We start from the raw sequence: 57,671 nt of genomic DNA, 5'->3' as shown, positions 1-57,671 counted from the left end.
TTCGGCGAGCGTTGCGCCGTGCACTTCGGCGATGAGGACGCGAGCAATTCCGTCGTCCTCGATGAGGAAGGCATCGGGGGCGAGCTCCTCGCAGACCCCGTGCCCTGTGCACTTGACCTGATCAACAAATACGCGCATTGGCTGTCCTTAGTTCATGGTGAAGATTGATCGACTGGTTGGGCAAGCCGTGCTGGCGCGCCAACTCATACCCGGAACACTATGGCCCCCGTCACACCCGCGTACATGTCCATGGCGTATAAGTTTCCGTAAAAAGTTGTATGTCATGTACATCGCGGTGAGGTCGGCGTGCGTGGTGAAGTTGCGGGACGCAGAGTAGCCCTCTGCCTCGTTCGTTCCTCTTCGTGCAAGGAGAAATGTCAATGACGACAACAGAAGACCAGCAGGGCCGCAGTCTCCTGAATGAATCCAACGCACCTACGCGTTACGCTCAACGTTCCGTGGGGCCGTTCTCCCTGGCTGCCATCTGGTTTGCCATGGCGATCCAAGTGGCCATATTCATTGCCGCGGGGCAACTGACGGCCAGCTTTCAGGTATGGCAGGTCATCGTGGCCATTGCCGCGGGTTGTACCATCGCCGTCGTCGTGGTGTTTTTCACTCAGAGTGCGGCCATTCGCTGGGGTATCAACTTCACTGTGGCAGCGCGGATGCCGTTTGGTATCCGGGGATCGTTGATCCCCATCGTTGTGAAGGCACTGCTCTCATTGTTTTGGTTCGGCTTTCAGACGTGGCTCGGAGCGCTGGCACTTGATGAAATCACCCGGATCCTCACAGGGTTCTCAAACCTGACCTTGTGGGTGCTAATCTTCGGCGCTGTGCAGGTGGTGACCACCTTCTACGGCATCAGCTTCATCCGGTGGATGAACATCTTTGCCGCACCGGTGTTGCTGGCCATGGGTGTGTTCATGGTCTACCTGATGCTTGATGGCGCCGGAGTGACGCTCCGGGAGGTCATGAACATGGGTGGTGAGACTCCGGGGTTGCCGTTCTCCACGGCGGTCATGATCTTCGTCGGGGGGTGGATTGCCGTGGTGGTGAGCATCCACGACATTGTGAAGGAATGTAAGGTCGCCCCGACTCAGTCCGGGGAAGGCCGGGCCAAGTCCGATGCCAAGTATGCGGCGGCCCAATGGTGGGGAATGGTGCCGGCGTCAGTCATTTTCGGATTTATCGGAGCCGCGTCGATGGTGTTGGTGGGGGAGTGGAACCCGGTGTTCGCCATCACCAAGGTCGTAGGCGAAGTGTCCGTTCCCATGGCCATTCTTTTCCAGGTATTCGTTCTGCTGGCAACCTGGTCCACCAACCCCGCCGCCAATCTCCTGTCTCCTGCTTACACGCTGTGCAGCACCTTCCCCCGCGCTTTCAGCTTCAAGACAGGCGTCATCGTCTCAGGCGCCGTCGGCTTGCTGATGATGCCATGGCAGTTCGCCGACACGCTTAATAGCTTCCTGAACATCCTGGCCAGTGCGCTGGGTCCACTCGCAGGCATCATGATCACCGACTACTTCCTGGTTCGCCGGGGCAGGGTCAGCCTTCAGGACCTGTATCGGACCAAGGGCATCTATACCTATTGGCACGGGTTCAACTGGGTTGCGCTCGCGGTCTACGTGGTTGCCTTGGCCCTGGCCTTCCTGACACCTGACCTCATGTTCATCACTGGCCTTGCTGCCGCAGTGGCTTTGCACTATCCCGCCATGAGGTGGGTGGCGAAGAGGTTCCCGTTGTTCTCCGAGGCGGAAAGCGCGAATGAAGACTACCTGCTGGAACAGGAGGACGGGGAACTTACCACTCACCAATGAAGCCAACAGATAACCAGATAAGCAGTATCTCTTCCCAGAAGGAGTGGAGCGTGTTTGACGTTTCAAAAAACTACCGGGGCGTGGCCCCTGGGCATGTCCCGATCATTCACCTGCAGGAGGGAACACAGTGAGGATCCTCGTGATCAATCCCAACAGTTCCAGCGCCCTTACTGAATCGGTTGCGGACGCAGCGCAACAAGTCGTAGCGCCCGGCACCATAATTTCTGCCATCAACCCGTCCAGAGGACCCGCCGTCATTGAGGGTAGCTATGACGAAGCACTGGCCACCTTCCATCTCGTCGAAGAGGTCGAGCGCGCTGAGCGGGAAAACCCGCCTGACGCCTACGTCATCGCATGTTTCGGGGATCCGGGACTTGACGCGGTCAAGGAGCTGACTGACAGGCCAGTGGTAGGGGTTGCCGAAGCTGCAATCCACATGTCATCGTTCGTCGCGGCCACCTTCTCCATTGTCAGCATCCTTCCGCGGGTCAGGAAACATCTGCACGAACTGGTACGGCAAGCGGGGGCGACGAATCGCCTCGCCTCCATCAAGCTCCCAAACCTGGGGGTGATGGCTTTCCATGAGGACGAACACGCCGCACTGGAGACGCTCAAGCAAGCCGCCAAGGAGGCGGTCCAGGAGGACGGCGCCGAGTCGATAGTGCTCGGATGCGCCGGCATGGTGGGGTTCGCCCGTCAACTGAGCGTTGAGCTCGGCGTTCCTGTCATCGACCCCGTCGAGGCAGCTTGCCGCGTGGCCGAGAGTCTGGTCGCTCTGGGCTACCAGACCAGCAAAGCGAACTCGTATCAAAAACCGACAGAGAAGCAGTACCTCTAGCTAAAAGGAGTGGAATTAGTGTTTGACGTAATAGTTAAGAACTGCCGTCTGGTATCCAGCGACGGAATCACCGAGGCAGACATTCTGGTGAAAGACGGCAAAGTCGCCGCCATCAGCGCGGACACGAGTGATGTCGAGGCCAGCCGAACCATTGACGCGGGCGGCAAGTTCGTGATGCCGGGCGTGGTCGATGAACATGTGCATATCATCGACATGGATCTCAAGAACCGGTACGGCCGCTTCGAACTCGATTCCGAGTCTGCGGCCGTGGGAGGCATCACCACCATCATCGAGATGCCGATCACCTTCCCACCCACCACCACTTTGGACGCCTTCCTCGAAAAGAAGAAGCAGGCGGGGCAGCGGTTGAAAGTTGACTTCGCGCTCTATGGAGGCGGAGTACCGGGAAACCTGCCCGAGATACGCAAAATGCACGACGCCGGCGCTGTGGGCTTCAAGTCAATGATGGCAGCCTCAGTGCCGGGCATGTTCGACGCCGTCAGCGACGGCGAACTGTTCGAAATCTTCCAGGAGATCGCAGCCTGTGGTTCAGTCATCGTGGTCCACGCCGAAAATGAAACGATCATTCAAGCGCTCCAGAAGCAGATCAAAGCCGCTGGCGGCAAGGACATGGCCGCCTACGAGGCATCCCAACCAGTCTTCCAGGAGAACGAGGCCATTCAGCGTGCGTTGCTACTGCAGAAAGAAGCCGGCTGTCGACTCATCGTGCTTCACGTGAGCAACCCTGACGGCGTCGAGCTGATACATAGGGCGCAATCCGAGGGCCAGGACGTCCACTGCGAGTCGGGTCCGCAGTATCTGAATATCACCACGGACGACGCCGAACGAATCGGACCGTATATGAAGGTCGCCCCGCCCGTCCGCTCAGCCGAGATGAACGTCAGATTATGGGAACAACTCGAGAACGGGCTCATCGACACCCTTGGATCTGACCACGGCGGACATCCTGTCGAGGACAAAGAACCCGGCTGGAAGGACGTGTGGAAAGCCGGCAACGGTGCGCTGGGCCTTGAGACATCTCTCCCTATGATGCTGACCAATGGAGTGAACAAGGGCAGGCTATCGTTGGAACGCCTCGTCGAGGTGATGTGCGAGAAACCTGCGGAGCTCTTTGGCATCTATCCGCAGAAGGGCACGCTACAGGTTGGTTCCGACGCCGATCTGCTGATCCTCGATCTGGACATTGACACCAAAGTGGATGCGTCGCAGTTCCGATCCCTGCATAAGTACAGCCCGTTCGACGGGATGCCCGTCACGGGTGCGCCGGTTCTGACGATGGTGCGCGGAACGGTGGTGGCAGAGAAAGGAGAAGTTCTGGTCGAGCAGGGATTCGGCCAGTTCGTCACCCGTCGCGACTACGAGGCGTCGAAGTGACCCTGCAGGAAGCGCAAGCGGAGCGCATTGAGAAAGAGATCCGGGAGCTCTCCCGGTTCTCGGCGGAAGGCCCCGGTGTTACCCGGCTGACCTACACTCCAGAGCACGCCGCCGCTCGGGAAACGCTCATTGCGGCTATGAAAGCCGCCGCCTTGAGCGTTCGTGAAGACGCTCTCGGCAACATTATCGGCCGACGTGAAGGCACTGATCCCGAGCTACCTGCGATCGCGGTGGGTTCACACTTCGATTCTGTCCGAAACGGCGGGATGTTTGATGGCACTGCAGGCGTGGTGTGCGCTCTTGAGGCTGCCCGGGTGTTGCAAGAGAACGGATACGTGAACCGGCATCCTCTCGAATTCATTGCCATCGTTGAGGAGGAAGGGGCCCGCTTCAGCAGTGGCATGTTGGGCGGCCGCGCCATTGCAGGGTTGGTCGCCGACAGGGAACTGGACTCTTTGGTTGATGAGGATGGAGTGTCCGTTAGGCAGGCGGCTACTGCCTTCGGCTTGAAGCCGGGCGAACTGCAGGCTGCAGCCCGCTCCGCGGCGGACATGCGTGCCTTTATCGAACTACACATTGAGCAAGGACCGCTCCTTGAGCAGGAGCAAATAGAGATCGGCGTCGTAACCTCCATCGTTGGCGTTCGCGCATTGCGGGTTGCGGTCAAAGGCAGAAGCGACCACGCCGGCACAACCCCCATGCACCTGCGCCAGGATGCGCTGGTACCCGCCGCCCTTATGGTGCGGGAGGTCAACCGGTTCGTCAACGAGATCGCCGATGGCACAGTGGCTACCGTTGGCCACCTCACAGTGGCCCCCGGTGGAGGCAACCAGGTCCCGGGGGAGGTGGACTTCACACTGGACCTGCGTTCTCCCCATGAGGAGTCGCTCCGCGCGCTGATCGACCGTATCTCGGTCATGGTCGGCGAGGTCGCCTCCCAGTCCGGTGTGGCTGCCGATGTGGATGAATTTTTCAATCTCAGCCCGGTGCAGCTGGCTCCTACCCTGGTGGACGCCGTTCGCGAAGCGGCCTCGGCCCTGGAGTACACACACCGGGATATCAGCAGCGGGGCGGGGCACGACTCGATGTTCATCGCCCAGGTCACGGAGGTCGGAATGGTTTTCGTTCCAAGCCGTGCTGGCCGGAGCCATGTTCCCGAAGAATGGACCGATTTCGATGATCTTCGCAAAGGAACCGAGGTTGTCCTTCGGGTAATGAAGGCACTGGACCGGTAGGAGTGCGGTCACACACCGGCCGCTAGGAGTGAGGGGCTGCGCAAAGGATGTACTTACAGCCCTTCACTCCCACTGTGTCGAGTTATTCAGCGTTTGACGGGTACAGGGCGGTCGGATTTTGGTATTCCCTACCGGCCGCTGGGAAATCGGGCTTGGCGTCTCGCCCCTTTTCCCTTGTATGAATTGGTGGTGGGGAGGGGATTAGATGTGGGATTCGAACCGGATGCGTTCTTCATCGACGGTCACGCCCAAGCCAGGCGCATCCGGCACTGTGGCAATGGCATTGGTGATGGTGAGGCCTTCGACGTAGAGGTCATTGAGGAGTTCGGGGCCGTTGAGTTCTGCGGGGAGGGCCAGTTCCAGATTGCTGAAGAGATGAAGGGAAGCCGCGAACCCGATGCCGCAGTCGGTCAGTCCACTGGCCAGAATTTCCGTGCTGTTGGCGGTGGCGACGGCGGCCGTCTTCATGGCGTTACGGATTCCGCCGGACTTGCAGATCTTGATGACCACCATGTCGGCTGCACCGAGGGCAATAGTCCTGGCTAAGTCCTGCGAGGTAAAGCTGCCCTCGTCGATGGCCACGGGAATCCGGCTCGCGGCTTGGACTCGCTTCATGCCTGCCCAGTCGGTGCTGGGCACGGGCTGTTCCACGCAGAAGAGTCCCGGTACGTCGACAACTCTGTCCAGGAGCCGCATCATGGACGATGGGCTGTACGACTGGTTGGCATCAAGCCATAGTGGTTTGCCGCCGGCGACCTCAGACACAGCGTGAATCGCTTCGGTGTCTGCCCGGACGTCACCGGAAATCTTGACCTTGTAAGCGTGATACTCAGAAGATTCTTCGACTCGTGCAACCATGGCGGCGGGCGTGTCGACGCCGATGGCAGAACACAGTTCCAGCTCGCTGTTGACTTTGCCGCCAAGGAGCGCATGAACGGGGAGTCCCGCTATTTGTCCTGCGGCGTCGTGCATCGCTACATCCACTGCAGCGCGGGCAAAAGGGAATCCATTGGAGACCGAGGGGCTGAGAACCTTGTCGGCCCGGCGGTGGAAGAGTCCTACATCAAAGGGGGAGAGGTCCATGAGCAGAGGGCTGAGGTACTTTTCAATGACAAGTACGATGGTCTCCGGCGTCTCGTAGCTCCAGCTCGGCAGGGCTCTCTGTTCCCCCCAACCAACGTGTCCTGAGTCCGTTGTGAGCTTGACGAAGATGACATCGCCGCATTGGCCTGGGGCACCCACTGCACCGCTTCCGAGGACAAACGAATGTTTGAAGGGTACCTTGACCGCGAAGACCTCTAATGACGCGACGCGGGGCATCCGGTATTGGGTCCGCTCTTCCAGAGTGTCTGAGGGGTACAAGCTCATGCCGACCGGGAGAGCGCGTTGAGATCGACGCAGCTTTCGCCGCGTTGCCCGTATTCGAGCCAACTGACCACGTCCTGGATCACGAAGCCCACCAAGGCCTGGTGCCCCTCTACCGAGTCGCCGGCGATGTGAGGAGTCAGCAGCACGTTGGGTGAGGCTGTGTAGTTGGCTGACAATGCGGGAGGTGACTGCGGGTAGACGTCCAAGGCCGCAAAAACCCTGCCGTTGGAAAGCTCGGCCTCAAGTGCGTCGTAGTCCATCGTGGGACCGGTTGACGAATTGATCAGCAGTGCGCCGTCCGGCATGGACTTGATGTGCTCGCTGGTGATCATTCCTTCCGTGGCGGGAAGATTAGGAACGTGCAGGGAGACGATGGGCGCGCGGACAACTTCCTCGAGTTCGCCGCGGCGTACGCCCAGCTGGCGTGCCTTCGCGTCAGAAAGGTAGGGATCATAGACCACTACGTCACAATGAAAAGGCTTCAGAAGCAAGATGAAAGCCCGTGCCGTGGAGCTGGCGCCCACGATTCCTACGGTCTTGCCCGTCAGTTCCCGTCCGCGCACGTTCGCGGGTTTCCATTCGTCCGCCCGCATTGCCTGATCAAACGCCGGCAGCCTTCGGAGCATGGTCAAGGTTGCAGCGAGGCAGTACTCGCCAACCGATTCGGCGATTCGAACACCTGCGGAAAACACTGCGAGGTTCATGTCGAAAGTATCTGGATCAAGCACGTTCTTTACGGTGCCTGCTGCGTGGGCGATGATCTTCGGCGCGGCAGCGTCTGAGAGCATAGCCGCCGTCAGCTTGGGCGTTCCCCAGCTGGTAACCACAACATCGCTTCCCGGAAGCAAACGGGCCAGTTCGTCGGCGTCAAAGGTGTCCGATCCCCAGCGAACATCAAATCGTTCGTCCAGCCGGAGCCTGGTCGCGGCATCGCACACGTCCTCGGCTCGCTGCGGGTTCATGGCCATAACTAGAGTCGTCATCGGATCCTTCAAACTGTGTGATGTGGGCAACTTCTGAGGTGATGAATCCACGGTAAATCGAGGTCGTCATACGTGTCCAAGCGTTTTTATGCATCCGGTGATACGCTCAATGCATGAGCCCAACCCTGTCCCAACTCAAGGGATTCGTTGCCGTTGCGGAAGAGCTGCACTTTGGCAGAGCCGCCGAAAGGCTCCACTTAACGCAACCAACGTTGACCCGAAACATTCAAAACCTGGAGCGGGCGGTGCATGCCAAGCTCCTGGAACGTGGAGGAAAGGAGATCTCCCTAACAGTCGCCGGGGCCTTGGTTTTGGCTGATGCACGAAGGATCATTTCCATTGCGGAGGCGCTTCCACAGCTTGCCCATAAAGCAGAAGCGGGCGAGGTCGGTACGCTGCGCCTCGCGTTCACTGCGATGGGCGCGTATGCAGTCCTTAATGAGTTTCTGACCTATGTCAACAATCTCTTCCCATCGGTGGACATCAACATCGTGGAGATGGTGAGCGAGGCCCAATTCGAAGCACTGGCAAACGGAGAACTGGACGTGGGCTTGGCGCGACCCGCGGTTCCTGAGATGTTCGGATCCAGGCACCTTCACTCCGAAGAAATGGTTGCGGCGCTGCCCGCCGGTCATGGGCTGGCCGATGCCCCCGGGCCGCTGACTCTCGAGGGCGCAATGGTTGGCGACTACATTGCCTACAGCAGCCTCGACCAGAAGTACTTCCACGATATGTGCGCCACTATGCTGAACCTGGATCGCTTCTTGACATCCCATAGTGTGTCCGAGATACCGGCCATGCTGGCATTGGTCCGCGCCGGTAGAGGGATGGCCCTTGTTCCCAAGTCCGCGACGCTTTTGAGAGTGGACGGCGTCGTCTACCGGGAGCTGGACCCGGTGGAGTCCCGGCGGGTAAGTCTCAGCGTCTGCTGGAACCCGGACAACAGCAATCCGGCCTTGCGTGCCCTGCTCCCGCATCTGGACCGCATGCCAACCTACGGATCTCCCATAACGGACAGCGAATCGATTCAGGAGCTCGTATCAATGGGAGCTCCTGACACGCGTTAGGCAAGCCCGGCACCTGTGATGCCCTTTCCCGGAAGTTCGTCGGCGATAGACCGGTATCCGAATGCCAGGTCGTCGGCGTGGTCCTTCGTAACGTCACCCTATGGTGCAATGCGTCAACACCGGACACGGTCTTCACGAAGATGCCTTTACCAAGCTGCGACCGTTGGTTGCTTTATGCTGCCGTGAATGTCCGGGTGACGCGTGGGTACTCGGAGGAGTCTGAGCAGAGCAGGAGGTCTGCCCTGCGGCCTGGCGCCAGTTGTCCCCGATCGTGGAGGCCTGTTGCTGCGGCCGGCGCAGAGGTGATCATGCCGATGGCCGCAGGAAGCGTGGCATGGCCCAGCCTGGCCAGTTCGAAGGCGGCCGGCAGCAGGCTCGACGGCAGGTAGTCGGAGGCCAGGATGTGCAGGACGCCGTGCTGTGCCAACTCTGCGGCGGAAACATTTCCTGAGTGGGACCCGCCCAGCAGGATGTTGGGTGCCCCGGCTACGTTGGCGACGCCCTGTGCGGCCGCGTGCCTGGCTGCCTGGATTGTGGTGGGGAACTCGGCGATGGTGGCGTGCCGGGCGATGAGGTCATCGATTTCGTCAGGAGACGTAGGGTCGTGCCCCATGAGCTTGATGGACCCGTCCGCGGCCAGACTGCTCAGCCACCCCAGGGTCTGCTCCCGGAGGGGGATCTGCTCATCCCTTTCGGCCACCAGCAGGTCAACGTGATGCCTGGCGCTGGCCGCCGTCATCTGCTGGGCGTCCTGCAGCCACCGTTCCATGACCGAGCGGTCCTTGTACTGGCCTTGTCCTGGTGTGTGGTCCTCGTAGGACACCAGCGGGGTTCCGGGTTGCCCGGCAATCTGTTCGCGAAAGAGGTCAATGCCTCCGGGGCACCGAACGTCCAGCCGGTGCAGGACCCGATGGTCCATTCTTGGTTCGGGGTAGGCCTGTAAAGCGTGCTGTATTTCCGGTGCCTGCGGGGACTTGATGGGAATACCTACCGCTGACTTCAGCTGGAAGGACATGGCGTGGAAGGCGGTGGTGACCCCTGCCGCGAGCAGGTTGCTCTCGGCGGCGTGGAGGGCCAGCGGAACGGGAACGACGGCGCCGGGCCGGGGGCGGCACTCCCTCGCAAGGGCGTCGCTGTGGACGTCGACCAGGCCGGGCAGGCAGAGCTGTCCGCGTCCATCGACGTCGGCCCGTGTTCCGCTGCGGTGCGGGCCGACGTCTTCGATGACGCCGCCGGATACGCTGACCAGCTGGTCCTCGAGGATGCCCTCGGGCGTGACGGCGCGGACATGTCCAAGGGTGTAGCTGTTCAGCATTGGCCCAGTTCCGTCACTACGTCGAAGACGTCGGGCCTGAGGTAGCTCTCCACATATTCCAGCCTTTTTCCCGACTCCGAGCAAGAGATCAGGCCGCGCAGCAGGATCTGCGGCGGCCTTCCCCTGAGCCCGAGGGTCTCGGAAATTTCGTTGGGCGGCGATGAGAGGCGGCTTTGGCTCCATTGGCGATGCGGGGAGTAGCCGTAGTGCCGGCGCAGGACGCCATCCAACGATCCATCGACGGCAAGGATGGCGGCCAAGCGGGGGACAGCGGCGGAAGGAAGTACTGAGATGGCCGTACTGACGGGCATGTCATCGATGTACCGAACCCGTTCCAAAACCGTGACTTTGGAACCTGCCTCCAGCCCCAGGATGTCCCGTTCCTCCGGGCTTGCCTGCCGTATCACCGGCTTGGAGTTGATGGTTCGGGGGTCCGCGCCGGCGGCACGGACCGTCTGCGTAAAGGACGGAGCCAGATCGCGGCTGATCCGGTACTCAACCCGCTGGGTACGGAACGTGCCGCTTCCCTTCACTTTGCGGATGAGCCAGCGTCGCTCCAGTTCGTCCAATGCGGCCCGGATCGTTTGCCTGTTGACCCCGAAGATGTTGCCAAGATCGTGCTCCGACGGCAGGGCGCGATTGACCGGAACATCGGAGAATTGCTCCATGATCTGTTCGGACAACTTTAGGTAGATGGGTTCGGACTGCATGAGGCAATCATAGCCTGCCCGGGTGCATGCTTCGTTGAAAAATAAGGGATTAATGGCTGATGAACAATCGGAGAACGGTCCAGAATCTGTCTATACAGATTTATTTTTAAGGGCATGCTGGATGCAGCTGCACTGCGTATGACTAAACATCGCAGGACCAAACACTCAGGAGTACCACCAATGATCAAACTCGTGTGCCTCGATATGGCCGGAACAACAGTCCAGGACGGCGGCGTCGTCAAGGAATCATTCATTTCCGCAGTTACTGACATGGGCCTTGCATCAGGCTCGCCGGCAGCCCGCGATGCTGTGCAATATGCCTTGGACACCATGGGTCAGAGCAAGATCGATGTCTTCATGGAGATCTTTGGCGGGGACTCCGCAGCCGCCGGGAAAGCCAATGGCATGTTCGAGGCCGCCTATGAAAGGAACATCGCCTCGCTGGGAGTCAGCGCGATCTCAGGTGCGGCCCAAACCATCAGAAGCCTGAGGCAGGCCGGGGTAAAGGTCGTCCTGACCACAGGATTCTCGCCCGTTACCCGGGACCGCCTGATCACCTCCCTCGGGTGGGAAGGCTTGGTCGACGACGCACTTTCCCCCGCTGATGCGGGTCGTGGGCGCCCGGCACCGGACATGATTCTGACAGCGATGCTGCGGTTGGGGATCGACGACGTCCGCGAGATCGCCGTGGCAGGCGACACCACCAGCGACCTGCTGGCCGGAACGCGGTCCGGTGCATCGGTGGTGGCCGGCGTACTCACCGGTGCCCACACCAGGGAAGACCTCCAGACTGCGCCCCACACCCACATCCTCAATTCCGTCACAGAACTGCCCGGCGCCCTGCTTTCCTAGGCCGCACCCCCTCACAAAGCTCCAGAACAGGATTCCCAATGAATTTCAAAGCCCTGTCCGCGTCAGTAGTTGGCTTGGCGAGCGTGGTGCTCCTCTCGGGATGCGCCTCAGCCAGTGAGCCCCAACAGTCAAGCGGGTTCCCTTCGGAGATCGTTATCGGTGCGATCCCGAATGAGAACTCCACGGACCTCACCGGAACCTACGAGCCCTTGATCAAGATGATCGAGGCCGAAACCGGCTCCAAGGTCAAGCTCCAGCAGGCCAGCGACTACGCGGGAATTGTTGAAGGAATGATCGCAGACCGGGTTGACATCGCCTTCCTCGGCCCGTTCTCCTATGTGATAGCCACAGCTAACAAGGCAGACATCCAGCCGCTTGGCGCCCTGACCAAAGCAAAGGACACCCCTGCCGGTTATTACTCCTTGGGCATCACCCAGGGCAGCAACGATGCAGTGACCAAGATCGAGGACTTCTCGGGCAAGGACACCTGCTTTGTTGACCCGGGTTCAACCTCCGGCTTCCTCTACCCATCAGCCGGGCTGATCAGTTCGGGTGTCGCCTCCAGTGGCAAGGAATCCGACATCAGCAAAGCGCTCAAACCGATCTACGCAGGCAGCCACGATGCCTCAGCTCTGTCCGTCAAGAGCGGGCAATGCGAGGTGGGCTTTGCCATGCAGTCCATGGTGGAAGACACCCTTCCCGGCAAGGGGGAACTGCAGGCCGGCGAGCTCAAATCAGTCTGGAAATCCGAGATGATTCCGGGTTCTGTCTTCGCGGTCCGCAACAAACTCGGCGATGACGCTGTCGCCAAGCTGACAGCTCTCTTCACTGAGAAAGCCAACGCCGAATACTTCGAGTCCCAGGGATACTGCACAGGCAAGGAATGCCTGATGACCGGCGAACACGCCTGGGGTGTGGTGAAGGCCGGCGACGCCGACTACGACGGCATCCGCAACGTCTGCCTCACCACCAAATCTGAAAAGTGCGAGCCGTGACCATGACCCAGGCTGCAGCAACCGCGGGCTCGGACGCTCAACCCGAACCAGCCATCCGCGTCCGGAAACTCCGCAAGGACTTCGGACCAGTCACTGCACTTCAGGGAATCGACCTGGAGGTGGCCCCCGGCGAACTCACGGTCCTGCTGGGACTCTCCGGCTCAGGCAAATCGACCCTCCTTCGATGCCTGAATGGCCTGAATCCCATCACCGCCGGCGAGGCCACCGTCCTTGGACAGCCGGTCCATGGCATGACCAGCCGCGAGATGCGCAAGCTCCGCTCCAAAATTGGTTTTATCTTCCAGCACTTCAACCTGGTAGGCAGATTGACGTGCTTGGAGAACGTGCTGATCGGAGCGTCCGGACGGATACCGGGACCACGCTATGGAATCCTCAGCTATTCCCGCGCCCAGCGGCGTGAGGCGCTGACACATCTTTCGAGGGTGGGGCTGGGACAACACGCGTTTCAGAGGGCCGACTCGCTGTCCGGCGGCCAGCAGCAGCGCGTGGCCATAGCACGGGCCCTGATGCAAAAACCCGAACTGATCCTCGCCGATGAGCCGGTAGCATCGCTGGACCCCGAAAACGCTGCCAACGTGATGGATCTGCTGTTCCAGATCTGCCTTGAGAACAAGATCACCGTCCTCTGCACGCTGCATCAGGTGGACCTGGCAATGCACTGGGCCCACAGAATCGTGGGACTTCGGGACGGTGAAAAGGTCCTCGATTCGAACACCGCCGCCTTGTCCCGCGACGATGTCCTGAACGTATACCGGCAACTCCAGCCGGAGGCGGCCCCGGATGGAACCAGGGCATGAAGACTGCCCTGAAACCAGCCGTTGAACCAGCATGTTCGCCGGACAACCAGCAGGCAGCATTTTCCAATGACGTCCTCCGGCCACCGTTCAGCAGGGAAAAGTTCGTTCTCTGGATCGCGTTGGCCGCAATCGCCGGCCTGACAGTGCTCAGTGCACGTCAGATCGACTTCGACCTTGGCGCGCTCGGTGGCGGATTCGAGGACGTCGGCAACTTGCTGGAGCGCATGCTTCCTCCGGAGCTGGATGATCCCCCGCGTGTTGGGGAGCTTCTGGTGGAAACGCTGATGATGGCACTGCTGGGAACAGTCCTGGCAACGATCATTTCCATACCACTGGCCTTCCTCGCTGCCTCGAACACCACCCCGCATCCGGCAGTACACCATGCAGCGCGCATGATCATCACCATGTGCAGGGCGATCCCGGACCTCGTGTTCGCTGTGCTGTTTGTGCGGGCGTTGGGTATCGGTGTCCTGCCCGGCATCCTGGCACTCGGCCTGCACTCGGTGGGCATGATGGCCAAGCTCTTCGCAGATGCGATCGAGCAGATCGATGAAGGGCCCAGGGAAGCAGTACGGGCAACCGGCGCCGGACGGCTCACGGAGTTGGTCAGCGCAGTGCTGCCGCAAATCACGCCGGCGTGGATCGGCACCTTCATCTACCGGGTGGACATCAATCTCCGGACCTCCGTGGTCCTTGGCTTCGTGGGAGCAGGAGGCATCGGCTTCGCCCTGCAGGACGCCCTCCGCGGGCTGATGTACCAGAGCGCCATGGGTATCATCCTGGTTATTTTGCTCATCATCGCTGCCATGGAGTATCTTGCCGTCGCATTGCGCCGAACCCTTCTGGATGCAGCCGCCGATGGAGCGGCAGCGCCGGCCGTTCCCGGTCCCTCGGTTCGGCCACCTTGGACCAAGGGGCGCACGGTTCGCGGCTTGTGCGCAGCGGTGACAGTTGCCGCCGTCGTGGTTTCCGTCATCTATCTGGGCATCGACCCCTTGGCGCCCATCAAGCAGTTCACGGACCTTGTTTCAGTGTTTGGGCGGCTGATGCCGCCATCGGTGGATGGCCTACAGAATGCCTTGCTGAAAGCGGTGGGAGAGACCTTGGCCATCGGGCTCGTGGCGACAGTGGTCGGAGCCGCGGCGGCCATCCCCATGGGGATCCTGGCCGCCCGGAATGTCTCTCCATCCGTCCACACGTACCACTCAGCCAGAGCCATCATCCTGGTCGTTCGCGCCATCCCCGAGCTCATTCTGGCCGTGATTTTCGTAGCGGCCATCGGACTTGGACCCATGGCCGGCGCCATGGCACTGGGAGTAGGCACCATCGGATTCCTCGGCAAGCTCGTGGCCGATTCAGTGGAAGAAATCCCCGGCGGGCCGCTCGAGGCGGTCCGTGCTGCCGGAGGGGGGTGGTGGGACGTGCTGTTCGCGGCTGTGATCCCGCAGACACTGCCGCAACTCACAGGCCAATGGCTGTACATGCTGGACGTGAACATACGCACATCAACGGTCCTGGGAATCGTTGGCGCCGGCGGCATCGGCTTCCTCCTCATGGAATCCGTCCGCACACTCAACTTCGACGTCGCCGGCAGCATCATCCTGATCATTTTCTTCATCGTCTTCGCGATCGAAAGGCTCTCTGCATGGATACGCAGACTCTTCCGCTGACCGCATCCGCCCAGGTATGGACCGGTGGAAGCGACTTCCGCAACCTCAGCGTGGACCTGCCCGAACTGGCTCATGGCGAGGCGATGGCAACCATTGATCTCGCAACCATTTGCGGCTCGGACATCCACACGATTTCCGGACGACGTTCCGGACCCCACCCCGGCATTCTTGGGCACGAGGCCGTTGGCAGAATCACCAGCATTGGCCCCGGCGGGATACAGGACTTCAAGGGCAGGCAACTTCAGCCAGGCGACAGGGTGATCTGGAGCGTTACCGTCGCCTGCGGCCAATGCGCCAGATGCCGGGCAGGCGTCACGGCGAAATGCGTCGAGCTGCTCAAGACCGGCCATGAACCGCTCGACGGCGTTTGGGGTTTGTCAGGCGGCTACTCGTCCCACATCCATCTTCGCCGCGGCATCACCATGGTGTCGGTCCCGGAGACGGTGAGCGATGCGGCGGCCGCGCCCGTCGCGTGCGCCACCGCAACAGTGATGGCTGTGGTGGAAGCCGCCGGCATGCTTGCAGGCAAACGCGTCCTCGTCAGTGGTGCAGGAATGCTGGGAATCGTTGCCTGCGCTGTCGCCCAGCACCGGGGAGCATCAGCCGTGCATGTCCGGGACATCAATCCGGAACGGCTCGCGCTGGCCCAGGAGTTCGGAGCGACGGACGCAGCCGCACCCAACGCGGACCGCACGCGCCTTGCCGTGGACATCGCAATTGACGTGTCCGGCGCAGCCCAAGCCGTGGAGTCTGCCCTGGGAGCCTTGGACATCTCAGGTCGCTTGGTCTTGGCCGGCTCGGTCTCGCCGGGCCCGGCTGTGTCCTTCGATCCCGAAAGGATGGTCCGGTCCCTGCTGACCATTACCGGCGTCCACAACTACGAGCCCAGGCACCTTCAAGAAGCCATGGATTTCGTCAACGAAACCCGGGACACCTACCAGTGGGACGCGCTGGTGGAGGAACCCCGCGCCCTCGCAGAACTCCCGTTCGTCATGCAACCGCCCACCGGGCGATCACTCAGGAAATCGGTAACCCCCAACGTTGGAACAATAAGGAGAACATCATGACCACCCACAAATCAGTTGGACGACGCGGCTTCCTTGGGGGAGGACTCGCCTCAGCCGGGTTGACAATCGCCGCGACCGTGCCGGCGTCGATCCCGGCGCATGCCGCTGGTGGTGCGCCGATCCGCGCGGCAGTGCTGGAGTTCAACGATCCCTGGACCAAGGCAACCGGCCTGGGGGAGCTGCTGCGCCGGGCCGGGGCAACCGTGATCACCCTCGATCCCGGCCTGCCCGCCACATCGCAAGGCGTCGATCTCATTGCTTTCGGGACGTTCACCAACAACGCGCCCACCTATCTTGACTATGTAGCTGCGCAATCCTCGTCGCTGCGTGATTTTGCGGCAGCCGGCGGCGTGGTGCTGGACATGGCGCAGTCGGACCAGTATTCGCAGAAAGCGTCGTACCTGCCCGCACCGCTGAGCGCCACACGGGCCGACCCGGACCATGACGCCATCTACGCCATGGCGCCCGAACACCCTCTTGTCACGGCGCTGAGGACGGGCATCGACGGTCGGGTCTTGACTGACCGCGCTTCAGCGATCCGCGTCAGCTGGGAAACGTTGGTTGATTGGGAGTCCATGCGGGTGCTGCTCTCCTGCGCCCCCGGGGGCAACCCGAAGCCTCCCGCACTGCTGGAGGGCGCGCACGGAAAGGGCCGGTTCCTGGTGACCAGCCTGACCATCGACAAGTGCTTCAACGCTGCAGGTACAGCCATCCAGCCAGCCACCGCCGTGGGAGATAGTGAAGCGTTCTTTGCCGCGCTGACCAAATACGTCTCCTCCGTAAAGGCAGGGACCGCTCCGGCCGTGGTGCCGACGCCCAAGCCCAAGGAACCGGCCGCCGGACCCATGGTGGGCCACACTACGGATCGGACAACCCGGATCTGGCTTCGCCCCGGCCGGGACCACCACGCCATTCCACGGTGGGAATGCACGGTCCGTAACCAAAAGGGCAAGGAAGAGCGGGTGCAGGCCACCCTCACCAGCGCGAACGATTACAGCCTGATCTTCGAAGTGGATAAGTTGCACCCCGGAACGCGGTACACGTTCACGATCGTTCCCGTCACCGGCGATCCGGAGTTCACCCCACTGATAGGTGCTTTCACCACTGCCCCGTCGGACAACTCCAAGGCCAAGGTGGTCATGGGCGTCGGTTCCTGTGCCCCCTCCGGCTCGGACGCCGTCTGGGACCGCATCCTGGCGGAGGGGTGCGACAGCTTCGTTTTCATGGGAGACACCCCTTACATCGACTCCGTTGATTTGCAGTTCGCCCGCCAGCGCCACCGCGAGTTCCTTCAGGTTCCCGAACTGGCACGGCTGGTCCGCTCCATTCCGACGTGGGGCACGTGGGACGATCACGACTTTGCGTTCAACGCCAGCCTGGGAGATGTGAAGGGCAAGGTCAACACCCGTACGGCATTCGTCGACTACCGTGCCAACGCCAGCTACGGTCATACAGCTGCCGGGGAACAGCAAACCCGGCGCGACGCCGGCGAAGGCGTCTACACGTCCTTCCGGCGCGGACCCGTGGAAGTGTTCCTCCTGGACCCCCGATGGTTCAGCCGGACCGAGGCAAGCTGGGCCGACGTCGGACAGCCAACATGCCTCGGCGCGACGCAGTGGCAGTGGTTCCAGAAGACCCTGCGTTCCAGTGACGCCACGTTCAAGCTGGTAGTCAGCGGAATGATCTGGGATGACAAGCAGAACGCGGAATCGGACGACTGGGGTACCTTCCCGCACGAACGCGAGGCGATGTTCGACTTCATCAAGGACGAAGAGATTCCCGGCGTCGTCCTTCTCAGCGGCGATATCCACGTATCCCGCGCCTTGAACTACGGTCCCCGCGTCGGATATGACCTCTGGCAATGGATCGTCAGCCCGCTGCACGACCGCACCATCGCGAGCCTCAACGTTCCACACCCTGCGCTGGTGCACAGCGCGGTTGAGCCGAACGTCTTTGCCCGGATCGAGGCTGACACCACTGTGAAGCCCGCAACCCTGAAAGCAACGTGGATCAACCGTGCCGGCGAGCGGATCTTCGAGGTCGCCACGACGTCCACGCAGCTCGGGCATCGCCACTAACCAGCTGTGATGGCTGACTCTGGCCGGCAACCACCGCAACAGGACACGACGTCGGCACCCACTGTGAGTGCCGACGTCGTGCCGACCTATGCAGGGCTGACCGGGCCCGCTAGGGACGGGCGAGCAATGTGCCCCACTTCGGGTCCAGCAGCGGGGCGCCGGCCAGTTTCAACGTGTGCCATAACGTGACCGCAACGGAATCGAGAACGGGTACTCCGGTGAGGTTTTCCACCTCCGCGGTGATGTTGGCGCCGTACAGGTTGGTGCACAGGAAGACCAAGGCGTCCGGGTGTGAAGCAGCCAACTCCAGGGAGCCTGGCAGCATTTCTGTATCAGTCACGCGCGCGAAGGATTCGTTGTTGCTGAGGTCCAGGTGCCGGTGGCCGATGGTCTTGATTCCCTCTCGGGCGTAGGAGGAGATCACCGCTTCATTCACATCCGCCGTGTAGGGCGTGAACAGGCCGATTCGTTCGGTCCTGAAGGTTTCAAACGCGTGAAGGTATGCGAGCGTGGAGGTGGTGGCAGGGATGCCGGTGGCCTCGGTGATTTCTCCGACCATCGCTTGATCGTGGGCAGCGCCAAGCCAGGATCCTGACGTGCCATTCCATGCGATGACATCCACGTCAGCGGTCGCCAATAGTTCGGCGGCGGCTCGCATGACGGAGGAGTCGAACTGCTTGTCCGAGGAATCGTCCAGGGCGATGCGCGTGACGGGGATGCGGGTCGAGTGAATGGTGACATCGCGGCGGTCACCGAGAATCCTGTAGGTCTGCGGTTCAAGGCAAGTGTTGGAGGACGGCACGATCATGCCAATGCGGGTGGGGCGGCTGGTGGAAGGCACGGTGTCTCCTAGGCAGTCAACGATGCAGCGGACAGGGGAACGGGAACGGCAAGAGCGTCGCGGTGTGCCGTGAACCCGTTCCGGGCGACGAAACGGCCCACCGGGCCGGGATCGTGGAAACCGTCTTCGTCCAGGACCACGCGCCCGGCAGAAACCACGACGGCGGGCCAGCCGTTAAGCGTCAACCCATCGAAAGGCGAGAAGTCGGTTCCCTGGTGCAGCGCACCGCCGTCGACCGTCTGTTGCGTGGCGGGATCGAAGATCACGAGGTCGGCGTCGAAGCCTTCCACAATGGCGCCTTTTTGAGGCACAGCGTTGATCCGGGCTGGCCCGGCGGAGAACACCTCGACGAAATCCTCAACGGAGCCACCGGATTCGGTGACCAGCGCCGTGAACGTTACTGGCATGCGCGTTTCAACCCCGGGGAGGCCGTGCGGCATGTAGCGGACGTCGTCGGTACGCTCGCGTTTCTGGGAGAGGTCGTAGCAGGAGTGATCCGAAGACACGGTATGGACGGACCCTGCTGCGAGGCGGTCCTTAAGGGCGGTAACGGTTTCGGCGCTGCGCATGGGCGGGCAGCAGGCATACCATTCGGGAAAGGCGGAGCCGTAGACGGTGTCATCCAGGGTCAGGTAGTGGGGGCACGTTTCGGAGTAGGCTTCCTGGCCACGCCCGCGGGCCTCGGTCACAAGATCCACGGCGCCGGGTGTCGACTGATGCACGAAGTACACAGGAGCGCCGGTGTATTCGGCCATGGCCAGGGTCTCCTTAACGGAGACTTCCTCAGCCAGCTGCGGACGGGTCCGGTGCAGGTGTTCGATGCCGATCCTGCCATCCGCGGCATGTTGTTCGGTGCAGTCGGAAATGATGGCGTCGTGCTCGGCGTGGATGTACGTGAGCCCGTCCAGGCGCACCATTTCCCGCATGACTTTCAGGACGGTGTCACCGTCGGCCATGGTGGAGCCGCGGTTGGTGGTGTACATCTTCACGGACCGTACGCCTTCGGCGGCGAGCTGTTCCAGCTGCCACGGAACGGTCTCATTCCAACTGACAACAGAGCCGTGCAGGGCAACATCGCAGCGTGACTCGGTGGCGAGGCGTTTCTTGTTCAGCACAGCATCCAGCGGAGATTCCTGGGCGTCGCGGGGGATACCGAAATCGATGATGGTGGTGGTTCCGCCCCAGAGAGCCGCCGTGGACGTGGTCCGGTAGTCATCCAGGGTGCGGAAACGGCCGGTGACTTGGGCGACGTGGCAATGGCCGTCAATACCGCCGGGAATCACCAACAGGCCATGGGCTTCGATGGTTCGGACAGCGGCCGGAACGGGTTCGGAAGCGTCGATGAGTTGGGTGATGAGGCCGTCGTCGACCACTACGTGGGCGGCTCGACGACCGAAGCTGTTGACTACAGTGCCGTTGGCGATGACGAGATCGGGAAGGTGGGACATCAGTGTCCTCCTGGTTCTTGGGTGGGTCTAAAGACTGGGGGACGGGGAATGGTGAGCCGACTGCGCGGTGGCCAAAGCGGCGTCGAGGCTTTCGGAGAGACCTGTGCGGCGCTTGACCGGCGGCGCGGCGAACGAGCCGCCGCGATGGGTGCCGGACTTCAAGGCGACCACTGCCTCGGTCATGCGGATTCCGGCTGAGATGCCATCCACCACGGGGACAGAGATCTGTCCCTCAAGCTCGCGGGCCAGGCCTGCGAGCGGCGCACCGGCCAGGATCACGACGTCGGCACCGTCCTCTTCGACGGCCTGAAGGCTGAGTTCCAGCAGGGTTTCCTTGAAGTCGGCCTGCACGGAGCCGATCGAGTTCAGGCTTTGGTTGATGGATCGGATGGAAGCGAGCCGCCCGCCGAAGCCGAATCGTTCCACGCAGTCCAGGTACCAGGCCTGGATGCGGTCCGAAATGGCGATGATCGAGAACCGGTGGCCCTGAAGGGCCGCCGCGCAGAGGGCAGCCTCGGTGATGCCGATGACGGGCACGTCCACCAGTTCCTTGAGCGCAGGCATGCCTGGATCACCGAAAGCGGCCACGACGACGCCGTCCACGGCGGGACCGCTGCCTTCACGGCCGCGGCCAGTGCCGGCGTCGTGCGCGTAGTCGGCGATCAGCTCGGCTACCGCGCCTGCGGCAATGAGTGCCTCGAATCGGGTCTCGATGTATTCGACGCCGTGTCCGGCGGTGCGCACGATGAGTTCCGTATCCGGTCCTGCCGATCGCAGGGCTTCGGCCTCGATCAGGGCGGTGACGTCGTCACTGATGTTGGGGTTGATGACCAGGAGTTTCATGGTTTCTTCCGTTGCAGCTTGGGCTCGTTGACGCTGGAGTCCTGCGGGAATTGCTCGCGGTATTTGCCGATGTGCGACGCCGATTGGGCGGCGGCACGGTCCGGGTCGCCACTGGCGATGGCGGCGTAGAGGTCGCGGTGTTCCTGGATGAGTTCCGGGAGGTCGCTGACGTGGCGGAACAGCCAGTGCATGCGCCCCTGCAGGGGTTCCAGTGCGGAGCGGAGAAAGTCATTGTTGGCGATGTTGGTGATGGCATCGTGGAATTCGCTGTTGGCGCGGTGGGCTTCGAGGATGGAGCCTTTGGAGAGGCAGCGATCAGCCTCGTCCAACAGTCCGGCCAGATGCTTGAGGTTCTCGGGCGTTGCCCTTTTTGCTGCCAATCGGCAGGCGAGGACTTCCAAGGACTGGCGGACGTCAAAGAGGTCCTCCACGTCCTTGGGGCTCAGGCCACTGACTTCGGAGCCGCGGCCCGCGCGGTCCCTGATGAGGCCTTCCTGCCGCAGCATTCGCAAGGCTTCGCGGATGGGCAGGCGGGAGACGTTGAATTCGGCAGCGAGATCGCGTTCCACCAGCCGGGTGCCGGGCGCGTAGTGCCCCTCGAAAATCCTGGAACGGAGCGCGTCACGCACGGACTCCCGGAGGGGGCGGTCAGTGTTGTTCGTGTCTTCTGCTGTCAGCATGTGGAGCTCCATTTCGTGATGTGTGAGGCAGTGCGCCCGGCGACCCGGCGGGCGTCCGGCCATCCGGCGGTTCAGGACCGTCCGGCCGGCCCGGTCGATGCGAGTTAGACCGGGAGTCGCTTGTTGTAATCCAGGGCCAGGACTGAGATGCCCATGACGACCGCGGATCCAACAAAGTACAGCAGGGCCCAGGTGTAGGAGCCGGTGGCCCCGACAATCAGGCCTACCACAATCGGGGTGACGAATCCGGCAATGTTGCCGCTGAAGTTCATGGCACCACCCAGGACGCCGGCGTTGGTGCGCCCACCCAGGATGGACGGGATGGACCAGAAAAGGCCTACCCAGCGCAGGAAGAACAGGACTACCGAGAGAAGCACGACGGCGGTGATCGGGTCTGCGACTACGGTGACGCCTACGAGGCCGCCCACCACTACGACGCTGGAGATCCCCAGCAGGGTGCGCATGACGCGGTTTGCGGAGGCGCCGGAGGCGCGCCACTTATCGGCGATGATGCCGCCGAGTATTTCGCCGACGAAGCCCGCACCGAAGATGACGAATGTGGACCAGCCTATGGTCTTCAGGTCGAAGCCCTTGGCTTGGGCCAGGTACAGCGGGCCCCAGGTCAGCAGGCCATAGAAGACGCCGTTGAAGCCAAGCCAGCCGAAGCACATGGCCCAGAAGGAACGGAACTTCAGGTAGGGGAGGAGTGCCCGCTTGCCTTGGGCGCCTTCCTTGGCGGCCTCGGCGTCGTCCTCGGCGTGTGAAGCTTCGATGTACGCGGCTTCTGCCTCGTTGACGCCCTTGTGCTGGCGGGGGTTGTCGCGGATGTACCACCAGACTGCCAGACCCATGAGGATGGTTGCGGCACCGGCGATGATGAAGGACATGCGCCAGCTGCCGGTGGAGGCAATCAGCCACGTGATGAGGATGCCTCCCAAGCCTGCGCCGAGGGGAGCTCCGGCGTCGAGGATGGTGGCTCCGCGGCCGCGTTCCTTCTTGTGCATCCAGATGGCGTTCAGTTTGCCACCGGCAGGCATGACGCCGGCTTCGGTGACGCCAATACCAAGTCGGGCGATGAACATGCTCACGAACCCTCCGGCGAAACCGGAGGCAGCAGTCGCCGCGCCCCAGCCGATGCAGGAGGCGGTGACCATCTTGCGGGGGCCGAACTTGTCGATCAGCCAGCCGACGGGGATTTGCATGAGGGCGTAGGTCCAGAAGAAGGCCGACAAGAGGAGCCCGACGAGCTCCGGTGGCAGGTTGAATTCCTTCTGGATGATGGGCAGGGCGACGGAAATGGAGCCGCGGTCGATGTAATTGACTGCGACGAGGACCAGAAGCAGGATGAAGAGTTTCCAGCGAACGTTCGTGCGGCGCTGCACGCCGTTCTCGCCAGGTGTTGGTTCGTTTTCCTGGACTTCCAGGTCGGTGTTTTGGAGAGACACAGCTTCTCCTTCAGTAGGAGTCGGCGGGATGGGATGTCTACGTGATGTCATTTTTGGGGGGGGGTGAGCCGGGCGGGATGCCGCCGCAGCTGGACCCGTCCGGCGGCAACTGTTGCGGTCCCAGCCTTTCGGTGGGGAGGGGCCGCAGCCGGTAGTGGAGTCCTTTGGGATCCCGTTTTGGGATCCCAAAATCAAAGATAGATGTGACCCGAAGCACTGTCAAGGGTTTTGGTATACAAGCCTTAGGGACCAATTGTGACCGAACAGGGTCCGCTATGCCTTATTCGGGTGGAGACTGGTGGGCACGGAACCAGGGACATGGTCTTGCGTGGAATTGGCGCCGTACCTGGTGCGGGAGCATGACGTACTACTCCGCTGGGGACGATGCCGAGCATGCCCTGGCCGCTTGGGTTTCGGCCTACCGCAAGCACGCCCAGTTCCCGAGACGATCAAGGAACTCGACCGACAAGTCCTGGGTGGAGCACCGTCGCCGCGCTAACGGCAACGGGGAAGGCCGATCAACGCACGTTCCACTTCGATTACGCACGTCAGAACGGCGTCACGGAGGAAGAACTGAAAGAAGCGATCCTCCACCTCTCCTTCTACACCGGATGGCCCACGGCATGAGTGCAATGGCCGTCGCCAAATAAGTGTTCACCGAGGAGAACTAGAGGTAATGCCTGGAGCGCCAGCCGTCCGGGCTTGCAGGAAGCACCTCAGCGGCATCCCGCTGTAGTGGCGGGCCGTAAGCCCTGGCCGTGACGGCAGCCAGGTGTCCGGAGCCTGCCGGGACGGGGTAAACGTCGAGTCCGTGCACCATCGGTTGATCCGGGCAATAGGCCCGAAGAAGACGCCCGGCCGGATCATTGCCTGAAATCAATGACACTGAGGCTGGCTGAACCATGAGCCCAATTCCTGCGGCTTTCAGCACAGCTTCTTTGGCAACCCATTGACGCATTCTTGACTGTACGTCGGCCTCGCCGATGAAAGCCGCCGCTGGGGGGTTAAGAACGTAGTCGTCAAAGCCGTCGAACAGCTCAGCCGGGACGCGTTCCACGTCGGCACCGACGCTGGCTGACTCCGGTCCCACTGCTGCCATCACCAGGCCGCGGCTCCGGGACAGGCTGAGTGACATTCCCGGCAGGACCGTCCGCCCATGCCCCGTGCTATCGCATCCCGGGCACTGACGCGTGATATCCAATGCCGGGGCAGCAAGAGGGTCCAGCCTCAACTGGTGCGCCGCAAGCAGGCGGAGCAGAACATGCGAGGCTGCATAGTCGCGGCTGTCCGCCGTGGTGCGGAACCGTCGTCGTGTGAGCTTTTCTTCCGGAGACAGAAAACGGTCCAGGCCGCCGACGCCGGAACACGCCGCCTCGACGCCGACGGACGGCAGAATCAAGTAGCCGACGCCGGGCGGCAGGGCTTGGGCGCTCACAACTTACTGATGCGGCGGTACTTTGCGATCGCCAGTGGAGCGAACACGGCGATGATGGCAAGGCTGCACGCGACGGCGTACAACAGTGCGTTCCCGGCCGGCCATCCGCCGGGAGCAATGAAACCGGAAGGGGCGGCATTTCCGAAGAGCTCACGCACGGCTGTGGCCACAGACGTCACGGGATTCCACTCGGCGAGGGCCCTCAACGGACCTGGCAGGGACGCCGTCGAAACGAAAGCGCCGGACACGAAGGTGACGGGGAAAAGCCACACAAGACCAAGACTTTGGGCCACTTCGACGCTGCGCGCCGTGAGGGCTATCAGCGCTCCGATCCAAGACACTGCAAACGCGAACAGCAGCAGGACGCCCAAAGCCGCCAGTAATTCCACTGCCCCGGTATTCATCCGCCAGCCGACCGCGACCCCGCAGAGCAAAGTCACCGCGATGGAAACGATGCTCGTGTACAGGTCCGAGGTGGTGCGGCCCAAAATTACCGCCACTCGGGACATGGGGAGTGACCGAAAACGGTCAATCAGCCCCAGCTGAAGATCTTTCGCCAAGTACACAGCGGTAAAAGATGCATTGAACGTCAAGGTCTGGGCCAGAATGCCGCCGATGAGGAAGCTGCGGTACTGGTCCCCGCCCAGGGAACCGCCGAAGACGAAACCCAGAAGCAGGACAAACATGACGGGCTGCACGATTCCTGTGACCAGCGCCCCAGGGGTTCGTAGAACGTTGAGCAGGTTGCGGTGGGCAATGACGGAACTGTCCCGGACAGCGGCAGTGATCGCGCTCATGCGGGTACTCCTTCCTTGCTGGCGTCGTTGTCGGGCTGCTGGCTGCCACCGGTGAGCTGGAGGAAGACGTCGTCCAAGGTCGGACGACGCAGGGACGCTTCGGCAACGGCCAAGGAACGGGCATCCAGTTCGGCCAGGACTCTCACCAGTACCCCGTGGCCACCGGGCGCTGCTACAGAGACGCTCAGCGCGGCAGGATCCACCTCCGGCGCGGCGAGGCCACCGGTGGCCTCCGCCAATACCGCGGAGACCACTGGCAGGTCTGCCCCATCACGCACAGTGATGTCCACACGCTCGGAACCGGCACGGTCTTTGAGCTGGGTGGCGGTGCCCTCGGCGATCACGCTGCCATGGTTGATGACGGCAATGTGGTCTGCCAGCCTGTCCGCCTCTTCCAGGTATTGGGTGGTCAGGAGCACAGTGGTGCCTTGGGACACCAGGCCGGCCACCACGTCCCACGTGTCCAACCGCCCCCGCGGGTCCAGGCCGGTGGTGGGTTCGTCCAGCACCACAACTTTAGGCCTGGCCACCACAGCACCGGCAAGGTCAAGGCGACGCCGCATGCCGCCTGAGAAAGCCCCGGCACGTTTGCCGGCCACGTCCGTGAGTCGGAAGTCGGCCAGCAATTCGTGGGCCCGGGCCGTAGCGTTCCGGCGGTTCATGCCGTAGAGGCGCCCCACCATATGGAGGTTCTCAAAGGCCGTGAGTTTCTCATCCACAGCGGCGTATTGTCCGGACAGTCCCAGGTTGCGTCGTACCTGTTCAGGCTCATGACGGACGGAATGTCCAGCAACCCAGGCATCTCCGGAATCCGGTGCCAGCAGGGTGGTGAGCACCTTGACTGTGGTGGTCTTGCCGGAGCCGTTGGGGCCCAACAGGCCCAGCACAGTCCCTTCGCCCGCGGTGAGCGTCAGGCCATCGAGGGCTCTGAAGGCGCCGTAGGACTTGCGCACATTGTCTAGGCGGATCACTGGCTGGCGGCAAGCTCGGCAACCTTGCGCGGAGCCATATCTGTCCACGTCCGCGACACATAATCCAAACAGGCTTCGCGGCTGTCCGGGCCGAACATGGCAACCCACCCCTTGGGAGTGGCCGCGAATGACGGCCACAGTGAGTGCTGCTGGTATTCGTTCACCAGGACGGAGAAGGTTGCTGAAGTGTCATCAAACGGGTTCGTCACGAGGATTCACCTTTCGGGTTGTTCCGGCGTTAACAGTGCCCCGGGTTCCGAGGCGTTGTAGGTCATTCGGACCCAAACCCAAGTTGGATTGCCAAAGCCGGCATGATGACGGGGAGAGCTGTATCACTTAGCATCCGTGAGTGCCTGTCCGGCACCTCGATGTCGGTGATGCGTCCGGAGACATAGGGTTCCCATGCCGAGGCCCCGGGGGTTCCGTCAGGAACGCCCACAGTTGCGCGGAAGAGCAACAGCTCGCCGTCGAATACCGCAGGCTTCTGTTCCCGGATCAGCCGTGCCAGCACCGGAAAGTTCTCCGCCATGGCTTCCACGGCATCCAGCGGAACGGTACCCAGTGGATTGTGGTTCCGGCGCAGGATCTCCTGGGCGCGGACTGCGTCAAGCCCCACCGTGTCGGCCTCGTCGAGTGCATAGCCCTGCGCCTCCAAATAAGCGGCCCATATCCCGGAGCCGTTTCCGACGTCGTCGTTGTTCTCCTCTGTTCCGGGGAACGCGTCGATGATGGCCAAGGATGCAACCTGTTCACCAAGTTCCTGGAGCCGCGTCGCCAACCGGTGGACCAAATGACCGCCGAAGGACCAACCCAGAAGATGATAGGGGCCGGAAGGCTGAATCGATCGGATCCGGGCGATGTAGGAATCCGCCAGTTCCGTGAGGCTTTCTGCACCGACACGATGAGTGGCGCCCGGTTCCATCCCTGGCATCTGAAGTCCGATCAGGGGCCGTTCGGGATCCAATGAACCGAGCATTGAGGCGTAGCCCCACGCTATCCCTGAGGCGGGGTGGACCGCGAACAGGGGAGCCTTGGTTCCGGTGGTGCGCAATGGCAGTACCTGCCGCAGACTCTCCGCCGTGGTGTCCTCCGCGCCGTGGGAAGCTTCCCGAAGGAGCCCTTCCACCGTTGGTGACCGGAAAAGCGACTGGACCTGCAGGGAGGTACCCAGCGCGGCATTGACCCTGGCTATCAAAGGTTGGGCCAGGAAAGAATGCCCACCCAACTCGAAGAAGGATTCGTCCACTCCCGCCCTGTCCAGCGACAATATGTCCGCAAAGATCGCAGCCACAGTCTCTTCACGCGGCGTCCGGGGGACTTTGCCGGAAATGCGGGGAGCGTGCGCCGCTTCCGGCAGGGCAGCAAAGTCCACCTTGCCGTGCGGCGTCAGCGGAATCCCGGCGACGGCGACCACAGCAGCGGGCACCATGTAGTCCGGCAACAAACCCCGCAGATGGGTGCGGACGCCTTCGGCGAACGCCGCCGCATCGTCAGGACTATCAACCAAGGCTTTGGCCACCGGAACCACCCATGCTGCCAGGCGCATAGTGTCGCCTGAAGGTACTGCCCTGACCACGGCATCCTTGACGCCGGCAGCGGTGGCGGCCGCTTGTTCGATTTCACCGGGTTCCACGCGGAAGCCCCTGATCTTGACTTGCTGGTCGTTCCGTCCGGAGAAGACCATGTTCCCGTCGGCATGGCGCACTACGAGGTCGCCCGTGCGGTACATTCGCTCACCAGCGGAGCTGAAGGGATCCGCAACGAAGCGTTCGGCTGTCAGGCCCGGCTGGCCGCGGTAACCGTTGGCCAGTTGGCGACCTGCGATGTACAACTCTCCTGGCACTCCCGGAAGGGCTGGCCGCAAAAGCGTGTCGAGGACGTACAGCCTGGTCCCTGTGGTTGGTGCTCCCAGCACCGGGGCCGCGTGGTCCTGTACCCGCGCCGCCAGGGTATCCACCGCTGCCTCAGTGGGGCCGTAGAGGTTCCATGTGGTCACGTTTTCCTTGCCGGAGAGGGCGTCCCAGAGGGTGGCGTCGAAGGCTTCGCCTCCCAGGGCAAGGCTGAATCCGGATACCTCCGCCGTGCCGCCACCATCCAGCACACGGTTGAACGCTGGTTCCTTGAGTAACTGCCGGACATACCCGGGCGTTGTTTCCAGCACACTGATCCGGTGCTCTTCAAGGTAGCCAGCCAATGCTGCAGGATCACGCCGGATGGCATCGTCCACCATGTGGAGTCGATGACCGGAAACCATCCACAGGATGGGATCCCACGATGCGTCGAAGCCAACTCCGGTGGTGTGGGCGACCTTCTGCTGGACTCCCGTGACGTAGGGATCAAGCCCGGCAAATAGCGTCTCCCGATGGGATTCCAGGAGAGCTGCCAACGCTCCATGGCCCACTTCCACGCCCTTGGGCCTTCCTGTAGAGCCCGAGGTGAACATCACGTAGGCGAGGCCGCGGCCCGCGGGTTGACGGTTCAGGCGTTCCTGGACTGGGCCGCGATGCTCTCCACGGGGAGTGGATAAGAGTTCAGGCAGCATGATCAGCCGTGGAGCGGCAATTCCGGGGTTCTGCGCTGCCACCCTGGACAGCAATGCCGCTATGCGTCCGGCCACCGGCTGGGAGGTGACAACCACCGACGGTCTGGCGTCCTCCAGGATCGCAACCACCCTGTCGTCGGGGTACTCGGTATCAATCGGGTTGTAGACAGCGCCTGCGGCCATCACTCCCAACAGGCTCTGGATGGTTCCCGCGGACCGTGGCAGGAACACGGAGACAACATCGCCCTCGGCGAGCCCCTGCTGCTCCAGCCCGGTGGCCAGGGCCACCACTGAACCAGCCAGCTCGGCAAAGGTTTGCTCGCCGCGTTCGCTCACCAGCGCCATAGCATCCGGAACCTTCTTGACGGTAGCGGCGAAGGCGGCCAGGATGCCGTCGGCTGTGTCATGTTGAGGCCCGACGGCGGAACGCCGTCCCGCTGTGAGCGCCTCCAACGCGGTGGCCTCCTCAGGCTCAATCAACGCCAGCCTTGCTATGGGGGTATCCGGATCGGCTGTACTGCGCTCCACAAAACGCACCAAGGTGGTTATCAGGCGTTCAATGGTCTCATCCTGGAACATTGCTGAGTTGTACTCCAGCGTTGCCGAAAGGCCCGTGGTGCCGGGGCGGAAAGTGAAGGAGAGATCGAACTTGGCTTCCCCGGAGCCGTTGCCAGGCAGTGGCCGGACCACGGCGCCTGGGAGTTCCGGGATGGATGCGGGGGAGCTGTCCACAGTGAGCATGGTTTGGAACAACGGGTGCCGCCCCAATTCACGTTCCGGATTCAGCACTTCCACCAGGCGCTCGAAGGGGACATCGTCATGGTCGAAAGCGGCCAGGACGCTGGTCCTGGCACGGTCCACCATGGCCCGCAGGGAGGGATCTCCGGCAGCACTGATCCGCAGCGGCAGGGTGTTGACGAAGAAGCCCACCAACTCTTCCAGCGCCGGATCAGTCCTTCCGGCCGTTGGGGAACCGACAACCAGGTCATCGCCCGCACCTACGCGGTTCAGGAAGCCGGCCAGTACGCCGTGGAGCGTCATGAACAGGCTCGCGTTCGCCTGGGCCGCGACGGAGTTCAGGGCCTCAAGGGCCGAGGCGCTGAGCTGGAAGTTGTGGTGCCTGCCAGGCTGCCGGGCTTCCCGGGGACGGCGGTGATCGGCAGGGAGGCTGAGCTCCGCAGGTATTCCTGAGAGGGCCTCCCTCCAGTGATCAGTTTTCCGCGCTGACGCGCCGTCTTTGGCCAGTTCCTCCTGCTGCCAGGCACTGAAGTCGGCATATTGGACGGCCAGCGGTGCGCGGCTGCCCACTGTTCCCTTGAGTGCGGCCGCGTAGGCCTCCGACAGGTCACGGGCCAGTGGCGCAAGCGACGCACCGTCGCTTGCGATGTGATGCACCACCAACTGGAGTACCCAGCCCGGAGCATTGCCGTAGCGGCGGCACAGCAGCACGGCTCGCAGAGGAAGATCGAGGGTCACGTCGAAGCCACGGCCTTCCTCCTGGGCCAGTGTCCTGGCTTCTTCCTCCTTGGAATGCACCGGGATGACGCGCAGCAGGCCACGGGCTTCCTCTGCCGCGAGGATCTTCTGGTGCGGAGTGCCTGCTGTTGCCGGGTAGCTCGTCCTGAGGATTTCGTGCCGGGCTACCAAAGCGTCGATGGCAGCGGAAAGAGTGTTTTCATCCACCTCGCCTTCCAGCTCTGCGGCCAGGGAAATGTTGTAGTCCGCTGAGCCGGGATCCAGTTGGTTGAGGAACCACATGCGTTGCTGGGCGAATGAGAGACCAAGTTCCCCCCGGCAGGCCGTCCGGCGTGAAGCGACCCATTCCGAAAGGGTTCGCCCACGCTCCGGCGAGTCATCATCGTGAACTTCAGTGCCGCCGTCGTGCATGGAGGCGTTCGGCCGTTCGGACACGACCGCCGCCACCAGTGCACCCGGAGTGGGCTGGTCGAAGAGCGTTCGCAACGGAAGGGAGGCGCCGAACGCTTCCCGGATCCTGCCCATGATGGTGATCGCCAGGAGCGAATGGCCCCCCAGGAGAAAAAAGTCGTCGTCCATGGCCACGGAGTCCAGCCCAAGAACCTCAGCAAAGATTCCGGACATGACATGTTCCTCTGGTGTGGACGGTTCACGGCCGCTGCCGTTCCCGGAGGCTGCAGGGGCCGGGAGGGCAGTGCGGTCAAGCTTGCCATGGGAGGTCAAGGGCAGCGCCGGGATGGACATGAAGATGGCAGGCACCATGTAGTCGGGGAGCTTTTCGGCCGCATGCTCCCTCAAATCTGCACTGTCCACGTTGCCCACCACATACGCGATCATCCGCTGGGCCGGGTTGCCGTCGGGGACGACGGCAACCTGCTGCACTTGTGGGTGGCTGGACAGTGCCGACTCCACTTCCCCCAGCTCGATGCGGAACCCGCGGACCTTTACTTGGTCATCGCTTCGGGAAAGGAATTCAAGCACTCCGCTGGCATCCCGCCTCACGACGTCGCCGGTGCGGTACATGCGGGTTCCATCTGTTCCAAAGGGATTCGCCACGAAACGTGAGGCCGTCTCGGCAGCACGTTGGTCATAGCCTTGCGCCATGCCGGCGCCTGCCAGATACAGTTCTCCGGGGACGCCGGACGGAACTGGCTGCAGGTACGCATCAAGAACGAACGCCGAGATGTTTCCGGCGGGCCGGCCAATTACCGGTGCAGGGCCGGAAATTGCCGCCATGACCGAATCAACGGTGAACTCAGTGGGGCCGTAGAAGTTCAATGCCTGGACGGAAGGGTCCTTGGCCAGTCGTTCCCAGAGAGCGCCGGACACGGCCTCGCCGCCGAGGATGAGGATCAGCGGTTGATCGCGTTGGTGATCCAGCAGGCCATACTGCAGCAGCTGTGTGGCGTATGACGGCGTGGTTTCCAGGACGCTGATTCCATGGTTGAGGCAGTATCGAGTGAGACTTTCGGCGTCGTTGCGTTCCTCATCGGCCACCAGGTGCAGCTCAGCACCGGCAACCATCCAAAGCATCGGATCCCAGGCGGCATCAAAGCCCAGTCCGGCGATATGTGCAACGGAGACAGGCTCATTTCCGGCCACCTCGAAGCGAGGGCCGTAGAGCGTGCGGTGGTGGTGTGCGTACAGGTTGGCCAAGGCGGCATGCGTCACAGCCACCCCCTTCGGCCGTCCTGTTGAACCAGAGGTGTACAACACGTAGGCAAGGTCTTCGGCTTTCGGCATGCGATCCTCAGGGGCGGTACCCGCCACCCTTGCGCCGGTCGTCAGCAGGCCCGAAAGTGTAACGGCAACGGCAGGTCCGACGCCGCTGCGCGCGTCATCGTCAACGATCACCACCGCTGGGCTGCTGTCCTCCAGGATCATACGGATCCGTTCCTTGGGGTAGGAAAGATCGATGGGGACGTAGACCGCACCCGCAGCGAACACGGCAACGGCGGCGGCGGCGATGTCGGCTGATCGGCTGATGGCTACCGCCACGCGGTCGCCTGGACGTACGCCTTGGACGATGAGCCCCTTGGCCATGGTGTTTGCTCGTTCCTGAAGTTGGCCGAAGGTCCAGGAGGTCCCTCCAGCAACCACGGCCGTTTTTGACTGACGCAGGACGACTGTCTCCGCGAAAGACTCCAGGATGGTGGCCCACTGCCCGTCGTGATGGGTGGCGTCGCTGTGCGCCATGACAGCTGCGTGGTCGGCCGGGCTCTGTATCTGCAACCGGTCCAGGCTGACGTCGGAGTCCTTGGCGAACTGTCCGGCAACCAGCTCAAAACCGGCAACCAGCCGTTCCACTGTGCTGCGTTCGAAGAGCGCCGGGTTGTAGGCGAGGGATCCTGCGATGACGTCACCGTCCCGTTCGGCCAGGTCCAGGAGAAGGTCGAACTTCGCACCGCCCGGCTCCCTGCCCAAGTCCGCCGAGGCGTCCAAGCCCGTCATGGCCAGCACGGCGTCGGGGGTGTTTTGCAGAGTCAGCATCACTTGGAACAAGGGGTGGCGGTGGTGCGACCGCGTTGGATTGAGCGCTTCCACCACGCGTTCGAATGGGGCGTCCTGGTTGCCGTAGGCGTGCAGGTTGGTGTAGCGAACGCTCTCCACGAGCTCCGCGGCCGTAGGATTCCCTGACGTATTGGTCCGCAGCACCAAGGTGTTGACGAAGAAGCCCACCAAGTCATTCAGTTGGGTGTCTGTCCGCCCGGCAACCGGCGTGCCGAGCGGGATGTCCTCGCCCGCGCCAGACTTTGTCAGAAGAGCGGCCAGGGCGGCCTGCAGCACCATGAAGAGGCTGGCGTTGTGCGTCTTGGCCAGTGCTTTCAAGCCCGACGATGTGGCGGCATCCAGTTGCAAGGGAATCGACGACGTCGGGAAGTCACCTTCGCGGGTTCCGCGGGGGAAGTCGTAGGGCAGCTGAAGCTCCTCCGGGGATCCCTTGAGCTCTCGTGACCAGAATTCCAGCTGCCGCGAAATTGGGCTCGAAGGGTCGTCTTCGTGCCCCAGGGCTTCCCGTTGCCACAAGGTGTAGTCGGCGTACTGGACGGGCAGCCCAGTGGTGGGCGCCGTGGCTCCGTCCAAATGTTCGCTGTAGGCCTGGGAAAGGTCCCGGGCGAGGGGCGACAGCGACCAGCCGTCCGCAGCAACATGGTGCAGGGTAACCGCCAGGACGTGGTGGTCCGGTGCCCGTTGGAACAGGACTGCTCGAACAGGAAGTTCGGTGGTGATGTCGAAGCCACGCCGTGTTTCTGTCTGCAGTGCCCGGTCCAGGTTGTCCTCGTCGCACTGGACTGCCAGGAGTTTTAGCGGCGCTTCACCGGCAGGCAGGATGTCCTGGTGCGGTTCACCGTCGGACCAAGGAAAGATGGTGCGCAGAGTCTCATGCCGGGAGATAACGTCGGCAAGTGCCGCCTCCAAGGCATCCACGTCCAGGCGACCCTTGAGTGTGAGGACGATCGGGATGTTGTAGGCACCGGACTCGTGATCCAGGCGGTTAAGGAACCAAAGCCTGCGTTGCGCAAAGGACAGGGGGATCATCGCTGGCCGTTCCCTAACGGCCAGCTCGGGAGTGGACGAGCCGTCGCTTTCCAAGGCTGCAGCTAGTCCCTCTACTGTGGGCTGCTCGAAGATGGTACGCAGGGCCGGTGCGCTGCCCGTGGCATCCCGAAGGAAAGCAGCCAACCGCGTGGCCAGTAGTGAGTGGCCCCCAAGCTCGAAGAAGTCGTCCTCGAGTCCCACTGCTTCCAGGCCGAGGATCTCGCGGAAGGCTTCAGCTACCACGAGTTCTGCAGGCGTGCGCGGTTGGGTGGTGGGTGCTTCCTGTCCCGGGGTTGGCAAGGCCCGGGTGTCAAGCTTGCCATTGGCAGTTAACGGGATGGAATCCATGACGGTCACGGCTGCGGGCACCATGTAGTCGGGCAATGTCCTGCGTGCCGCCTTGCGGATGGCGGACGAGTCAAGGGGCTGCGTTGCCCCGCTCCCTTCGGTTTCCTGCCCTGGGTTGCCAGCAGTGACGTAGGCGAGGAGTTGGTCGTAGCCGGCCTTGTTCTTCGCCACGGTCACCGCGGCTTGGGCAACCCCTGGGATACCGCGCAGGACCTCTTCAATCTCGGCAAGTTCAATACGGAACCCACGGATCTTGACCTGCTGGTCCATGCGACCAAGGAACTGCAAGGTGCCATCGTCCAATCGACGCACCACATCGCCCGTGCGGTACATGCGCGAGCCGTCCCCAACGAAGGGATCAGCCACGAACTTCCCGGCACTCAGCCCAGGTTGGTCAAGGTAACCGCGGGCGAGGTTCGGCCCCGCAACATAGAGCTCTCCGATGGCATTGGAGGGCACCGGGTTGAGGCCCGAATCAAGGATGTAATGCCGGCTGTTGGCTACCGATCCTCCGAGGGTGACATCCGTGCCCGGTTCCATCACGGCAGTCAGCGAGTCCACGGTGGTTTCGGTAGGGCCGTAGAAGTTATAGGCCACAACGCCATCATGGGCCGCCAACTCCCGCCATGTGGCCGGGTCCACGGCTTCCCCTCCCAGCGCAACAATGGAGGGGTGGGCGTCCCGGTCGAAGAGCCCGCTCGCCAGCAGGGCCTTGGCAAAGGAGGGTGTTGTTTCGATCGAGTCGATTCCCTTGTTGGCCAGGAACAGGCTAAGGGCCTCGGGATCACGACGGGTCTGGTTGTCCACCATATGCAACTCATGCCCGGCCAGAAGCCACAGAATGGGATCCCAGGAAGCGTCAAAGGACAACCCCGCGGTGTGGGCCACGCGCAAGTAACGGCCGAGCCTTGCCGTGGCGGGGTCAAAAATCCTCTCCCGGTGGGAAGTGAACAGGTTCAGGAGCGCCAGATGCTCCACGCCAACGCCCTTTGGACGGCCTGTGGAACCTGACGTGAAGATCACGTAGGCAAGATCATGCTGGACGGCGATGGGTGCCAAGGGCGTCGAGTCGTGTCTGTCCAAGGACACAGCAGTCATCGCGGAATCCAAGACCGTCACGGGAATGCTGGTCAGCGGCTTTCCTTGGTCGGTGTCACCAGTCAAGGCCGTTTCTGTGAGCAAAATGACGGGGGCCGCGTCCTCCAACATCCCCTCCACGCGGCCCGCCGGGTAGTCGGGGTCGAGCGGAACATAAGCGGCACCGGCCTTCAAGATGGCCAGGATGGCAACAGGAAGCAGAACGCTGCGATCCAGCCGGACGGCGACGGTTCTGCCCGGCCCTGCTCCGCGCTCGCGGAGGAACCGGGATAGCTGGTTGGAGCGCCGCTCCACCTCTGCAAATGTCAGGGAACCGTCAGACGCGACGACGGCGATCCGCTCGGGAGCAGCTGCGGCGACCGACTGGAACTCCTCAACAACCGTATGGCCCGGCAGGTCCACTGACTCGGCATCTCCCTCGGCGAGCAGCGACTGCTCTTCCGCCGTCGACGTGACTGTCAGTGCCGCCGTCGGACCGTTCGGGCTGGCCAGAAGCTCACCAAGCAGCCGCACAAACCGCATCAGGTGCTGGTCCAGGCCCGATTGGCTATAGAGCCCGGCATTCGCGGCGAACTGTACTGTCACACCACCCGAGGCTGCGTGGCCCAGCCCGTGGACGATGACGGATAGGTCATCGATGGGCCCAGTGGACAGGATGTGCATGGTGCCGGTTGCCTCGCCAAAGGCGATGTCATCAAGTACCGGAAGGATATTTACCGATGGTCCCAGGTAACTGCCCTGGCTGCTCATGGACTCGTATCGGGTGCGCTGATGGATCAGGGCGCCGCGCAGCTTTCCGCCCGTGGCGGCCACCATGTCCTCCACGGTGGTTCCCGGAGTGATGTCCAGCCGGATCGGGACGATATTGGACAGCATGGACGGCGTGGACTTGGCCAGCTTGCCTCGTCGCGCTGTCACGGGCAGCGCGAGGGATACATGCGGTTCGCCGGTCATCCGGTGCAGATACAGTGACATGGCCGTCAGAATCAACGCCGGCGCGCTGCCGGACGCTGCTTGGAGTGCGTCGACTGCGGACTGGGAGAGCGTCTGGGTGGAACGCAGCAGCGCGTCGGCCGTTCCCGAGGGGCGGCCGGCGAGTCCGGCGGGAGTCCGTTCGTCGTCGAGTTCGCGTCGCCAATAGGCGGCGTCGGCTGCTGCCCCTGCGGAGTCCTGGTATTCATGGTCCTCCGTAATGAGTTCATCAAGCGCGCCAAAATCGAGGATCAGGGCGTCGTCCATATCCTTGGCGGCGCTCAGTGCCTCATAGACTGCGGCGACACGGCGCAGTACCAGCACGGCGGAATATCCATCGAGGAGCAGGTGGTGGACGCGTTGGTAGAAGAAGTGTCTGGTTCCGGAGATCCTGATGATCTCGGTGTGAAGCAGCCTGCCGTCCTCCACTGTCCGTACTTGCGCCATGTCCGAGTCCATCAGCTCGCGTGCGGTTTGTTCGCGCGTCGTTTCGTTCCCGCAACCGCTCAGATCGGTGAATTGCACGGCGGCCTCGGCAGTTTCTGCGTACTGGAAGGGGCCGTCGTCGTCCTCGCCGAATGCCAGGTTCAAGGCGGGCGTTTCCGACACTGCCCGAGCCACCGCCTTCTCCAGACGGGGCACGTCCAACGGACCGTTGATTTCGATGAACTGCCCAATTTGATACATCGGGCTGCCGTTCGCCAAACGTTGCGCGTACCAGATACCTCGCTGTGCAGCGGTTAAACCCATCCGGGCCGGTGCCTGGTGCTCCGGAATGCCGGGCTGGTCAGGGGAAGCGGGGATAGGGGAGTTCATAGTCCTTCTCTGCAGTGGGGAGGTGTGGGAAAGCAGCGGCAGTCCTGGGAATCAGGACTGCCGCGTCAAGGTTGCGAGGCCAACGTCTTGACGAAGTGGCGCTCGTGGGGTGGGAATCTCGTCTGGTGGGAAGAGGGAGTGGGTTCTGCTACTGGAACTGGCCGAGCTGGAGAGGGCCCAGCACATTGCCGTCAACAAGGGGCCCATTGATGAGCGGCCCGTTGATGAGCCCGCCGTTCAGAATTCCTTCGGTCAGGAAGCCGTTCAGGATGCCACCGTTGAGGAAGCCGGCGTCGGAGAGGGCTGTGGCACCGGTTTCCGGCGTTGGGATGGGGGTTGCTGTCGCTGCTTGTGCAGGGAGAGAAGCGAGGGCGAAGGCGGAGGCTGCAAGGACTGTTCCGACTGCGATGCGGGCGGTGTTCTTGGTGGGCTTGTTCACGGGGTCTTCTCCATTACGTAGCAAATGTTGTCCGCGCGTCACAGGGTGTCGCGCCATCAGTGATTCGGAGCTGCCACCGTCGTGGATGGGAATGGAGATTCTTCACTCTTCGGCAGGACGCGACGTCAGCATGGATGCCCAAGAGCTGCCGGGTCGCTCCGAGTTCTTACTCTGGCCGCGGATTGCAGAAACTGCGCTGTTCGGCCCCACTGATGTTTGCAAGGAGGAGCATCGGCCTCTAGGGTACTAAGGAGGCTTACCTTTTTTGGTGGAGTGCAGCAGTCGATGTGCCGATCAATAGCGAGGAGAACGCGCAGTGCCAGTTGAGGACATCAAGATTCCAGGGGCTCCATCGATTGAGCGACCAGCCGTTGAAGAACCCACAGTGGCCCGGGAGCCGTTGTCGCCGAAGCCTGATCAGCAGGGTCCCGAGGCCGTGTCACCGACAGGGAGCCCCAGCGGCGCCCCCGAAAACTCACGTGCCCAGTCCGGCCAGTACCTGACAACGGCCCAGGGCCTGAGGCTGGGAGATACAGACCATTCCTTGAAAGCCGGACCACGGGGCCCGATTTTGCTCCAAGACCATCACTTGCGTGAGAAGATCACACACTTTGATCACGAGAGAATTCCGGAGCGCGTGGTTCACGCCAGGGGAGCCGGGGCTCATGGAACGTTTCGCTCCTACGGCGCGGCGTCACAAATCACGAAGGCAGGGTTCCTTGGGCCGGATGTAGAAACCCCCGTGTTCGTGAGGTTTTCCACTGTCTTGGGATCCAGGGGGTCCGCTGATGCGGTCCGTGACACGCGTGGCTTTTCCACCAAGTTCTACACGGATGAGGGTACCTACGACCTGGTGGGAAATAACATTCCTGTCTTCTTCATTCAGGACGGCATCAAGTTCCCGGACCTCATCCACGCGGGGAAACCGCACCCTGACAGGGAAATCCCGCAGGCTCAGAGTGCGCACGACACGTTCTGGGACTTCGTTTCGTTGCATACCGAAGCGCAAGCCCACACGATGTGGAATATGTCCGACCGCGGAATTCCCCGCTCCTACCGGACCATGGAAGGGTTCGGCGTCCACACCTTCCGGTTGGTGGATGCGGCCGGTAAGACCACTCTGGTGAAATTCCACTGGAAGCCGAAGCTGGGTGTCCATTCATTGGTGTGGGAGGAGGCCCAGATTATTAACGGCATGGATCCCGATTTCCACCGTCGTGATCTGGCCGATGCGATCGAATCAGGTGCGTACCCGCAGTGGGAGCTTGGCATCCAGACGTTCCCGGACACTGAAGATCAAATGTTTGAAGGTATCGACCTTCTGGATCCCACCAAGTTCATCCCTGAGGAACTGGCTCCGGTTCAGCCGATCGGGCTGATGACGCTGAACGCCAACCCGACCAACTACTTTGCCGAGACCGAGCAGGTAGCCTTCCACCCGGGACACCTCGTCCCAGGCATCGATGTCACTAATGATCCGCTGCTCCAGGTCCGCCTGTTCTCATACCTGGACACGCAGATTTCACGGCTTGGAGGACCGAACTTCGCCCAAATTCCCATCAATCGTCCCCACGCACCGGTTAATGACATGCTGCGGGACGGGATGCACCAGACTGGGTTGAAATTTGTCCGCGGACAATGATGCACGCAGCCGGGAAAGCCGACTCCACCTTGACCACCAACTGCAGTTTTCCAAGGTCCTGGGAGCGTCCTCCATGAACGGTGGCTGCCCGGTGATTCACGTGGTGCCCCCGCCCGCCTTTTCGCAGGCTATTCGCTGGGATTCTCATGATCGGGAGTGTCCGGGCTGCTCAGATGACGGGCCAGACAACTCGCGTCTGCCACTTGGCAGGGTCCGGTTCCTTTTCGGGGTCACTCATATAGAACTCCCACATGGTGTCTGAGGGTGTTAAACCTTCCGCACTCATTCGCTCGAGGATGAGCGCGTACGTCTGCTCAAGGGTGTCGTAAGGTCCCTTATGCACAGCTTCGAGGGCGTCCGACTCCGGCAACATTCCGCTGATAACCTCTCCGGCAGCGGAGAAATTCGGTGTCACGGGGAAGCCGGCCTCTACGTCGACGGAGTCGGTTGGCATCCCGTGGTACATGGCGAACGGGGGTCCCGTGGGGCTGGCGTTCTGGGCTTGGACGGCCGCCATGGCAGCGCCAAATGCGCGGCCGAAGAATTCCGTCAATTTCGCCATGGGGACCCGCTCGCGGAGCACTGCAGTGGGTTGCTCGGAGGTTCGAATCAGGGCGGGTTGCTGGTCGAGGATGCTCATACTGCAAGACTTCCCCGATCGGGCTGCTGTTAGTAGGGCCGAACGACTCTAAAACCGGGACAAGCTGGCAGGCGCGACGCAAACGTTCGGTTCGTGGCAACTATGCCGTCTCAAAGGCCTCCTTGATTCACTTCGCAACCTCGGCGTCGACCAAGGCGGAGTTGTGGAGTTCCACGTGATGCATCCACACGGAAGGAGCAGGATGAGCTATTTCTTTGAACCTTGGGGAGTCGAGCTTATAGGGCAACGCCAACGACAACACGGCCGGTACCCCCGAATGGACGTACTTGTACGGTCGCCACAAGTACGCAAACCCACGATGCCGCCGTAGCGCGACCTGGCTCTTGGAGACGTGGACCTGAAAATCACCGAGTCCACCGGCGATGGCAAAGACGGCCTCACAGATCGCGAGACCTTGAGGGGATCCGTTGAAGAAGGCAACAGCATCCGTGGGCAGGACCGTGGTCATAGCGCCCTTCGGAGGCTGCGCCGAAGGAGCCACGCACCACAAAAAAGGAGAGCCGCGGCCATCCCTGCCAGAACGCCCAGGCCAGGCAGGATGTCGGAAAAGGAGGCGTCCCGCCGCTGGATGGCGGCCAGGGCGTCATATGCCCACCGGTGAGGGGTGAGCCACGATATTGACTGGAGTGGTTCGGCGAAGAACTCCGGTGGCACCATGCAGCCGCCCAGACCAGCCAGTACGAGACCTGCGCCTATGCCGATCCCTGTTGCGGCGCCGTCGTGATCCAAGAGCGAGCCGATAATCATGGCCGCTGCGGCCGCTACCGCACTGAAGGCCAGAAGTACCAGTGCGGTGAGCCAGAGGTTGCCCCAATCGACGCCGAAGAGCAGAGCCGTACCAACCAGGATGTATGCACCTTGAACCGAGGCGATCCCAAACCTTCCTGCTGCCTGGCCGATGATCGTCTGACCGCTGGTCACAGGTGCCGCCATGGTTCGCGGGATGACGCCGAACCGGCGGGCCTGGATCAGCGTGGCGGCACCGGTGAGGGAACTGAGGAAGATGAACAGCAGCAGTTGCTGTACCGCCCCAAGATCGAAGACTCCGAGTCCGCGGAACTCCTGGGAGGTGTTGTCGGTGTCCACAATGTCTACCCGGGGTGCCTGAACGGCTTCTTTCGCCTGGGCCAAGGCGGATGCCGCGGCCTCTGCCGGCAGGCCTGTCTGTTCCAAGGCGGCGCGCTGGCTGTGCCGCACGCTGATGGCCATCAGGGAGCCCTTGACCTCCTGCAATGCCGCTTGGGCCGAAGCCTGCGATGCCGTCAGAATTTCCAGATCCGCTACGCGTCCGTCATTGAACGCGGCTGCCGCTTCGGGGCTGATGATGACCCCGACGTCGGCCCTTCCGCGCCCCAGTTGTTCGCGCACCACTTGCGCAGTACCGGATTCCACCTGCATGCCGTCGGCTTCCAACTGTTCCGATATCGACGATTCCAGAACCGTGCCGGAACCACCGCCCAATGCAACCCGGGTTTCGCTGTTGCTGGAGCCGAACTGGGTGCCCAACAACAGAATCAACAGGAGCGGGAAGATGAAGACGAAGAAGATGTTGGATCGGTCCCGCAGGAAGCGCCGCACTTCCACGCCGGCGATGGCGAAGATCACTTTCACGTCTTGGCGCCCCGGTCCGGCAGGAAACGGGAGACGAGGACGCACACAACCGCGAATCCCCACATCGTCATCAACGGCACGGCGACTTCGGCGACGCCGCCGCCGCCGGCCGAGATTCCCAGGCCCCGGATGAACGCACCCACCGGGTTCAGATCCATCAGGACCGCCATGAAACCTGACGCTTGGATGGGAAAGAATGCACCTCCCGCTATACCCAACACCATGGCAACAATGGATTGCGCCACATTGGCTTGTTCGGCTGTCCGAACCACCTTAGCCACGATAAAGGTTAAGCTGGTGGCCGCCGCCGCTGCCCCGAGGACCAACAAACCCACAACGGCCGGAGAGCCGAAGTCCACGCCGAAGAGGAGCGTGCCACTGGCAAGCAGCACCGCACTGGCGGCGACTCCCAGTGAAAAGCCAACAGCCGCTTTTAGCGGCGACAATGGTCCATTGCGGCACAGCGGTGGACCTGATCCGGCCGAGGGTTCCTTGTTCCTTCTCCGCCAACAGTCCAAGGACACCGAACCCCACCGTGAACAAAAGAAACAACCCTGTTTGTCCGGCGACCAAACCGGCTCGAAGCGACAACTGCCCAGCTGGCGCGGTTCCTTCCGTGATATGGAGAATCGGTTCGCCGGCCACCGCGATCCGCCCAATGGCTGCCGCCGCATCAGGGGGGACTCCACCCAGTCTTGCGGCCGCCTCCGTAACTGACGCAGCGGTGAACTGGTCTACGATTCCGGTGACGATCGAGATCAGGACACTCGTCTCGAGGACGGACCCGCTGCCTTCGATAAGTTGGAGCGTGGACGGCTGCCCTGTAGCCAAGGCGGAACTGAAGTCGGCCGGGATAACGATTCCCAAGGCGGCACCGGTAGTGCGGGTTTCGGAGCTCACGGCATCCGCTGGCACCTCACGGACAGTGACCTTCATGGCTTCTGTGGACCCCAGTGAATCCAGCAGCGCAGCTCCGAGCGGGCCGGAGTCTTCGACGCTCACTACGACCGTGGCTGGTTGCAGGTCGACGCTGCCGGTACCCAGTCGGCCAAAAGCCAGGCTCAGCACGCCCATCAGTGCCAACGGGACGATGAGTGAGAAGATGAGCACTGACTTATCCCTCAGGCGTTGACGAAAATCATTGCCGACCATGGTCCAGAGCGCTCGCATGGTCAGTCCCTGAGCGCTTTGCCGGTCAAATGCAGGAAAACCGATTCGAGGTCCGGTCGCGTCACGGCGACCGAAGCCATGGTCATTCCTGAGCGGGCGGCAGTGGTGACAATCCCTGCAAGCAGGGCGGCCCCGTCCGTAACGGTGAGCATCAACCCGATTTCCCCTGAATCGGTGACGCGATGAACGCCGTCGAGTGACCGGAGTGCTTCAGCCGCCGCCGTGAGCCGTCCGGTCCCCACAAGGGTGATCCGGTCCAGTCCACCGGTTAGTGTTATGAGTTCGTCCCTGGTTCCTTCGGCCTGGACCCGGCCCTGATCAAGAATGGCAATCCGATCACAGAGGCGCTCGGCCTCTTCCATGTAGTGGGTCGTGTAAAGGACAGCCGTACCCTCCGATGACAGGTTTCCCACCGCCTCAAGAATTGAGTTGCGGGACTGCGGGTCGACACCAACCGTCGGTTCGTCGAGGATCAGCAATCCGGGGCGGTGCAGCAGACCGATACCAATGTTCAAACGACGCTTCATTCCACCGGAGTACTTTTTGGTTTGCTCACCCGCACGTTCGGCCAGCCCGAGGAGATCCAGGACTGAGTCCACCCTGGAGGCCAGTTCTTTCCGCCCCAGTCCTTGGAGCCTGCCGAAGAAGTTCAGGTTTTCGCGGGCCGACAGATCCGGATAAATGGCGAGCTCTTGAGGCACCAGCCCCAGATGGCGTTTTGCCGCAATGCCTGTCGGGTCCATCCGGATACCGGCCACCTCCACAGATCCGGAATCGGCGGGGACCAGGCCGGCGACCATGTTGATGATGGTGGTCTTACCGGCTCCGTTCGGGCCCAGGAGGCCGTAAGTCTCACCGGGGCGGATGGCGAAGGAGACGTCGTCGACGGCGGTCAGGTCACCGAATCTCTTGACGAGCCGGTCTGCTGACAGGACTGTTCCGGTGCGAGGAGGTGCCACCTGATTCTTCAAGGGCGCACCGGACTATTCCAGGCCGGCCCGTGTTGCGTCGTTGAGTGGAGTCCGAAGCGACATCGGCGCTGAAAGGTCGAATCGTCTCCCGGTTACTGAATCCGGAACGATCCTGAAGAGGTGGTCCTGGGCCACTCCCTGCCACGGGAAGAGGGCACGCCTGATTTCGTCAAGACGGGGGCCCTCCGATCCTGCTTCTTCAACGCCGCCTTTCACCACAACGCTCCAGGCGATACCGAACTCGGCGCTCACGGAGTCCGCTTCGATTGCTACCACGGCGTCATCCTCCATGGCCCACTGTTTGGTTCCCGGCCCGGTCCTGAAAACCACAGTGTTGTTATCCACCGCGAAGTTCACGGGAAAGATATCAGGGTGGCCGTTGACGATCACAGAAAGTCGTCCAACGTTGGCCTCGCCGAGGAGCCTCCAGCAATCTTCCGTTTCAAGTACTTCTGCCTCAGGCACTATGTTTTTGTCGCTCATGCGGAGATCCTACGGCCGCTTTTCGGTCCCCAACAGGGCCCAAAGGCCCAGCCTGCAACCCAGTGTCTGTGGCCGGGTGTGGCGAGGCTACTCCAAGCAAAAGCAGGAGCAAACCTACTTCCGCCAAACCCGCTCCGAAGTAGGCCGCCTGCAGGGCGCTGAACGGGATCAGTGCCATTTGGACGAAGATCCACACGAGGATGGAATATCCCGCCGTGGCGGCCGCCATGGATGCCAATCCACGTCGACGGAAGAGCAGGACGAAGGCCACCGTGTGTGAGCCCCCGACGATGACGGCCAGCAGAAGCCCCGGGACCAGGTAGCTGCTGAAGGGTGACCCGTCCAGGTATTCGACCGGTAGCTGGATTTCCGGCGGCAAAACGCTCTTGTCCACTCCCGGCCACGATCCGATGGCCATGACCAAGCCGCCGGCAATCGATGTCAACGCGACCAATGCCTGCACGGTCAGAAGCATCCCTCGAGTCATGGTTCCTCCTAAATGTGTGTGTGTCGAAAACGTTGTCCGCAGCTACCGCAACGGAAGCAACTACACCGACACGCCGACGTCGGGGGTTACTGCTGGCTCGTCGTCATTCACCGCAGGCCGGCCCTTCCGTCAGCGTTTGGGGGCTGCAGTTGCTCGGGATCGAAGGCACCCTGATCCAGACGGAACGGCGGATACTCATCGCGCAGCAGGGCTCCGTAGATGAGCACGCGGTACACCCATCGGTTGATGCCCATGATGAAGGCGAACAGGGGTCGCGGGTAGCTGCCGGTAAACAACAGGATTACCAAAGCGATGAGGACCAGCAGACCCAGCAAGGACAGTCCGCCGCCGCGATCGTTGATCACGCCGGCGGGTCCGTCCTCGGTTCTCCAAGCCCACGTCGCCGTTCCTGTGAACGCCCCCACGATCAACAGGTGCGGTATGAGCAGCAACCAGGACTTTACAAGAACCAGGCCCCGGGAGAGGCGGGCCGGATAAACCACCTCCACGTTCGCCGGGTAGTCCGTCCGGGAGAGGCTGAACGGAGGATAGTGATCGGTCCCGCCTGCGGCGTAGGCATAGAAGGCCACGCGCCAGTTCCATCGGAGGACGCCGACATTGAAATGAAAGAGGGACAGCGGGTAGCGGCCAGTAATAAGGATGGCGAACCAAGCAATGATGCTGGTGACGGCGAACGCGAACCAGAGGAAAAACAGCACGAAGAAATGGGGGATGGCGAGGAACCATTTCACCAGCCACAGCCACGGCGACAATGCGGCGTCCAGCTGGCCGGTGAAATGAAGCGGAGAGTTAAGGGCGCTTACCGGTGCGGGTCCTCGCGCTGCCGGTGATGTCGAAGGGGGTTGCCCCGGTGATCCTCCGCCACGGCCCAGACCTACGGCGCCCAACACCAACAGCGGAACGCCGATAAGGATGGCCAGGACGCCGGCGAACAACAGGCCCATTGCGGCAGGCCTCATGAGGTCAGAACGGAAACCGGCCTGCAGATCTGCGGAGACGCCACCGCTGGCGTCAGCGTTCATCACCACCACAGTCCAATTACCGGGGGCGATGTTCCACGTGAGTTCCTGCTCGCCCGTTCCGGAGGCCGAGGCTGCCCAGAACTGTTGCGCACCGGGCGTTGCAGGGGTGGATGATCCTGGAATGTCCGTGTAAACGGGCCGGAAGGGTTGGAACTTCACTTCACGCAACTCAGTGTGGTGCACCCCTGCAAGGTATGCGTCCACCTCGTTCTGGGGTGCAATGCCAATGAAGACTTCACGCCCGGCTTCCGTCGCGGAGGCACGGAGCCTGAGGGTTCCGACGTCGAAGGGAAGCCTTTCGGGCGTGCCCTCGCCCACCGCATCGAGTTGGGGGGAGACCAATGCCCGGGACGAAACCGTGTACCGCTCTGTTGGGGAGGTGAAGAATGATCCGTCGTTTTGGGAAGAGGCAAGCCATGTCGCTACCGCACCTGCCGCGGCCAACGTGAAGCCGACCAAAGACAGAACAATGCCGACAATGAGGAGGACAACATGACCTGGTTTTTTCATGGTTAGCGTTCTTTCCGGTTGGAGATCAGCGAGGCAACGCCGAGGGCTGCGGCAGCGGCCCCGGCCGCAGCCGGGAACAAAGCCGAGAACAGCATGGTGTTGGACAGTGCCAGGACCCCGTAGATCAGGAGCAGGAACGTCGCACCCCTCGACTGCGCGGAAGATGCGGTCCCGAAGGGCAGTAGGGTCTTTGTTAGCCCTACCGCTTCGATCACGGCAGACGCGCCGACCGCCGGTCGCACTGGAGCTGCTGGTACGGACATCTGCCCAGTGGTCATCTCAATGACCCTTCTCCGGGGAGTGGACCACCAGGACGGGGCAGTGCGCGTGAGCAACGCAGCCCGAACTGACCGAACCGAGGAGAAGTCCACCAAAACCACCGTGACCGCGCCGGCCTACCACCAGAAGTGATGCATGTTTGCTGCCCTCAACAAGCCCTGCACGGGGAGACTGCTGAACAAGGCGGGAACTGACGTTCCTGGGCTTCTCAGTGCCGAAAGCCTCGACCAGTGCCTTATCGAGTCGTTCCTCGGCATCATGGGCGAAGCCATCTATGCCCATGGCCAGATATCCTTCGTATCCCAGCGGCATCTCCCAGCACCCCCACGCTTCAAGCGGTGCATTGAGGGCCAGCGCAATTCGTTGTCCCTGGCGTAGTGCTTCCACCGATGCGTCGGAGCCGTCGACGCCAACAATGATCTTGCTCGGGTCAAGCCAGCCTGCCATCACGCACTCCTCTGGATTCCATATGCTGTGGCAATGGACAAGAGTTCTTCACCCCACGCAGCTGCGCGGGACGTCTGTCCGTCAAGCAAGGGACCCTCAGTTCCCTTGACGTAGAAGGCCATTGGCTCGGCCACTATGCTGGCTCCGGCCTCTTTGAGGGTCTTTGTGATCTTCTTGGCGGCATCACCATGGATGAACAGCTTGACCCTCGTATCAAAGCCGGCAGCAACCACCCCGGAAAGCCCTCGGCTGCCAAGACGGGCCAGAGCCTCCATGGTTTTCTGTGTGGGGCGCCAACCGTTGATCGGGCTGCCGACCACCAACAGGTCACCTGCCGAGATGTCGTCGGATCGCACCTGACCGGCCGGCAGGACTTTCGCGTTCAGTGGGCTGAGGCCTGCGGCAATGGCCTCAGCGATCGACTTGGTGTTGCCAAAGCCGGAATCATAGACAACGAGTGCTTTCATGACTGTTCCTTGTTCTTCTCGTGGGCGTTTTCCCGGGTGCGCGGCCTCCACCGCATAGGGCGGTCACCCATGAAAAGGGTTGCCCAGTACGTCCCCCCACCCATCACGAGGAAACCCACCACACCGAGTGCCAAACTGCCTAGTGGGAAACTCACCAGCAGCAGTCCGAGCCCGCCGAGCGCAGCAAGGCAGCCTCGCTTTATGCCCTTCCAGCGGCGTCGATCGAGGTCTTCCAGGCTCATGAGTGCTGCCAGCCTGGGGTCCTCCTCCAGAAGACCCTGCGAAATGTTGTCCAGTTCGAGCCGTTCGAACTCCGAAAGTGCCATGGTGTGCCTCCTGCCTTCCCTCCCAGCATGTGTGGTGCGGCAATGCGGAAACAGGGCCGAAAGTCACACCAAGGTTCGGGACCAAAGACTCTGCCCGGGCTGGCCCGGGCCGCCCAGAATCAAGGCATGCAGCCAGCCATCGAAGAGTCATATGTCACATGGTTTGAGGACATCGGAATGGGGGATGTTCCCGAAGTGGGCGGTAAGAATGCGTCACTGGGTGAACTCACCACATCGTTGCGTTCAGCAGGGGTGAAGGTCCCCGACGGCTTCGCTACGACGTCCGGCGCGTACAGGAAGTTCTTGGCTGCCAACGGACTCGAATCGGTCATCAGTCATTCCATGAGTGAGCTTAGGTCAGGCAGGTTGTCTCTTCGCGAGACGGGGCATGCCATCCGCGACGCAATGTTGGCGGGCGAGTTTCCGTCCGGACTTATTGAGGGCATCAGGCATAACTATCGGCGCCTGGGCGAACGGGCCGGGCAGGAGCGATTGGCGGTAGCTGTCCGCAGCAGCGCAACGGCAGAGGACCTGCCGGATGCCAGTTTTGCCGGGCAACAGGAAACATTCCTGAATATCTCAGGTGAGAGCGCACTCCTGGATGCCTGCCGACGCTGTTTTGTCTCGCTTTTCACTGATCGCGCCATTAGCTACCGGGAGATCAAAGGGTTTGGGCACTTGGACGTGGCACTGTCCATAGGTGTCCAGCGCATGGTTAGATCCGACATCGGAGCGTCAGGGGTGATGTTCTCCATCGATACTGAGTCGGGCTTTCCACAGAGCGTCGTCATCAGCGCGGCCTGGGGATTGGGCGAGACCGTTGTCCAGGGCACCATCAACCCGGACAAGTACCAAGTGTTCAAACCGCTACTTGATAACCCCGCTCTGGTGCCTGTGATCGAGAGATCCGTGGGATCCAAAGAGCGCAAGATGGTGTACCGCTTGGGAGGGACCGCCTCCACGGCGATGGTGGAAACCACCGACAAAGAACGACGTGCCACTGTTCTCCCGGACATCGACATCATCAAGCTCGCGCGGTGGGCCGTGTCCGTGGAAGACCACTACGGACGTCCCATGGACATGGAATGGGCCAAAGACGGCGTCACAGGCGAGCTGTTCATGGTCCAGGCGCGACCGGAAACAGTTCAGGCCCAAAAAAGCGGGACGCTCTTCCGCATGTATCACCTGGGACAGGATGGCCGTCTCCTTGCGTCCGGCGCAGCGGTCGGGAATTCCATAGCCGTAGGCCCCGTCTGCATCATCCGCGATGCCAAGGACATTGAGGCGTTTGTGGATGGGGCCATTTTGGTAACCCGGATGACGGACCCGGACTGGGTTCCCGTGATGAAGCGGGCAGCTGGGATCGTGACTGACCACGGGGGACCCACCAGTCACGCGGCGATTGTGAGCCGTGAGCTAGGCGTTCCCGCCGTGGTGGGTACTGGCGACGCAACTGACGCGCTGGCAGGTAGGGAAGTTGTCACGCTCTCGTGCGCCGAAGGAGAAGAGGGACACGTCTATGACGGGATGCTGGACTTCGAAGTAGAAGAGGTGGACACCGGGAGCCTTTCCGAAACGCGCACGGACATCATGGTCAACATCGCCAGCCCGGCCGCAGCTTTCACCTGGTGGCGTCTTCCCGCTGCAGGAGTCGGCCTGGCGAGGATGGAATTCATCATCAACAACTTGATCCGTGTTCATCCGATGGCCCTTATCCATCCCGAGTTGGTGATGGATGACGCCGAATCAGCTGTTATTGAACAACTGACCAGGGGCTACACCAGCCCCGAGGAGTATTTCGTCAGTGTCCTTGCCACAGGCATAGCCAAGATTGCTGCTCCTTTCCATCCGAAACCAGTGGTTGTCCGGCTCAGCGATTTCAAGAGCAACGAGTATGGACATCTCATCGGCGGCAGCTTCTTCGAACACCCTGAAGAAAACCCCATGCTGGGATTCCGGGGGGCTTCCCGCTACTACAACAAGCACTACCGTGAAGCTTTCGCGTTGGAATGCCTGGCCGTGAAACGCGCACGTGAAGTCATCGGCTTCTCAAACGTCATAGTCATGGTTCCCTTTTGCCGCACAGTGGATGAAGCGGACAAGGTGCTCAATGCGATGTCGGAGAACGGACTTGTGCGTGGAGAGCACGGGCTGCGCGTCTACATGATGTGTGAGATCCCTTCCAACGTGGTGCTGGCGGAACAATTCGCCCGCCGTTTTGATGGGTTCTCCATCGGTTCCAATGATTTGACCCAATTGGTGCTCGGCGTAGACCGTGATTCGGAACAATTGGCAGGGCTCTTCGATGAACGCGATGAAGCCGTGACCACCATGATCTCGGAGGTCATCGGGAAGGCGCATGCAGCAGGAATCCGGATAGGGATCTGTGGTCAAGGTCCAAGCAACCATCCGGATTTTGCGGAGTTTCTTGTCCGTGAAGGCATTGACTCGATTTCACTGAACCCCGATACCTTCATCCGGACGGTCCCCTTGATAGCTGCTGCAGAAAAGCATCTCAAACGGCCGGACCCAGTGTAGAGCCATGAAGGCATCACCCACGGCGGCTGCGGCGAGACCCCCTTATGACGCGGTCATCTTCGATCTGGATGGCGTAGTCACCCGGACTGCCATGGTGCATCAGCTGGCTTGGCGCGACGCGTACGAGGCGATTATGGGCGATCCCAGGTTTCCGAAGGTCAAACCTGTGCAGCCGTTTACTTCAAACGACTATTTGTCCTTGGTGGACGGCAAGCCCCGCGAAGTCGGGCTCATGAACCTGCTGGCGTCCCGGGGCGTCGTCGTTGATCTCGGCGCACCAAGCGATGCAACCGGCGATTGGACCGCTTACGGGCTTGGGGCGCTGAAGAACAAGGCTTACCTCGCCCGTCTAAAGAAGGACGGCGTTCAGGCATACCCGGGAACACTGGAGCTGCTGGGCAGTCTGCAGGCGGCAGGGGTTAAGGCGGGGGTGGTGACGTCGAGCCGCAACGCCACTCCCGTGTTGGCCGCGGCCGGCATGGCAGAGACTTTCGCGGTGGTGCTGGACGGTACCGTCGCCTCAAAATTGGGGCTCCCGGGCAAACCTGAACCGGATGTATTCCTGGAGGCGGCCAGGCGCCTGGGGGTCCCGCCGGCTCGCGCCGTGGTCATAGAAGACTCAGTGGCGGGGGTGACATCCGCGCGTCGCGGTGGATTCGGGCTTGTGGTGGGCATCGACCGGCAGGGGACCCGCCGACAACTCGAAGCAGCTGGTGCGCACGTGGTCCTCAACGATGTAGGCGAGCTGGACCTGGGCCTGGTCATGAGTGATCCTTGGCAGCTCACCTACGAAGGGACAGCGCCGGAACACGAGGGGCACCGGGAAGCCCTCACGACGTTGGGCAACGGATATATGGGTGTTCGCGGGGCTGTTTCCGAAGGCGGCCGGGAATCGCGCTATGCCGGCATGTATCTGGCCGGTGTCTACAACAGGGTGGTCGCCAGGATGGGCGAGGAGTCTGTAATCGACGAGCACATGGTCAACGCACCCGATTGCCTTCCCTTGGACCTCTGCCTGGAGAACGGCACGTGGTGGTCGGAGGCTGGCTTGCGTTTGGTGGAGGAGCGGCGGACTTTGGACATGGGTCGGGCTCTGTTGATTCGTCATGATCTTCTGGAGTCCCCGGACGGTCGGCGTCTGGACGTCGCTGAAAGGCGCTTGGTCTCCATGGCGGAGCCGCACGTGCTGGCTGTCGAGACTCTCTTGACGCCGCTGGGCTGGAACGGAACAGTCACGGTGCGGAGCGGGGTCGATGTTGGCATCAGGAATGCGAACCTGCCGGAGCCGGCCATGGGAAGCCGCGTCCACTTGAGCGACAAGACGGCAGGAAGCCGTGGTGGCCCAAGCTGCGATCTTCTGGTCGAAGCCGAAACCAGCCAGAGCCAAATACGTGTAGCCGTTGCCTTCCATGCAGATGCTGCAGGCAATGCAGGGTCGCCTGGAAGGGTCAAGGCGTTCCACTTCCTCACTTTTGACGTTGCTTGCACTGATGGTGCGGCAACCGCCTTAACCAAGGTTGCCGCCGTCGTAACATCCCGGGATAAGCCCATATCGTCCGCGGGTTCGGCCGCTTCGGCCGTTCTTGCGAGGGCGGGCACAAACTTTGAAGCTCTGCTGAGTTCCCATGTGGCCGCGTGGAGGCGGATCCTTCGGCCGTTCCTCGTGGAACTCGACTCCTCCACCCAGGTCCAATTGGTCTTGAACCTTCATCTTTTCCACCTCCTGCAGACCCTGACGCATCACACGGCAGAGCTCGACGCCGGTGTTCCGGCCAGGGGACTGCACGGCGAGGGCTATCGGGGTCACGTCTTTTGGGACGAGCTCTTCGTCCTGCCCGTACTTACTGCCAGAACCCCCGAGGTGGCCCGGGCACTGATCGAATACCGATGGCGGCGGCTCCCGGAAGCAAGGCAGGCGGCGTCAAGGCTCGGTTTGCCCGGAGCAATGTTCCCGTGGCAAAGCGGCAGCGACGGCAGCGAAGAAACTCCGCATTGGCTCTACAACGCCAGGTCGGGGCGCTGGGTGCCGGACCATTCCAGGATGCAACGGCACGTGGGGCTCGCGGTTGCCTTCAACGTCTGGGAGTACTTTGAAGCCACTGGTGACAAGGCTTGGTTCCTGTACAAAGGAGCAGAACTCGTTGTGGAGGTGGCACGCTTCTTTGCTGCCATGGCGGCGTATGACCACCACGATCACCGTTTCCACCTGAAAGGCGTCGTAGGCCCGGATGAATACCACACCCGCCGTCCAGGGGAGCCTGATCCGGGCCTGGATGACAACGCCTACACCAACGTCATGGCGGCATGGACCTGCGAGCGCGCCGCAGAGATTCACGGGATGCTGAAGGGCCATGAGCTGGCTGATCTCACGGAGCGTTTGAGCATCACGGCTGACGAAGTGTCGTTGTGGAAGCGGGTGTCCCGGAGGATGTTTGTTCCGTTCCACGCCGATGGTGTCATCAGCCAGTTTCATGGGTACGACGCGCTGGAAGAACTTGACTGGGACAAGTACCGCCAGGTGTACGAGAACATCGAGCGGCTGGATCTCATCCTTGAAGCGGAGGGCGACGACGTCAACCGCTACAAACTCGCGAAGCAGGCCGACGTGTTGATGTTGCCGTATCTGCTGGGCCATGAGGGGCTCCGCGAGTTCATGGCGAAACTTGGTTACGCCTTGTCCAACGAGCAACTGGACCGGACTATTGAGTACTACCTGGCCAGGACGGCTCACGGTTCCACTCTGAGCCGCGTCGCCCACGCCTCTGTCCTGGCTTCCGTGGACCCGGATAGGGCATGGGATAGCTTTCGGGAGGCGTTGGACGCAGATCTCGATGACACCCAGCATGGGACAACCAAAGCGGGTATTCACCTGGGTGCCATGGCAGGTTCCATAGACGTCATTCAGAGGAGCTTTGCCGGGCTGAAGTTGGGGCGGGATGGTTTGTCTTTCACGCCGTGCATGCCCAGAGGACTGCGCGCAGTTGCCTTTCACGTGAAATACAGGGGGCATTTGCTGAAGGTCCAGCTCAAGGATGGGCGCATCCGGGTATCGTCCGCGCATGGCGATGCCGCTCCCGTTTCTCTTCGGATGGAAGGGCGGTCTGTCATGTTGGCACCCGGGGAGAGCAGGAGCTTCAGGCTGGATCCTGGCCAGGAGGCGCGCCGGTCATGAGGCGCTTGGGGATTCTCACAAGTGGTGGTGACTGCCCGGGTTTGAATGCTGTCATCCGAGGGGCAGTTCTCAGGGGGACCATCAGCCACGACTTCGAGTTCGTTGGATTCCGCGATGGGTGGAAAGGTGTCCTGGGTGACGATGTCATACCACTGCCCAGGTCTGCGGTGCGGGGGATTTCCGGTCTCGGGGGCACGATGCTGGGGACATCCCGGACGAATCCCCTGCGGGACGGTGAATCTGGGGCCGTGAGCCAATCACTTCGCAGGCATGGTGTGGACGGGTTGATAGCCATTGGGGGTGAGGGAACCCTTGCGGCGGCCCGGATCTTGTCAGAGCAGGGAGTCAACGTTGTTGGTGTACCAAAGACCATCGACAACGACTTGGGTGCTACGGATTACACGTTTGGATTCGACACTGCCGTCCAAACGGCTACCGAGGCAATCGATCGCCTGCGAACCACCGGGGAGTCCCATCATCGGTGCATGATTGCTGAGGTCATGGGAAGGAATGCAGGGTGGATCGCCTTGCATGCAGGGATGGCCTCGGGCGCCCACGCGATCCTGATACCCGAGCACAGGGTTTCCTTGGAGCAAATAGCCGTTTGGGTCAGTTCGGCCCATGAACGTGGCAGGGCCCCTTTGGTGGTTGTTGCAGAGGCTTTCGCGCCCACGGGACAGGAGGCACCGTATTCACCAAGGGGTCTTGATACCTTCGGCCGGCCGCGTCTCGGTGGCATCGGAATAATGTTGGAAGGGCTGGTGCAGGAGATGACCGGGATCGAAACCAGGGCCACCGTTCTGGGACACATCCAGCGCGGGGGCGCACCCACGGCTTTCGACAGGGTCCTCGCCACCCGCCTGGGTATGGCTGCGGTTGGTCTCGCTTCTGAAAGGAAATGGGGGACCATGGTCTCCCTGAGAGGCACCGACATCACGGACGTGCCCCTCGCGTCGGCTTTGGGGGATCTCAAGACCGTTCCGGAGGCACGCTTCAAGGAAGCGGAAGCCTTGTTCGGATAGCGGGGAGATTGGTCCGCCGTCATGGGGCATGCCTTCCAGCGTCCAAGGTCCTGCAACGGGACCGGGCAAGAAGCAACGGGACTTCCGGCCCTTACGACCCAACTCTGTCAGCGGGCATCCTGATGGAAGGCATAGGGGGACCGATGATGCCGTGATCAGCAAGTGCAGAAAGGGCGGACCCATGACTGGGATCTTTGAGCTTTTTACTGACGGCCAAGCCAACGTCAGGTTCCGGCTGGTGGACTCCGAAGGACGGGAACTCGCAGTCTCGTGCTCGTACGTAGACAAGGACTCCGCGGTGCGGGGCATCTCTCGTGTCCGTGAGTGCGCGGGGATGGGCTTGGTCCAAGACCATTGTTTGCCGATGTCGCCAGCCGACACGAAACCCGCAGGCAGCCGGGTTCCTGCGCATGGGCAGATGCGCAGGGTTGCCGAATGAAGATCGAACGCAGTTCTGGGAAATCGGAACCCGGACCTCAACGCCCATCTGAGACGGCCGAGCCAGGGTCGGGCAATCAGGGCAGTCAGCCGCAACGCCGACGGGTTCCTTCAATCCCACAGAATCCGCTGGTTCAGCAGTTGTTTCGGATGGGCAAACGCCGCGAGGACGCGGAAGCAAAACTCGAGAAACGGTTCGCGAAAAGAAAGAAAACCTGACGTCCAAGCCCGGTGACGGTGACCCGTCATGGAATCCTCAACACGGCGGCTCCAGTGATTCTGTCATTCGCGAGGTCGTCCAAGGCTTGATCGGCAGCGGCAAAGGGATATGCCGTGGTGGTGGGAATCAATGGCATGTCCGCTGCGAGGGAAAGCAATTCCGTTCCGTCAGCCCTCGTGTTGGCGGTGACGCTGCAGACTTGCTTCTCGTAGAAGAGCTCGTCCGCATAGTTCATCGAGGGGATGTCGGAGAGGTGGATGCCGGCCACCGCCAGAGTTCCGCCCCTGTCCAACGCCCTCATCGCGATAGGTACCAGTTCACCCACCGGTGCGAAGAGAATGGCTGAGTCCAGCTTCACCGGGGGAGCGTCGAATGCACCGCCGACGTATTCTGCACCCAGGCTTCGGGCCAAAACCTGCGCCTCCTCGGATCGTGTCATGACGAAGACCGACGCGCCTGAATGGATTGCGATTTGCGCGGTCAGGTGGGCTGAGCCTCCGAACCCGTAGATGCCCAAGCGGCCGCCGGGGGGAAGGGCAGCCCGTTTCAGGGCACGGTAGCCAATAATGCCGGAGCAAAGGAGCGGGGCCGCCTCCTCATCGCTGAAGTGGGGAGGAACGGCGTAGGCAAAGTCCTCCCTGACTGTCATCATTTCCGCGAAGCCGCCGTCACGGTCCCAGCCAGTGAAAACCGGTGTGCTGCACAGGTTCTCGGCGCCGCGCTGGCAATAGTGGCAAGCACCGCACGTGCCGCCGAGCCACGCGATGCCCACCCTGTCGCCGGTTTCAAACCTGCCAGTGCCGGGGCCTGATTCAACGACGATTCCCACAGCTTCATGACCTGGAACAATCCGGGAATGGCGCGGAGGTAGGTCACCTTCAGCCAGATGCAGGTCCGTGCGGCAGACCCCACACACATTGACCCGAACGAGTATTTCGCCCTTGTCAGGGTGCGGTACGCGTTTGGTCCCGTGCTCCAGCGGGTGAGTCGATGTGTTTCCTGTCCGTCCCACCCACCACGCCTTCATCGTGTTTGCCATGCAATGAGCGTGATGCAGATGTGATCCGGCAGCAAGAGCCAAAGGTCCTACAGGAACTGGGGTGGGTACGCCTGCTCATCCCTATCGAGGTCTGGACCGAAGATATCGGGCACTTGGGTCTCCGGACACTGTGACCTTCGGCCCTGTTCGATGCTGGCCAACCACGGCATTCTGACAGGAAGGAAAGTCACGAGCGCCAGGAGGAAAAAGAATGAGCAAGGACGGATCACCGGGGAAGATTATTGTGGGGGTGGATGGTTCGGAGCCGTCCATCGAGGCGCTCCGCGAAGCCCAACGTTTGGCAGTCCCCTTGGGGGCAGCAGTCGAGGCGATGGCCTACTGGGATTTTCCGCCGGTCTATGAGGGCTATCTCGCCGTGGGGATCACGGGATTTGAGGAGGCAGCCGGGCAAGTCCTCAAGGAGTCAGTCGAAAAGGCGTTCGGCATTGACGTGCCGGACAACGTCACTTCGCACCTGGAACAGGGCCATCCCCGGCAAGGACTGATCAAAGCAAGCCGCGGGGCTGAGATGGTGGTCGTGGGCAGGCGCGGCCATGGCGGATTCGGCGGCCTACTGATGGGATCGGTCAGTTCGGCCTGCGTCGCCCACGCACATTGCCCCGTTCTTGTAGTGCACACCCCCGAAAAGGAAGCATGAAATGAGTGTGCCCAGCCAAGAACCTGTACGCATCGATGGTGCCCGTCACGTCAGCGAAGACCTTAGTGAGGTGCAGTGCTGGGAGAAGCTGCATTCGCACGACACTGGGCGGATAGGTTTCGTCCACCACGGCAGGGTGATGATCTTGCCTGTCAACTATCTGGTTCACGATCACGCCATTTACTTCCGCACTTCGCTGGAAGGGCTGATTGGTGGGCCGGCGGCCCGGATGCAGACATCTTTCCAAATCGACGATGCCAGGACTGATCGAAGCGAAGGATGGTCGGTGTTGGTCAGCGGGTCCTCAACCCATGTTGTTGACCGGGAGTTACTCACGCGCCTTTGGGGCCACATGACGGCAGAACCATGGGCCGGTGGGGACCGAGGCCTCTTCATCTGTATCCAGCCCACCATCATGACAGGGAAGCACGTTTATCTCGCCTAGCTGTGACGCGAAAGTGGGGGGGGGGGCCCGGGGGCCCGCCCCCCCCCCCCCCCGGCCGGGTGGCAGACGTTGGGCGGCCAGCAAAAATCACCACTTGACGGGTGACGTGGGTCACTGTATGTTTACGTAAACCTCTTCTATGT

The 57,671-nt window shown here is 61.9% G+C and carries 48 protein-coding genes and 1 pseudogene (1 of these 49 running past the window's edge); 19 read left to right on the top strand and 30 right to left on the bottom strand.

The window, feature by feature from the left end:
• On the bottom strand, window positions 1-138 hold the 5' portion of the coding sequence (locus LN996_RS12420) for a ferredoxin (protein ID WP_231340689.1). Its footprint begins 84 nt before the window's first position; the window shows 138 of its 222 coding nt (coding positions 1-138); it begins with the start codon at window positions 136-138; its stop codon lies beyond the left edge, outside the window.
• A 242-nt stretch (window positions 139-380) separates the two neighbouring features.
• Here LN996_RS12420 and LN996_RS12415 point away from each other — a divergent pair, with 242 nt between their 5' ends.
• The 4 genes from LN996_RS12415 to LN996_RS12400 all read left to right on the top strand — a co-directional run bounded on the left by LN996_RS12415 (window position 381) and on the right by LN996_RS12400 (window position 5,285).
• A complete protein-coding gene (locus LN996_RS12415) occupies window positions 381-1,817 on the top strand; it encodes a cytosine permease (protein ID WP_231340688.1) in 1,437 nt (478 codons plus the stop codon).
• 139 nt (window positions 1,818-1,956) lie between these two features.
• Window positions 1,957-2,655 carry an aspartate/glutamate racemase family protein gene (locus LN996_RS12410; protein WP_231340687.1) on the top strand — a complete coding sequence of 233 codons (699 nt, stop codon included), beginning with the start codon at window positions 1,957-1,959 and terminating at the stop codon, window positions 2,653-2,655.
• Window positions 2,656-2,673: 18 nt separating this feature from the next.
• Window positions 2,674-4,050: an allantoinase AllB gene (gene allB / locus LN996_RS12405; protein ID WP_231340686.1), complete on the top strand. Its 1,377-nt coding sequence runs from the start codon at window positions 2,674-2,676 to the stop codon at window positions 4,048-4,050.
• The gene (locus LN996_RS12400) at window positions 4,047-5,285 is read left to right on the top strand and encodes a M20 family metallo-hydrolase (RefSeq protein WP_231340685.1); all 1,239 of its coding nucleotides are present in this window, start codon (window positions 4,047-4,049) and stop codon (window positions 5,283-5,285) included. The genes allB and LN996_RS12400 overlap by 4 nt, the downstream gene beginning before the upstream one ends.
• Before the next feature lie 201 nt (window positions 5,286-5,486).
• Here LN996_RS12400 and LN996_RS12395 read toward each other — a convergent pair whose 3' ends face one another.
• Both LN996_RS12395 and LN996_RS12390 read right to left on the bottom strand, forming a co-directional pair.
• Entirely contained in the window at window positions 5,487-6,653 is a 1,167-nt protein-coding gene (locus LN996_RS12395) for a mandelate racemase/muconate lactonizing enzyme family protein (RefSeq protein WP_231340684.1), read from the bottom strand.
• Complete coding sequence (locus LN996_RS12390; protein ID WP_231340683.1) at window positions 6,650-7,636, bottom strand: hydroxyacid dehydrogenase; 987 nt, start codon at window positions 7,634-7,636, stop codon at window positions 6,650-6,652. Before LN996_RS12390 ends, LN996_RS12395 begins: the two co-directional genes overlap by 4 nt.
• 113 nt (window positions 7,637-7,749) lie before the next feature.
• On the opposite strand from LN996_RS12390, the gene LN996_RS12385 reads away from it, so the two are divergent.
• Window positions 7,750-8,703 carry a LysR family transcriptional regulator gene (locus tag LN996_RS12385; protein WP_231340682.1) on the top strand — a complete coding sequence of 318 codons (954 nt, stop codon included), beginning with the start codon at window positions 7,750-7,752 and terminating at the stop codon, window positions 8,701-8,703.
• A gap of 172 nt (window positions 8,704-8,875) precedes the next feature.
• Here the strand turns inward: LN996_RS12385 and LN996_RS12380 are convergent, their stop codons facing one another.
• Window positions 8,876-10,018, bottom strand: coding sequence for an alpha-D-ribose 1-methylphosphonate 5-triphosphate diphosphatase (locus tag LN996_RS12380; RefSeq protein WP_231340681.1), 1,143 nt, complete (start codon window positions 10,016-10,018; stop codon window positions 8,876-8,878).
• Complete coding sequence (locus LN996_RS12375; RefSeq protein ID WP_231340680.1) at window positions 10,012-10,728, bottom strand: GntR family transcriptional regulator; 717 nt, start codon at window positions 10,726-10,728, stop codon at window positions 10,012-10,014. The genes LN996_RS12380 and LN996_RS12375 overlap by 7 nt, the downstream gene beginning before the upstream one ends.
• A 180-nt stretch (window positions 10,729-10,908) precedes the next feature.
• On the opposite strand from LN996_RS12375, the gene LN996_RS12370 reads away from it, so the two are divergent.
• From LN996_RS12370 to LN996_RS12345, 6 genes are read left to right on the top strand one after another with little or no spacing between them, the layout of a single operon-like run.
• Window positions 10,909-11,580 carry a phosphonatase-like hydrolase gene (locus tag LN996_RS12370; RefSeq protein ID WP_231340679.1) on the top strand — a complete coding sequence of 224 codons (672 nt, stop codon included), beginning with the start codon at window positions 10,909-10,911 and terminating at the stop codon, window positions 11,578-11,580.
• 38 nt (window positions 11,581-11,618) lie between these two features.
• A complete protein-coding gene (locus LN996_RS12365) occupies window positions 11,619-12,575 on the top strand; it encodes a phosphate/phosphite/phosphonate ABC transporter substrate-binding protein (RefSeq protein ID WP_231340678.1) in 957 nt (318 codons plus the stop codon).
• 2 nt (window positions 12,576-12,577) lie between these two features.
• Window positions 12,578-13,393: a phosphonate ABC transporter ATP-binding protein gene (gene phnC, locus LN996_RS12360; RefSeq protein ID WP_231340693.1), complete on the top strand. Its 816-nt coding sequence runs from the start codon at window positions 12,578-12,580 to the stop codon at window positions 13,391-13,393.
• Window positions 13,390-15,063, top strand: coding sequence for a phosphonate ABC transporter, permease protein PhnE (gene phnE / locus LN996_RS12355; protein ID WP_231340677.1), 1,674 nt, complete (start codon window positions 13,390-13,392; stop codon window positions 15,061-15,063). The genes phnC and phnE overlap by 4 nt, the downstream gene beginning before the upstream one ends.
• A complete protein-coding gene (locus tag LN996_RS12350) occupies window positions 15,039-16,130 on the top strand; it encodes a zinc-binding dehydrogenase (protein WP_231340676.1) in 1,092 nt (363 codons plus the stop codon). The genes phnE and LN996_RS12350 overlap by 25 nt, the downstream gene beginning before the upstream one ends.
• The gene (locus tag LN996_RS12345) at window positions 16,127-18,208 is read left to right on the top strand and encodes an alkaline phosphatase (RefSeq protein WP_231340675.1); all 2,082 of its coding nucleotides are present in this window, start codon (window positions 16,127-16,129) and stop codon (window positions 18,206-18,208) included. Before LN996_RS12350 ends, LN996_RS12345 begins: the two co-directional genes overlap by 4 nt.
• Before the next feature lie 109 nt (window positions 18,209-18,317).
• Here LN996_RS12345 and LN996_RS12340 read toward each other — a convergent pair whose 3' ends face one another.
• The 5 genes from LN996_RS12340 to LN996_RS12320 all read right to left on the bottom strand — a co-directional run bounded on the left by LN996_RS12340 (window position 18,318) and on the right by LN996_RS12320 (window position 23,465).
• A complete protein-coding gene (locus tag LN996_RS12340; RefSeq protein WP_231340674.1) occupies window positions 18,318-19,049 on the bottom strand; it encodes an aspartate/glutamate racemase family protein in 732 nt (243 codons plus the stop codon).
• A gap of 8 nt (window positions 19,050-19,057) precedes the next feature.
• Window positions 19,058-20,497, bottom strand: coding sequence for an amidohydrolase family protein (locus LN996_RS12335; RefSeq protein WP_231340673.1), 1,440 nt, complete (start codon window positions 20,495-20,497; stop codon window positions 19,058-19,060).
• Window positions 20,498-20,524: 27 nt separating this feature from the next.
• Window positions 20,525-21,340, bottom strand: a complete 816-nt coding sequence (locus tag LN996_RS12330; RefSeq protein WP_231340672.1) for an aspartate/glutamate racemase family protein — start codon at window positions 21,338-21,340, stop codon at window positions 20,525-20,527.
• Window positions 21,337-22,020: a GntR family transcriptional regulator gene (locus LN996_RS12325; RefSeq protein ID WP_231340671.1), complete on the bottom strand. Its 684-nt coding sequence runs from the start codon at window positions 22,018-22,020 to the stop codon at window positions 21,337-21,339. Before LN996_RS12325 ends, LN996_RS12330 begins: the two co-directional genes overlap by 4 nt.
• Window positions 22,021-22,124: 104 nt before the next feature.
• Complete coding sequence (locus LN996_RS12320) at window positions 22,125-23,465, bottom strand: MFS transporter (protein ID WP_231340670.1); 1,341 nt, start codon at window positions 23,463-23,465, stop codon at window positions 22,125-22,127.
• Window positions 23,466-23,849: 384 nt separating this feature from the next.
• Between LN996_RS12320 and LN996_RS12315 the strand changes: the two genes are divergently transcribed.
• Window positions 23,850-24,092: a carboxymuconolactone decarboxylase family protein gene (locus LN996_RS12315; RefSeq protein WP_308102720.1), complete on the top strand. Its 243-nt coding sequence runs from the start codon at window positions 23,850-23,852 to the stop codon at window positions 24,090-24,092.
• 40 nt (window positions 24,093-24,132) lie between these two features.
• Here the strand turns inward: LN996_RS12315 and LN996_RS23785 are convergent, their stop codons facing one another.
• The 6 genes from LN996_RS23785 to LN996_RS12285 all read right to left on the bottom strand — a co-directional run bounded on the left by LN996_RS23785 (window position 24,133) and on the right by LN996_RS12285 (window position 37,899).
• Complete coding sequence (locus LN996_RS23785; RefSeq protein ID WP_231340668.1) at window positions 24,133-24,900, bottom strand: 4'-phosphopantetheinyl transferase superfamily protein; 768 nt, start codon at window positions 24,898-24,900, stop codon at window positions 24,133-24,135.
• A complete protein-coding gene (locus LN996_RS12305) occupies window positions 24,897-25,697 on the bottom strand; it encodes an ABC transporter permease (protein ID WP_231340667.1) in 801 nt (266 codons plus the stop codon). Before LN996_RS12305 ends, LN996_RS23785 begins: the two co-directional genes overlap by 4 nt.
• Entirely contained in the window at window positions 25,694-26,668 is a 975-nt protein-coding gene (locus LN996_RS12300; RefSeq protein WP_231340666.1) for an ATP-binding cassette domain-containing protein, read from the bottom strand. The genes LN996_RS12305 and LN996_RS12300 overlap by 4 nt, the downstream gene beginning before the upstream one ends.
• Window positions 26,665-26,877 (bottom strand): MbtH family protein, encoded by a 213-nt coding sequence (locus tag LN996_RS12295; protein ID WP_231340665.1) that lies wholly within the window; start codon window positions 26,875-26,877, stop codon window positions 26,665-26,667. The genes LN996_RS12300 and LN996_RS12295 overlap by 4 nt, the downstream gene beginning before the upstream one ends.
• A 62-nt stretch (window positions 26,878-26,939) precedes the next feature.
• Entirely contained in the window at window positions 26,940-37,460 is a 10,521-nt protein-coding gene (locus tag LN996_RS12290) for a non-ribosomal peptide synthetase (protein ID WP_231340664.1), read from the bottom strand.
• A 148-nt stretch (window positions 37,461-37,608) separates the two neighbouring features.
• The gene (locus tag LN996_RS12285) at window positions 37,609-37,899 is read right to left on the bottom strand and encodes a hypothetical protein (protein WP_231340663.1); all 291 of its coding nucleotides are present in this window, start codon (window positions 37,897-37,899) and stop codon (window positions 37,609-37,611) included.
• Between the two features lie 316 nt (window positions 37,900-38,215).
• On the opposite strand from LN996_RS12285, the pseudogene LN996_RS12280 reads away from it, so the two are divergent.
• Window positions 38,216-39,520 (top strand): annotated as a pseudogene (locus tag LN996_RS12280) (catalase); the annotation flags it as partial.
• Window positions 39,521-39,710: 190 nt separating this feature from the next.
• On the opposite strand, the gene LN996_RS12275 reads toward LN996_RS12280, so the two are convergent.
• The 13 genes from LN996_RS12275 to LN996_RS12215 form a co-directional block, all read right to left on the bottom strand.
• A complete protein-coding gene (locus tag LN996_RS12275; RefSeq protein WP_231340662.1) occupies window positions 39,711-40,181 on the bottom strand; it encodes a GyrI-like domain-containing protein in 471 nt (156 codons plus the stop codon).
• Between the two features lie 127 nt (window positions 40,182-40,308).
• Window positions 40,309-40,650, bottom strand: a complete 342-nt coding sequence (locus tag LN996_RS12270; RefSeq protein ID WP_231340661.1) for a DUF5655 domain-containing protein — start codon at window positions 40,648-40,650, stop codon at window positions 40,309-40,311.
• Window positions 40,647-41,813, bottom strand: coding sequence for an ABC transporter permease (locus LN996_RS12265; protein WP_231340660.1), 1,167 nt, complete (start codon window positions 41,811-41,813; stop codon window positions 40,647-40,649). Before LN996_RS12265 ends, LN996_RS12270 begins: the two co-directional genes overlap by 4 nt.
• Window positions 41,810-42,205: an ABC transporter permease gene (locus LN996_RS12260; RefSeq protein ID WP_231340659.1), complete on the bottom strand. Its 396-nt coding sequence runs from the start codon at window positions 42,203-42,205 to the stop codon at window positions 41,810-41,812. Before LN996_RS12260 ends, LN996_RS12265 begins: the two co-directional genes overlap by 4 nt.
• Entirely contained in the window at window positions 42,087-42,983 is an 897-nt protein-coding gene (locus LN996_RS12255) for an ABC transporter permease (protein ID WP_231340658.1), read from the bottom strand. Before LN996_RS12255 ends, LN996_RS12260 begins: the two co-directional genes overlap by 119 nt.
• A 2-nt stretch (window positions 42,984-42,985) precedes the next feature.
• Entirely contained in the window at window positions 42,986-43,954 is a 969-nt protein-coding gene (locus LN996_RS12250) for an ABC transporter ATP-binding protein (protein WP_231340657.1), read from the bottom strand.
• Window positions 43,955-43,966: 12 nt separating this feature from the next.
• The gene (locus tag LN996_RS12245; RefSeq protein ID WP_231340656.1) at window positions 43,967-44,437 is read right to left on the bottom strand and encodes a pyridoxamine 5'-phosphate oxidase family protein; all 471 of its coding nucleotides are present in this window, start codon (window positions 44,435-44,437) and stop codon (window positions 43,967-43,969) included.
• Window positions 44,412-44,924, bottom strand: coding sequence for a hypothetical protein (locus LN996_RS12240; protein ID WP_231340655.1), 513 nt, complete (start codon window positions 44,922-44,924; stop codon window positions 44,412-44,414). Before LN996_RS12240 ends, LN996_RS12245 begins: the two co-directional genes overlap by 26 nt.
• 107 nt (window positions 44,925-45,031) lie before the next feature.
• A complete protein-coding gene (locus LN996_RS12235) occupies window positions 45,032-46,477 on the bottom strand; it encodes a DUF4389 domain-containing protein (RefSeq protein WP_231340654.1) in 1,446 nt (481 codons plus the stop codon).
• A 2-nt stretch (window positions 46,478-46,479) separates the two neighbouring features.
• Window positions 46,480-46,755, bottom strand: a complete 276-nt coding sequence (locus LN996_RS12230) for a hypothetical protein (RefSeq protein ID WP_231340653.1) — start codon at window positions 46,753-46,755, stop codon at window positions 46,480-46,482.
• A 1-nt stretch (window position 46,756) separates the two neighbouring features.
• A complete protein-coding gene (locus LN996_RS12225) occupies window positions 46,757-47,203 on the bottom strand; it encodes a universal stress protein (RefSeq protein ID WP_231340652.1) in 447 nt (148 codons plus the stop codon).
• On the bottom strand, window positions 47,203-47,670 hold the full coding sequence (locus LN996_RS12220) for a flavodoxin domain-containing protein (RefSeq protein ID WP_231340651.1): 468 nt from the start codon (window positions 47,668-47,670) through the stop codon (window positions 47,203-47,205). The genes LN996_RS12225 and LN996_RS12220 overlap by 1 nt, the downstream gene beginning before the upstream one ends.
• Window positions 47,667-47,996: a DUF3040 domain-containing protein gene (locus LN996_RS12215; RefSeq protein ID WP_231340650.1), complete on the bottom strand. Its 330-nt coding sequence runs from the start codon at window positions 47,994-47,996 to the stop codon at window positions 47,667-47,669. Before LN996_RS12215 ends, LN996_RS12220 begins: the two co-directional genes overlap by 4 nt.
• A gap of 126 nt (window positions 47,997-48,122) precedes the next feature.
• On the opposite strand from LN996_RS12215, the gene ppsA reads away from it, so the two are divergent.
• The 4 genes from ppsA to LN996_RS12195 all read left to right on the top strand — a co-directional run bounded on the left by ppsA (window position 48,123) and on the right by LN996_RS12195 (window position 55,167).
• Window positions 48,123-50,534, top strand: coding sequence for a phosphoenolpyruvate synthase (gene ppsA / locus LN996_RS12210; protein ID WP_231340649.1), 2,412 nt, complete (start codon window positions 48,123-48,125; stop codon window positions 50,532-50,534).
• A 4-nt stretch (window positions 50,535-50,538) separates the two neighbouring features.
• Entirely contained in the window at window positions 50,539-53,706 is a 3,168-nt protein-coding gene (locus LN996_RS12205) for an HAD-IA family hydrolase (RefSeq protein ID WP_231340648.1), read from the top strand.
• Window positions 53,703-54,728, top strand: a complete 1,026-nt coding sequence (locus LN996_RS12200; protein ID WP_231340647.1) for a 6-phosphofructokinase — start codon at window positions 53,703-53,705, stop codon at window positions 54,726-54,728. Before LN996_RS12205 ends, LN996_RS12200 begins: the two co-directional genes overlap by 4 nt.
• A gap of 181 nt (window positions 54,729-54,909) precedes the next feature.
• A complete protein-coding gene (locus LN996_RS12195) occupies window positions 54,910-55,167 on the top strand; it encodes a YegP family protein (RefSeq protein WP_231340646.1) in 258 nt (85 codons plus the stop codon).
• Between the two features lie 244 nt (window positions 55,168-55,411).
• On the opposite strand, the gene LN996_RS12190 is transcribed toward LN996_RS12195, so the two are convergent.
• The gene (locus LN996_RS12190) at window positions 55,412-56,425 is read right to left on the bottom strand and encodes a zinc-dependent alcohol dehydrogenase family protein (protein ID WP_231340645.1); all 1,014 of its coding nucleotides are present in this window, start codon (window positions 56,423-56,425) and stop codon (window positions 55,412-55,414) included.
• A gap of 211 nt (window positions 56,426-56,636) precedes the next feature.
• Here LN996_RS12190 and LN996_RS12185 point away from each other — a divergent pair, with 211 nt between their 5' ends.
• On the top strand, window positions 56,637-57,083 hold the full coding sequence (locus LN996_RS12185) for a universal stress protein (RefSeq protein WP_231340644.1): 447 nt from the start codon (window positions 56,637-56,639) through the stop codon (window positions 57,081-57,083).
• Between the two features lies 1 nt (window position 57,084).
• Window positions 57,085-57,528, top strand: a complete 444-nt coding sequence (locus LN996_RS12180; protein WP_231340643.1) for a pyridoxamine 5'-phosphate oxidase family protein — start codon at window positions 57,085-57,087, stop codon at window positions 57,526-57,528.
• The last annotated feature ends 143 nt before the right edge of the window (window positions 57,529-57,671 follow it).

The organism is Arthrobacter sp. AK01, from assembly GCF_021109375.1.
In the GTDB taxonomy this organism is placed as follows: Bacteria; Actinomycetota; Actinomycetes; order Actinomycetales; family Micrococcaceae; genus Arthrobacter.
Note: the sequence above shows the minus strand (reverse complement) of the source record. Positions and strands in the feature narration are given on the sequence as shown.

What these genes read in the sequence shown, in the direction of transcription:
- LN996_RS12415 (WP_231340688.1), top strand. Translation starts at nt 381, where the DNA reads ATGACGACAACAGAAGACCAGCAGGGCCGCAGTCTCCTGAATGAATCC.
- LN996_RS12395 (WP_231340684.1), bottom strand. Translation starts at nt 6,653, where the DNA reads ATGAGCTTGTACCCCTCAGACACTCTGGAAGAGCGGACCCAATACCGG.
- LN996_RS12390 (WP_231340683.1), bottom strand. Translation starts at nt 7,636, where the DNA reads ATGACGACTCTAGTTATGGCCATGAACCCGCAGCGAGCCGAGGACGTG.
- LN996_RS12385 (WP_231340682.1), top strand. Translation starts at nt 7,750, where the DNA reads ATGAGCCCAACCCTGTCCCAACTCAAGGGATTCGTTGCCGTTGCGGAA.
- LN996_RS12380 (WP_231340681.1), bottom strand. Translation starts at nt 10,018, where the DNA reads ATGCTGAACAGCTACACCCTTGGACATGTCCGCGCCGTCACGCCCGAG.
- LN996_RS12375 (WP_231340680.1), bottom strand. Translation starts at nt 10,728, where the DNA reads ATGCAGTCCGAACCCATCTACCTAAAGTTGTCCGAACAGATCATGGAG.
- LN996_RS12370 (WP_231340679.1), top strand. Translation starts at nt 10,909, where the DNA reads ATGATCAAACTCGTGTGCCTCGATATGGCCGGAACAACAGTCCAGGAC.
- LN996_RS12365 (WP_231340678.1), top strand. Translation starts at nt 11,619, where the DNA reads ATGAATTTCAAAGCCCTGTCCGCGTCAGTAGTTGGCTTGGCGAGCGTG.
- phnC (WP_231340693.1), top strand. Translation starts at nt 12,578, where the DNA reads ATGACCCAGGCTGCAGCAACCGCGGGCTCGGACGCTCAACCCGAACCA.
- phnE (WP_231340677.1), top strand. Translation starts at nt 13,390, where the DNA reads ATGAAGACTGCCCTGAAACCAGCCGTTGAACCAGCATGTTCGCCGGAC.
- LN996_RS12350 (WP_231340676.1), top strand. Translation starts at nt 15,039, where the DNA reads ATGGATACGCAGACTCTTCCGCTGACCGCATCCGCCCAGGTATGGACC.
- LN996_RS12345 (WP_231340675.1), top strand. Translation starts at nt 16,127, where the DNA reads ATGACCACCCACAAATCAGTTGGACGACGCGGCTTCCTTGGGGGAGGA.
- LN996_RS12335 (WP_231340673.1), bottom strand. Translation starts at nt 20,497, where the DNA reads ATGTCCCACCTTCCCGATCTCGTCATCGCCAACGGCACTGTAGTCAAC.
- LN996_RS12330 (WP_231340672.1), bottom strand. Translation starts at nt 21,340, where the DNA reads ATGAAACTCCTGGTCATCAACCCCAACATCAGTGACGACGTCACCGCC.
- LN996_RS12325 (WP_231340671.1), bottom strand. Translation starts at nt 22,020, where the DNA reads ATGCTGACAGCAGAAGACACGAACAACACTGACCGCCCCCTCCGGGAG.
- LN996_RS12315 (WP_308102720.1), top strand. Translation starts at nt 23,850, where the DNA reads ATGCCGAGCATGCCCTGGCCGCTTGGGTTTCGGCCTACCGCAAGCACG.
- LN996_RS12305 (WP_231340667.1), bottom strand. Translation starts at nt 25,697, where the DNA reads ATGAGCGCGATCACTGCCGCTGTCCGGGACAGTTCCGTCATTGCCCAC.
- LN996_RS12290 (WP_231340664.1), bottom strand. Translation starts at nt 37,460, where the DNA reads ATGAACTCCCCTATCCCCGCTTCCCCTGACCAGCCCGGCATTCCGGAG.
- LN996_RS12275 (WP_231340662.1), bottom strand. Translation starts at nt 40,181, where the DNA reads ATGAGCATCCTCGACCAGCAACCCGCCCTGATTCGAACCTCCGAGCAA.
- LN996_RS12270 (WP_231340661.1), bottom strand. Translation starts at nt 40,650, where the DNA reads ATGACCACGGTCCTGCCCACGGATGCTGTTGCCTTCTTCAACGGATCC.
- LN996_RS12255 (WP_231340658.1), bottom strand. Translation starts at nt 42,983, where the DNA reads ATGCGAGCGCTCTGGACCATGGTCGGCAATGATTTTCGTCAACGCCTG.
- LN996_RS12245 (WP_231340656.1), bottom strand. Translation starts at nt 44,437, where the DNA reads ATGAGCGACAAAAACATAGTGCCTGAGGCAGAAGTACTTGAAACGGAA.
- LN996_RS12240 (WP_231340655.1), bottom strand. Translation starts at nt 44,924, where the DNA reads ATGACTCGAGGGATGCTTCTGACCGTGCAGGCATTGGTCGCGTTGACA.
- LN996_RS12235 (WP_231340654.1), bottom strand. Translation starts at nt 46,477, where the DNA reads ATGAAAAAACCAGGTCATGTTGTCCTCCTCATTGTCGGCATTGTTCTG.
- LN996_RS12230 (WP_231340653.1), bottom strand. Translation starts at nt 46,755, where the DNA reads ATGACCACTGGGCAGATGTCCGTACCAGCAGCTCCAGTGCGACCGGCG.
- LN996_RS12225 (WP_231340652.1), bottom strand. Translation starts at nt 47,203, where the DNA reads ATGGCAGGCTGGCTTGACCCGAGCAAGATCATTGTTGGCGTCGACGGC.
- LN996_RS12220 (WP_231340651.1), bottom strand. Translation starts at nt 47,670, where the DNA reads ATGAAAGCACTCGTTGTCTATGATTCCGGCTTTGGCAACACCAAGTCG.
- LN996_RS12215 (WP_231340650.1), bottom strand. Translation starts at nt 47,996, where the DNA reads ATGGCACTTTCGGAGTTCGAACGGCTCGAACTGGACAACATTTCGCAG.
- ppsA (WP_231340649.1), top strand. Translation starts at nt 48,123, where the DNA reads ATGCAGCCAGCCATCGAAGAGTCATATGTCACATGGTTTGAGGACATC.
- LN996_RS12205 (WP_231340648.1), top strand. Translation starts at nt 50,539, where the DNA reads ATGAAGGCATCACCCACGGCGGCTGCGGCGAGACCCCCTTATGACGCG.
- LN996_RS12200 (WP_231340647.1), top strand. Translation starts at nt 53,703, where the DNA reads ATGAGGCGCTTGGGGATTCTCACAAGTGGTGGTGACTGCCCGGGTTTG.
- LN996_RS12195 (WP_231340646.1), top strand. Translation starts at nt 54,910, where the DNA reads ATGACTGGGATCTTTGAGCTTTTTACTGACGGCCAAGCCAACGTCAGG.
- LN996_RS12190 (WP_231340645.1), bottom strand. Translation starts at nt 56,425, where the DNA reads ATGGCAAACACGATGAAGGCGTGGTGGGTGGGACGGACAGGAAACACA.
- LN996_RS12185 (WP_231340644.1), top strand. Translation starts at nt 56,637, where the DNA reads ATGAGCAAGGACGGATCACCGGGGAAGATTATTGTGGGGGTGGATGGT.
- LN996_RS12180 (WP_231340643.1), top strand. Translation starts at nt 57,085, where the DNA reads ATGAGTGTGCCCAGCCAAGAACCTGTACGCATCGATGGTGCCCGTCAC.